Origin of the sequence: Streptomyces diastatochromogenes, from assembly GCF_002242805.1 — a bacterium.
In the GTDB taxonomy this organism is placed as follows: Bacteria; Actinomycetota; Actinomycetes; order Streptomycetales; family Streptomycetaceae; genus Streptomyces; species Streptomyces diastatochromogenes.
Genome location: NZ_MCGQ01000041.1, coordinates 1 through 57,408 on the forward strand (window position 1 = coordinate 1; position 57,408 = coordinate 57,408).

General features: G+C 71.9%; 49 protein-coding genes (1 of these 49 only partly in view). 11 read left to right on the top strand and 38 right to left on the bottom strand.

Annotated features, from left to right (window positions below; all coding sequences use genetic code 11):
• Positions 1 to 180 precede the first annotated feature (180 nt).
• Together BEK98_RS36725 and leuA are read right to left on the bottom strand one after the other, a co-directional pair.
• Positions 181 to 876, bottom strand: coding sequence for a TerB family tellurite resistance protein (locus tag BEK98_RS36725; protein WP_094221097.1), 696 nt, complete (start codon positions 874 to 876; stop codon positions 181 to 183).
• 197 nt (positions 877 to 1,073) lie between these two features.
• On the bottom strand, positions 1,074 to 2,795 hold the full coding sequence (gene leuA / locus BEK98_RS36730; RefSeq protein WP_094221098.1) for a 2-isopropylmalate synthase: 1,722 nt from the start codon (positions 2,793 to 2,795) through the stop codon (positions 1,074 to 1,076).
• A 321-nt stretch (positions 2,796 to 3,116) separates the two neighbouring features.
• On the opposite strand from leuA, the gene BEK98_RS36740 reads away from it, so the two are divergent.
• The 4 genes from BEK98_RS36740 to BEK98_RS36755 are packed head-to-tail and all read left to right on the top strand — an operon-like array spanning position 3,117 to position 7,097.
• On the top strand, positions 3,117 to 4,187 hold the full coding sequence (locus BEK98_RS36740) for a M4 family metallopeptidase (protein WP_094221100.1): 1,071 nt from the start codon (positions 3,117 to 3,119) through the stop codon (positions 4,185 to 4,187).
• Positions 4,188 to 4,208: 21 nt separating this feature from the next.
• Positions 4,209 to 4,475: a protealysin inhibitor emfourin gene (locus BEK98_RS36745; protein WP_094221101.1), complete on the top strand. Its 267-nt coding sequence runs from the start codon at positions 4,209 to 4,211 to the stop codon at positions 4,473 to 4,475.
• Positions 4,476 to 4,533: 58 nt separating this feature from the next.
• Positions 4,534 to 5,847 (top strand): GH1 family beta-glucosidase, encoded by a 1,314-nt coding sequence (locus BEK98_RS36750; RefSeq protein ID WP_094221102.1) that lies wholly within the window; start codon positions 4,534 to 4,536, stop codon positions 5,845 to 5,847.
• Positions 5,844 to 7,097, top strand: a complete 1,254-nt coding sequence (locus tag BEK98_RS36755; RefSeq protein WP_094221103.1) for an MFS transporter — start codon at positions 5,844 to 5,846, stop codon at positions 7,095 to 7,097. Before BEK98_RS36750 ends, BEK98_RS36755 begins: the two co-directional genes overlap by 4 nt.
• Here BEK98_RS36755 and BEK98_RS36760 read toward each other — a convergent pair whose 3' ends face one another.
• Positions 7,098 to 7,949: an NAD-dependent epimerase/dehydratase family protein gene (locus BEK98_RS36760; RefSeq protein WP_094221104.1), complete on the bottom strand. Its 852-nt coding sequence runs from the start codon at positions 7,947 to 7,949 to the stop codon at positions 7,098 to 7,100.
• 134 nt (positions 7,950 to 8,083) lie between these two features.
• Between BEK98_RS36760 and BEK98_RS36765 the strand changes: the two genes are divergently transcribed.
• Entirely contained in the window at positions 8,084 to 8,932 is an 849-nt protein-coding gene (locus tag BEK98_RS36765; RefSeq protein WP_094221105.1) for a helix-turn-helix transcriptional regulator, read from the top strand.
• 42 nt (positions 8,933 to 8,974) lie between these two features.
• Here the strand turns inward: BEK98_RS36765 and era are convergent, their stop codons facing one another.
• Positions 8,975 to 9,928 carry a GTPase Era gene (era, locus tag BEK98_RS36770; RefSeq protein WP_094221258.1) on the bottom strand — a complete coding sequence of 318 codons (954 nt, stop codon included), beginning with the start codon at positions 9,926 to 9,928 and terminating at the stop codon, positions 8,975 to 8,977.
• 174 nt (positions 9,929 to 10,102) lie between these two features.
• Here era and BEK98_RS36775 point away from each other — a divergent pair, with 174 nt between their 5' ends.
• Together BEK98_RS36775 and BEK98_RS36780 are read left to right on the top strand one after the other, a co-directional pair.
• Positions 10,103 to 11,413 (top strand): ammonium transporter, encoded by a 1,311-nt coding sequence (locus tag BEK98_RS36775; protein WP_094221106.1) that lies wholly within the window; start codon positions 10,103 to 10,105, stop codon positions 11,411 to 11,413.
• Positions 11,410 to 11,748 carry a P-II family nitrogen regulator gene (locus tag BEK98_RS36780; protein WP_094221107.1) on the top strand — a complete coding sequence of 113 codons (339 nt, stop codon included), beginning with the start codon at positions 11,410 to 11,412 and terminating at the stop codon, positions 11,746 to 11,748. Before BEK98_RS36775 ends, BEK98_RS36780 begins: the two co-directional genes overlap by 4 nt.
• On the opposite strand, the gene BEK98_RS36785 is transcribed toward BEK98_RS36780, so the two are convergent.
• The 12 genes from BEK98_RS36785 to BEK98_RS36840 form a co-directional block, all read right to left on the bottom strand.
• The gene (locus BEK98_RS36785) at positions 11,642 to 12,661 is read right to left on the bottom strand and encodes a WxL protein peptidoglycan domain-containing protein (RefSeq protein ID WP_094221108.1); all 1,020 of its coding nucleotides are present in this window, start codon (positions 12,659 to 12,661) and stop codon (positions 11,642 to 11,644) included. The genes BEK98_RS36780 and BEK98_RS36785 overlap by 107 nt on opposite strands.
• A gap of 95 nt (positions 12,662 to 12,756) precedes the next feature.
• A complete protein-coding gene (locus BEK98_RS36790; RefSeq protein WP_094221109.1) occupies positions 12,757 to 14,085 on the bottom strand; it encodes a WxL domain-containing protein in 1,329 nt (442 codons plus the stop codon).
• Between the two features lie 173 nt (positions 14,086 to 14,258).
• On the bottom strand, positions 14,259 to 14,735 hold the full coding sequence (locus BEK98_RS36795) for a hypothetical protein (protein WP_094221110.1): 477 nt from the start codon (positions 14,733 to 14,735) through the stop codon (positions 14,259 to 14,261).
• Between the two features lie 185 nt (positions 14,736 to 14,920).
• Positions 14,921 to 15,283, bottom strand: a complete 363-nt coding sequence (locus BEK98_RS36800; protein ID WP_094221111.1) for a cytidine/deoxycytidylate deaminase family protein — start codon at positions 15,281 to 15,283, stop codon at positions 14,921 to 14,923.
• Positions 15,284 to 15,321: 38 nt separating this feature from the next.
• Positions 15,322 to 16,260, bottom strand: coding sequence for a S66 family peptidase (locus BEK98_RS36805; RefSeq protein ID WP_425276646.1), 939 nt, complete (start codon positions 16,258 to 16,260; stop codon positions 15,322 to 15,324).
• A 126-nt stretch (positions 16,261 to 16,386) separates the two neighbouring features.
• Entirely contained in the window at positions 16,387 to 16,746 is a 360-nt protein-coding gene (locus BEK98_RS36810) for an MmcQ/YjbR family DNA-binding protein (RefSeq protein ID WP_094221113.1), read from the bottom strand.
• Positions 16,743 to 18,041 carry a hemolysin family protein gene (locus BEK98_RS36815; protein WP_094221114.1) on the bottom strand — a complete coding sequence of 433 codons (1,299 nt, stop codon included), beginning with the start codon at positions 18,039 to 18,041 and terminating at the stop codon, positions 16,743 to 16,745. Before BEK98_RS36815 ends, BEK98_RS36810 begins: the two co-directional genes overlap by 4 nt.
• Positions 18,042 to 18,050: 9 nt before the next feature.
• Positions 18,051 to 18,548, bottom strand: a complete 498-nt coding sequence (gene ybeY, locus BEK98_RS36820; RefSeq protein WP_094221115.1) for an rRNA maturation RNase YbeY — start codon at positions 18,546 to 18,548, stop codon at positions 18,051 to 18,053.
• Between the two features lie 12 nt (positions 18,549 to 18,560).
• On the bottom strand, positions 18,561 to 19,640 hold the full coding sequence (locus tag BEK98_RS36825) for a PhoH family protein (protein WP_094221116.1): 1,080 nt from the start codon (positions 19,638 to 19,640) through the stop codon (positions 18,561 to 18,563).
• Between the two features lie 225 nt (positions 19,641 to 19,865).
• Complete coding sequence (locus BEK98_RS36830; protein WP_244202140.1) at positions 19,866 to 20,990, bottom strand: carbohydrate kinase family protein; 1,125 nt, start codon at positions 20,988 to 20,990, stop codon at positions 19,866 to 19,868.
• 80 nt (positions 20,991 to 21,070) lie between these two features.
• Positions 21,071 to 22,360 (bottom strand): glucarate dehydratase family protein, encoded by a 1,290-nt coding sequence (locus tag BEK98_RS36835; protein ID WP_094221118.1) that lies wholly within the window; start codon positions 22,358 to 22,360, stop codon positions 21,071 to 21,073.
• Positions 22,357 to 23,253 (bottom strand): 5-dehydro-4-deoxyglucarate dehydratase, encoded by an 897-nt coding sequence (locus BEK98_RS36840; RefSeq protein ID WP_244202141.1) that lies wholly within the window; start codon positions 23,251 to 23,253, stop codon positions 22,357 to 22,359. Before BEK98_RS36840 ends, BEK98_RS36835 begins: the two co-directional genes overlap by 4 nt.
• Before the next feature lie 238 nt (positions 23,254 to 23,491).
• On the opposite strand from BEK98_RS36840, the gene BEK98_RS36845 reads away from it, so the two are divergent.
• Positions 23,492 to 24,724, top strand: coding sequence for an MFS transporter (locus tag BEK98_RS36845; RefSeq protein ID WP_094221120.1), 1,233 nt, complete (start codon positions 23,492 to 23,494; stop codon positions 24,722 to 24,724).
• Here the strand turns inward: BEK98_RS36845 and BEK98_RS36850 are convergent.
• From BEK98_RS36850 to hrcA, 10 genes are all read right to left on the bottom strand, one after another.
• Positions 24,688 to 25,680 (bottom strand): adenosine deaminase, encoded by a 993-nt coding sequence (locus BEK98_RS36850; RefSeq protein WP_167444344.1) that lies wholly within the window; start codon positions 25,678 to 25,680, stop codon positions 24,688 to 24,690. The two genes, BEK98_RS36845 and BEK98_RS36850, sit on opposite strands and share 37 nt — an antisense overlap.
• A gap of 20 nt (positions 25,681 to 25,700) precedes the next feature.
• Positions 25,701 to 26,606: a ribonuclease Z gene (locus tag BEK98_RS36855; RefSeq protein ID WP_094221121.1), complete on the bottom strand. Its 906-nt coding sequence runs from the start codon at positions 26,604 to 26,606 to the stop codon at positions 25,701 to 25,703.
• A 6-nt stretch (positions 26,607 to 26,612) separates the two neighbouring features.
• Positions 26,613 to 26,966: a histidine triad nucleotide-binding protein gene (locus BEK98_RS36860; RefSeq protein WP_094221122.1), complete on the bottom strand. Its 354-nt coding sequence runs from the start codon at positions 26,964 to 26,966 to the stop codon at positions 26,613 to 26,615.
• Between the two features lie 122 nt (positions 26,967 to 27,088).
• Positions 27,089 to 30,298, bottom strand: coding sequence for a S41 family peptidase (locus BEK98_RS36865; protein WP_094221123.1), 3,210 nt, complete (start codon positions 30,296 to 30,298; stop codon positions 27,089 to 27,091).
• 45 nt (positions 30,299 to 30,343) lie between these two features.
• On the bottom strand, positions 30,344 to 30,856 hold the full coding sequence (locus BEK98_RS36870) for a hypothetical protein (protein WP_094221124.1): 513 nt from the start codon (positions 30,854 to 30,856) through the stop codon (positions 30,344 to 30,346).
• A gap of 163 nt (positions 30,857 to 31,019) precedes the next feature.
• Complete coding sequence (locus BEK98_RS36875) at positions 31,020 to 31,412, bottom strand: VOC family protein (RefSeq protein ID WP_094221125.1); 393 nt, start codon at positions 31,410 to 31,412, stop codon at positions 31,020 to 31,022.
• Between the two features lie 15 nt (positions 31,413 to 31,427).
• Positions 31,428 to 32,180, bottom strand: a complete 753-nt coding sequence (locus BEK98_RS36880) for a 16S rRNA (uracil(1498)-N(3))-methyltransferase (RefSeq protein ID WP_094221126.1) — start codon at positions 32,178 to 32,180, stop codon at positions 31,428 to 31,430.
• Positions 32,177 to 33,295, bottom strand: a complete 1,119-nt coding sequence (locus BEK98_RS36885) for a nitronate monooxygenase (protein ID WP_094221127.1) — start codon at positions 33,293 to 33,295, stop codon at positions 32,177 to 32,179. Before BEK98_RS36885 ends, BEK98_RS36880 begins: the two co-directional genes overlap by 4 nt.
• Before the next feature lie 100 nt (positions 33,296 to 33,395).
• Positions 33,396 to 34,532 (bottom strand): molecular chaperone DnaJ, encoded by a 1,137-nt coding sequence (dnaJ, locus tag BEK98_RS36890; protein WP_094221128.1) that lies wholly within the window; start codon positions 34,530 to 34,532, stop codon positions 33,396 to 33,398.
• Positions 34,533 to 35,549, bottom strand: a complete 1,017-nt coding sequence (hrcA, locus tag BEK98_RS36895; protein WP_094221129.1) for a heat-inducible transcriptional repressor HrcA — start codon at positions 35,547 to 35,549, stop codon at positions 34,533 to 34,535.
• A 162-nt stretch (positions 35,550 to 35,711) separates the two neighbouring features.
• Here hrcA and BEK98_RS36900 point away from each other — a divergent pair, with 162 nt between their 5' ends.
• Together BEK98_RS36900 and BEK98_RS36905 are read left to right on the top strand one after the other, a co-directional pair.
• A complete protein-coding gene (locus BEK98_RS36900) occupies positions 35,712 to 36,434 on the top strand; it encodes an MBL fold metallo-hydrolase (RefSeq protein WP_094221130.1) in 723 nt (240 codons plus the stop codon).
• A 34-nt stretch (positions 36,435 to 36,468) separates the two neighbouring features.
• Positions 36,469 to 37,281, top strand: coding sequence for a DUF3097 domain-containing protein (locus BEK98_RS36905; protein ID WP_094221131.1), 813 nt, complete (start codon positions 36,469 to 36,471; stop codon positions 37,279 to 37,281).
• On the opposite strand, the gene BEK98_RS36910 is transcribed toward BEK98_RS36905, so the two are convergent.
• The 6 genes from BEK98_RS36910 to lepA all read right to left on the bottom strand — a co-directional run bounded on the left by BEK98_RS36910 (position 37,259) and on the right by lepA (position 51,044).
• Entirely contained in the window at positions 37,259 to 37,837 is a 579-nt protein-coding gene (locus tag BEK98_RS36910) for a Uma2 family endonuclease (protein WP_094221260.1), read from the bottom strand. The genes BEK98_RS36905 and BEK98_RS36910 overlap by 23 nt on opposite strands.
• A gap of 99 nt (positions 37,838 to 37,936) precedes the next feature.
• Positions 37,937 to 39,169 (bottom strand): radical SAM family heme chaperone HemW, encoded by a 1,233-nt coding sequence (gene hemW / locus BEK98_RS36915; protein WP_094221261.1) that lies wholly within the window; start codon positions 39,167 to 39,169, stop codon positions 37,937 to 37,939.
• Between the two features lie 27 nt (positions 39,170 to 39,196).
• Positions 39,197 to 41,038, bottom strand: coding sequence for a SpoIIE family protein phosphatase (locus BEK98_RS36920; RefSeq protein WP_094221262.1), 1,842 nt, complete (start codon positions 41,036 to 41,038; stop codon positions 39,197 to 39,199).
• A 174-nt stretch (positions 41,039 to 41,212) separates the two neighbouring features.
• Entirely contained in the window at positions 41,213 to 46,885 is a 5,673-nt protein-coding gene (locus tag BEK98_RS36925; RefSeq protein ID WP_094221132.1) for an AAA domain-containing protein, read from the bottom strand.
• A gap of 146 nt (positions 46,886 to 47,031) precedes the next feature.
• The gene (locus tag BEK98_RS36930; RefSeq protein WP_094221133.1) at positions 47,032 to 48,906 is read right to left on the bottom strand and encodes an AMP-dependent synthetase/ligase; all 1,875 of its coding nucleotides are present in this window, start codon (positions 48,904 to 48,906) and stop codon (positions 47,032 to 47,034) included.
• 263 nt (positions 48,907 to 49,169) lie between these two features.
• On the bottom strand, positions 49,170 to 51,044 hold the full coding sequence (lepA, locus tag BEK98_RS36935; protein ID WP_094221134.1) for a translation elongation factor 4: 1,875 nt from the start codon (positions 51,042 to 51,044) through the stop codon (positions 49,170 to 49,172).
• A 227-nt stretch (positions 51,045 to 51,271) separates the two neighbouring features.
• Here lepA and rpsT point away from each other — a divergent pair, with 227 nt between their 5' ends.
• A complete protein-coding gene (gene rpsT, locus BEK98_RS36945; protein WP_067006864.1) occupies positions 51,272 to 51,538 on the top strand; it encodes a 30S ribosomal protein S20 in 267 nt (88 codons plus the stop codon).
• A 215-nt stretch (positions 51,539 to 51,753) separates the two neighbouring features.
• Here the strand turns inward: rpsT and BEK98_RS36950 are convergent, their stop codons facing one another.
• The 6 genes from BEK98_RS36950 to BEK98_RS36975 all read right to left on the bottom strand — a co-directional run.
• A complete protein-coding gene (locus BEK98_RS36950) occupies positions 51,754 to 52,149 on the bottom strand; it encodes a nuclear transport factor 2 family protein (RefSeq protein ID WP_094221263.1) in 396 nt (131 codons plus the stop codon).
• Between the two features lie 82 nt (positions 52,150 to 52,231).
• Positions 52,232 to 53,221 carry a DNA polymerase III subunit delta gene (gene holA / locus BEK98_RS36955; protein WP_094221136.1) on the bottom strand — a complete coding sequence of 330 codons (990 nt, stop codon included), beginning with the start codon at positions 53,219 to 53,221 and terminating at the stop codon, positions 52,232 to 52,234.
• 86 nt (positions 53,222 to 53,307) lie between these two features.
• Positions 53,308 to 53,553: a hypothetical protein gene (locus BEK98_RS36960; protein WP_094221137.1), complete on the bottom strand. Its 246-nt coding sequence runs from the start codon at positions 53,551 to 53,553 to the stop codon at positions 53,308 to 53,310.
• Positions 53,554 to 53,688: 135 nt separating this feature from the next.
• Positions 53,689 to 54,108, bottom strand: a complete 420-nt coding sequence (locus BEK98_RS36965) for a hypothetical protein (RefSeq protein ID WP_094221138.1) — start codon at positions 54,106 to 54,108, stop codon at positions 53,689 to 53,691.
• Between the two features lie 65 nt (positions 54,109 to 54,173).
• On the bottom strand, positions 54,174 to 55,019 hold the full coding sequence (locus BEK98_RS36970) for an arylamine N-acetyltransferase family protein (protein WP_094221139.1): 846 nt from the start codon (positions 55,017 to 55,019) through the stop codon (positions 54,174 to 54,176).
• Positions 55,020 to 55,093: 74 nt separating this feature from the next.
• Positions 55,094 to 57,408, bottom strand: partial view of a ComEC/Rec2 family competence protein gene (locus tag BEK98_RS36975; RefSeq protein WP_094221140.1) — the 3' portion only. It continues 217 nt past the right edge of the window; 2,315 of the gene's 2,532 nt are visible here — the last part of the coding sequence; the start codon falls outside the window, past its right edge; its stop codon occupies positions 55,094 to 55,096.

A 57,408-nucleotide genomic window follows, 5' to 3' on the forward strand; every position in this document is an offset into this window, starting at 1 on the left:
GGCGCGAGCCAGCCGGAGGCAGACGCGAGCCGGCGGGGCGAGGCGCGAGCCAGCCGGAGGCAGACGCAAGCCGACCGGAGGGGGACGGAAGCGCGGGCCAGTCGAAAGCGGGCGCGAGCCGGCGGGGCGGAGGCGTGGGGCGGCCAGAGGCGGATGTGAGCGCCAGTCGACCGGTGCGGATCAGGACGGGGTTCGGGCCGCTGCCAGCAGGCGGGTCACGTCGTCGGTGCAGATGGTGAGTGCCGCGCCGATCGTGGCCAGTGCGTCGCGTTCCGCGGGTGTGTAGGGGCCGTCGGCCAGGGCGATGCGGGCGGCCTGCAGGAGCAGGGACTCGCGGCCGGTCGGGGCGAGGTGGGGGGCGAGGGGGTCGAGGGCCTCGTGCAGCTCTATGGCGAGGCTCGCGCCGCACGGGCCGCCGAGGACCCGGCCGGTGTCGGCGGCGAGGGCCTCGACCAGGGCGGCCAGCTGGTCCTCGGTGCAGTCCTCGAAGCCGGCGGCGCGGACCGCGCCGGCGGCCGTCTCCAGGGCCGTACGGGCACCGGTGCCGCCGGCGGCCAGGACGGCGAGGGCGACGGTGTGCACGGCGTCGCGGAGCATCGCGGAGAAGCGGCGGGTGGTGGGGTGGTCGAGAACGTCGGTGCCGAAGTGGTGGCGGCAGGCCGCACACTCCACGACCGGTCCGGTCGCCCCGCGCGGCAGCACGGGCACCCCGAGGAGGGTGAAGCGGCGGCGCCCGGTGAGCCGCTGGTAGTTGCGGTCGCCTCCGCAGCCGGGGCAGTAGAACTCGCCGTCCCCCACGGGTGTCCACGCGGTGCGGGTGCCCAGAATGCGCACGGCCTTGGTGGCACGGTCGTCTCGTCCCCGTACTGGCAGCACGTCGCACCTCCGTAACGACGCGGCAACATCGCCGCGCTGGCGTGATGTTAGCCACATCCAGGAGGCTGAGTCAGTACCTCGTACGAGACCTGTCCGTGACCTGAGGGGTGCGATGGCCGATAAGCGACGGGGCCCCGGCCGCCGTATACAGCGGTCGGGGCCCCGAAAAGCGCCGGTCAGCGCGGGTTGAACCCGGGTCAGCGGGCCGCGCGGTTCACCGCGGAGACGACGGCCTTCAGCGAGGCACGCGTCGTGTTCGCGTCGATGCCGATACCCCACAGAACCTTGTCGTCGATCGCGCATTCGATGTACGAGGCGGCCTGCGCGGAGGCGCCCTCGCTCATCGTGTGCTCCTGGTAGTCCAGCAGGCGTACGTCGATGCCGATGGACTGCAGGGCGTCGAAGAAGGCCGAGATCGGTCCGTTGCCGGAGCCGGTCAGGACGGTGTCCTCACCGTCGACCGTGGCCTCGACGGTGAGGGTGTCCACGCCGTCGGTGTCCGTCGTCGACTGGCCGGTGCGGACCTGGATGCGGCCCCACGGGTTCTCCGGGTTCGGCAGGTACTCGTCCTGGAAGACCGACCAGATGTCGGAGCCGGTGACCTCGCCGCCCTCGGCGTCCGTCTTCGCCTGGATGATCTTCGAGAACTCGATCTGCATCCGGCGCGGCAGGTCCAGCTTGTGGTCGTTCTTCAGGACGTACGCGATACCGCCCTTGCCGGACTGCGAGTTGACGCGGATGACCGCCTCGTAGGAGCGGCCGACGTCCTTCGGGTCGATGGGCAGGTACGGCACCGCCCACTCGATGTCGTCGACCGTGACACCGCGAGCCGCCGCGTCGGCCTCCATGGCGTCGAAGCCCTTCTTGATGGCGTCCTGGTGGGAGCCGGAGAAGGACGTGTAGACCAGGTCGCCCACGTACGGGTGGCGCGGGTGGACCTCCATCTGGTTGCAGTACTCCCACGTACGACGGATCTCGTCGATGTCGGAGAAGTCGATCTGCGGGTCGACGCCCTGGGAGAACAGGTTCATGCCCAGGGTGACCAGGTCGACGTTGCCGGTGCGCTCGCCCTGCCCGAACAGACAGCCCTCGACGCGGTCGGCGCCGGCCATCAGCGCCAGCTCGGCGGCGGCGACGGCCGTACCGCGGTCGTTGTGCGGGTGGACGGAGATGCAGACGTGCTCGCGGCGGGAGATGTTGCGGCTCATCCACTCGAAGCGGTCCGCGTGCGTCGACGGGGTCGAACGCTCCACCGTGGCGGGCAGGTTGAGGATGATCTCGCGGCCCGGACCCGGCTGGTAGACGTCCATGACCGCCTCGCAGACCTCCAGCGCGAAGTCCAGCTCGGTGTCGGTGAAGATCTCCGGGCTGTACTGGTAGCCGAACTCGGTCTCCGGGCCCAGCAGCTTCTCGGCGTACTCCATCACCAGACGGGTGCCGTCGACGGCGATCTGCTTGATCTGGTCCTTGGAGCCGCGGAAGACGACCCGGCGGAAGACCGGCGCGGTCGCGTTGTACAGGTGGACGGTGGCCCGGCGGGCGCCCTTCAGGGACTCCACGGTCCGCTCGATCAGGTCCTCACGGGCCTGGGTCAGCACGGAGATGGTGACGTCCTCGGGGATCGCGCCCTCTTCCTCGATGATCGAGCGCACGAAGTCGAAGTCGGTCTGGCCGGAGGCCGGGAAGCCGACCTCGATCTCCTTGTAGCCCATCTTGACCAGCTGGTCGAACATCCGGCGCTTGCGCTCGGGCGACATGGGGTCGATCAGGGCCTGGTTGCCATCGCGCAGGTCGGTGGAGAGCCAGCGGGGGGCGACGGTGACGCGCTGCTCCGGCCAGGTGCGGTCCGGGATGTCGACCTGCTCGTAGCGGCCGTACTTGTGGATCGGCATGGAACTGGGCTGCTGGCGGTTGGCCATGATGCGGGGGCTCCTTGGAGGTGTCCGGAAGGACGGCCGACGACGCAACGCCAAGCTCCGCGGGGAGGGAGTCGGCCTCGACTACAGGCCCTCGCCGCGGCAGCTAAGAAGGAGCAGCCCGAAACGCATGATGCTCCGCATGCTAGCCGAGCCGCGCCTCGCCGCGAGGGTTCGTATCAGTATGCGGGACCGCGGGTGCAAATCGGGCAAAAAGTGCGCCATACCACTTCGACTACGGGGAGTGAGCCCGATGTCACCGTATTTCACCAATCATGGTTGCGAGTAGTGACACCTGGATCACACAGTGCAAGGGTGCCGGGCATGACGACCAACGGGGGCTTCCAGCCCGTCTTCTGCACGATCGTCCCGCCGCACGTCCTCGACAAGCTCGCGCGCAACGAGGACCCCGCGCTTTCCCGGCCGGCCCGCCGGTCCCTGGAGCACGACGCCTACCAGCGCACCCACCGCCGCCTGACCACGGTGATCGGCGCGCCCGCCGTCGCCGCGCCCGCCGGGGCCGTGGCCGACCAGCCGCACCGCACCATCTACGACGCCGGCCACCAGCAGGACCTGCCCGGCACGAAGGTCCGCGAGGAGGGCGCCGAGCCCGGTGCGGACGCCACGGTCAACCGCGCCTACACGGGCCTCGGCGCCACCTTCGAGCTGTACCTGAAGGCGTACGGCCGCAACTCCATCGACGGCGAGGGCCTGCCGCTGGACGCGACCGTGCACTTCGGCGAGGGCTACGACAACGCCTTCTGGAACGGCGAGCAGATGGTGTTCGGCGACGGCGACAACGAGATCTTCCTGGACTTCACCATCCCGGTGGACGTCATCGGCCACGAGCTGACCCACGGCGTCACCCAGCACACCGCGAACCTGGCCTACTTCGGCCAGTCCGGCGCGCTCAACGAGTCGGTCTCCGACGTCTTCGGCTCGCTGATCAAGCAGTACGCGCTCGGCCAGAGCGCCGCCGAGGCCGACTGGCTGATCGGCGCGGGCCTGCTCGCCCCGCGCGTCACCGGCACCGCCCTGCGCTCCATGAAGGCGCCGGGCACGGCGTACGACGACGACGTCCTCGGCAAGGACCCGCAGCCTGCGACCATGGAGGACTACGTCCGCACCGGCCGCGACAACGGCGGCGTGCACATCAACTCGGGCATCCCGAACCACGCCTTCTACCTGGTCGCCACGGCCATCGGCGGCAACGCCTGGGAGCGGGCCGGACAGATCTGGTACGACGTCCTGACCGGCGGCGAGCTGAAGCAGGACGCCGAGTTCACCGACTTCGCCACGCTGACCGTCCAGGCCGCCCGCGAGCGCTACGGCTCCGGCGACGAGCTGCAGGCCGTGCAGAAGGCGTGGGAGCAGGTGGGGGTGCGGACGCTGTAGTTCCTGTACTAGAAGTGACCCATGCGTATCCAAGTGCGGCGCACGGGCGGCTTCGCGGGCATCGAGCGCCGGGCCGAGGTGGACACCTCGGGCCGGCCCGACGCCCATGAGTGGCACACCCTGGCCGAACGCGCCCTCGCGTCCGGCCAGAGCACGCGCCCGGCCGGGGTCCCGGACGGCTTCAGCTACGAGATCACCGTGGACGGCCGGACGGTGTACGCGGCCGACCCCCGACTGACCGGGGAACAGCGGGAGTTGATCTCGCGGGTGCTGAAGGAGGGTGCGTAACCACGGTTTCACGCCGGGGCGTTGACTTCCCTTACCGGGGGTAAGGATGATCCCGGCCATGGCGACTGACGCACGCAATCCGATCCCCCGCTTCCCGGCCGGCTTCCTGTGGGGTGTCTCGACCTCCGCCCACCAGATCGAGGGTGCGGCCGACGAGCGCGAGGCGTCCGTGTGGGACGTGTTCACGGCCGAGCCGGGGCGGGTGAAGGACGGCACGACGGCGGCGGTGGCCTGCGACCACTACCACCGCTACCGGGAGGACGTGGCCCTCCTCGCCGGCCTCGGCGTGGATGCGTACCGCTTCTCGATCTCCTGGCCCCGCGTGAACTCCCCCGGCGGCCTGGACTTCTACGACCGTCTGGTGGACGAGCTGTGCGCGGCGGGCGTACGGCCCGTGCCCACCCTCTTCCACTGGGACCTGCCCGCCTCGCTGGACTGGCTGGAACGGGACACGGCGGACCGGTTCGCCGAGTACGTGTCCGTGGTGGCCGAACGCCTCGGCGACCGAGTCCCTAGGTGGATCACCCTCAACGAGCCCGCCGAGCACACCCTGCTGGGCCACGCCCTCGGCGCCCACGCGCCCGGCAGGCAGCTCCTCTTCGACGCGCTCCCGGTCGCCCACCACCAGCTCCTCGCCCACGGTCTCGCGGTACGGGCCCTGCGCGCGGCCGGCGCGACGGACATCGGCATCGCCAACTCCCACGGCCCCACCTGGCCGGCCTCCGACGAACCGGCCGACCTGGAGGCGGCGGGCTTCTACGACACCCTGCTCAACCGGCTGTTCGCCGAGCCGGTCATCCTGGGCGCCTACCCGGAGGGCATCGGCGACCTGATGCCCGGCGACGTGTCCGCCGACCTGAAGGTCGTCTCCGAGCCCGTCGACTGGTACGGGGTCAACTACTACGCGCCGACCAGGGTGGGCGCGCCGCAGGGCACCGAGATCGAGTTCGGCGGCCTGACCATGCCGGCCGAACTGCCCTTTTCCGTCCGGGAGATCGAGGGCCGCCCGGTGACCGACTTCGGCTGGCCCGTCGTCCCGGAGGGGCTGACGGAGCTGCTCACGGGCTTCCGCGACCGCTACGGCGACCGGCTCCCGCCGATCGTCATCACCGAGAACGGCTGCTCCTACGAGGGCGTCGACGATCAGGACCGGATCGCCTACCTGGACGGCCATGTCCGCGCCCTGCACACGGCGCTGGAGTCCGGAGTGGACGTACGCGGCTACTTCGTCTGGTCCCTGATGGACAACTTCGAGTGGGCGGAGGGGTACGCGCGCCGCTTCGGCCTGGTCCACGTGGACTTCGAAGCCCAGCAGCGCACGCCGAAGGCGTCGTACCACTGGTTCCGGGACGTGCTGCGGGCGCAGAGATGACCACCGCCCGCGCCTCGGCCGCCCTCGCCGAGCCCGTGGAGCGGGTCGGCCGCGGCTGGACGGCGGCACTCTCGCTGGCCAACGGGGCGATCTGGGTGGGCTGGTTCGGCCCGCTGCAGATCCTGCTCGCCTCCCAGGCGAAGGACTTCGCACCCGGCTCCGGGATGTCGAAGGAGACGATGCTGGCGTGGGTGACGGGGGCGGGCGCGGTGGTCTCGCTGCTCGCGAACCCCTTCTTCGGCGCCCTGTCCGACCGCACGACCGCCCGCCGGGGCCGCCGTACCCCGTGGATCGTGGCGGGCACGGCGGGCGGTGCGCTGTCGTTGCTGCTGCTCGCGGGCGCGGGCGGGCTCTGGACGATGACGCTGGGCTGGTGCCTGGTGCAGCTCACGCTGAACGCGGCCTTCGCGGCGGTGACCGCGGCCGTGCCGGACCGGGTGCCACGGCTCCAACGGGGCTCGGTGGGCGGCTGGTTGGGGGCGGCGCAGATCCTGGGCGTGGTGGGCGGGACGGGCCTGGCGACAGCGGCCGGCGGGATCGGCGCCGGGTACACGGCCTGCGCGGTGTTCACGCTGGTGGGCGTCCTGCCGTACATACTGCGCTACGAGGATCTGCGCCTGGCACCGGAGGAGCGGCCGCCCTGGTCCTGGCGCGGCTTCCTGGCCTCCTTCTGGCTCAGCCCGCGCCGCCACCCCGACCTGGGCTGGGCCTGGCTGACCCGCTTCCTGATGAACCTCAGCAACTCGCTGGTGCTGCTGTATCTCCTCTACTACCTGCGCGACCGGCTGCACTACTCCGACCCCGACCAGGGCGTGCTCATCCTCACGGCGGTCAACAGCCTGACGCTGATGGCGACGGTCGTGTGGGGCGGGGTGTGGTCGGACCGGGTGGGCCGGCGCAAACCGTTCGTCGTCTGGTCGGGCGTGCTGATGGCGGTGGCCACGGCGGCCCTGGCCGGCTGGCAGACCTGGCCGGGCGCGATCGTCGCGTCGGCGGTCCTGGGGATCGGCTTCGGCGTGTTCACCTCGGTCGACTTCGCCCTGATGACCGACGTCCTGCCGAAGGCGCTGAACCGCGGCAAGGACCTGGGCGTGATCAACGTGGCCAACGCCCTGCCCCAGGTGGCGGCCCCCGCCCTGGCCGCACCGGTCGTGACGTACCTCGGCGGCTACCGGGTGCTGTACCTCGTGTCGGCGGTGATCGGGCTGGCGGGGGCGGTGCTGGTGGGGCGGATACGGGGGGTGGAGTAGCTACAGGGCCCCGGCGTCGCGGGCGCTCCACAGGGTCGGGTACTGGGGCCGGTAGCCCAGTTCGCGGCGGATCCGGTCGGTGGAGACGAGGCAGTACCAGGGGTCGGGGTCGACGCCGTCGCCCGGGAGGTCGGCACCGAGGAGTTGGCGGAGTTCCAGGGTGGTGACGGGGGCGTCGTCGGCGATGTTGTAGGCGCGGCCGTCGGCGCCGGGGGCGTACAGCAGACGCAGCAGGCCCTGGGCGACGTCGGCGGTGTGCACGAGGTGGAAGAAGCGCTTGGCGGCGGGCCAGCCCTCGGTCCAGCGGACGGCGGCGGCCAGGTGCGGGTCGCCCTCGCCGTAGACGTAGCCGAGCCGGCCGATGCGCAGGTCGAGCCCGTCCAGCGCCGCCAGTCCGCGCTCGGCCTCGGCCTTGGCCTGCGGGTACGCGGTCCACATCGGCCCGCCGGGCACGCAGGGGTCGTCCTCGACGTGCGGGCGACCGCGCCCGGTGCCGTACACGAGAACGGTGCTGACCTGCACGAACCGCCGTGCCCCTGAGGCGAGGGCGGCGCGCCCCAGCTCCAGGGCGGCGTCCCGGTTGACGGCCGTGGCCTCCTCGTCCGGTACGCCCCGGAAGGCGGCCGCGATGTTCACGACGGCGTCGGCTCCGGCGAGGGCCTTGCCGAGGGCGTCGGTGTCGCGGAGGTCGCCGAGGACGGGTTCGGCGCCGAGGTCCGCGAGCCGGTCGGCGCGGGAGGGGTCCCGCACCAGGACCCGGATCTGCTCCCCCGGTCGCCGCTGTGCCAGCAGCCGGGGCAGGAAGCCGGTTCCGACCTGGCCGGTGACGCCGGTGACGAGTGTGGTCGACATGATGTGTCCCTCTCGGTGGTCTTCTCGGTGGTCGTCTCCACCCTCGGCGTCGGCCGACCGGACCGGGAGAGACCTTCCGATCAGGGGATCGGCAGTCCCTGGATAAGCGGGGCCCGCTCCCCCACGCTGGAGGGGTGAACCGACCCGAACTCGCCGACTTCCTGCGCCGCGGCCGGGGCCGCCTGGACCCGTCCGACGTCGGCCTCGCCGCGGGCGCCCGCCGCCGTACCCCGGGCCTGCGCCGGGAGGAGGTGGCGTCGCTGGCGGGCATGTCGGTGGACTACTACACGCGCCTGGAGCAGTCCCGCGGCCCCCGCCCCTCCCGCCAGATGCTGACCGCTCTCGCCCGGGCCCTGCGCCTGACGGACGACGAACGGGACCATCTCTTCCATCTGGCGGGCGAGGAGCCGCCACGCCGGGAGGTCACCTCGACGCACGTCCGCCCGGGCCTGCTGCTGGTCCTCGACCGACTCCACGACACACCCGCGCAGGTGATCACGGACTGCGGTGAGGTATTGGCCGAGAACCCGATGTGGAGGGCCCTGCTGGGAGACGCATCGGCCCGCCCGCCACGCGAGCGCAACCTGATCCGCCGCTTCTTCCTCGATCCCTCGGTCCGCGAGCTGTTCCCGCCGGAGGACGTTCCCGGACACGCCGCAGCCCACGTGGCGGGCCTCCGCGCGGTGGCCGCGGCCCGCCCCGCGGACCCGGAGCCGGCCGCCCTGGTGGCCGAACTACGCGCAGCCAGCGAGGAGTTCGCGCGGCTGTGGGAGCAGCACCAGGTGGCCGTCCGCCAGAGCGCCACCAAACGCTTCCGGCACCCGGTGGTCGGCCTCCTGGAACTGGACTGCGAGATCCTCCTCGACCACGCCCACCACCAGTACCTGGTCATCCACACGGCCCGTCCGGGCACGGAGTCCTACGAACGCCTGCAGCTGCTCCGCGTGGTGGGTCTGCAGGACATGTCACCCAGCCGGCCCTGACCGCACAGACTCCTCCGCGGGCTTCCCGACACCGCTCGCGGACTAGAAGCCCAGCCGCCGCAGCTGCTTCGGGTCCCGCTGCCAGTCCTTCGCCACCTTCACGTGGAGGTCGAGGAAGACCGGCGTGCCGAGCAGTGCCTCGATGTGCTTGCGGGACTTGATGCCGACCTCCTTCAGGCGCTTGCCCTTGGGGCCGATGATGATGCCCTTCTGGCTGGGACGTTCGATGTAGACGTTGGCGTGGATGTCCAGGAGGGGACGGTCCGCGGGGCGGTCCTCGCGCGGGAGCATCTCCTCCACGACCACCGCGATGGAGTGCGGCAGTTCGTCGCGGACGCCTTCCAGGGCCGCCTCACGGATCAGCTCCGCGATCATGACCTGCTCGGGCTCGTCCGTGAGGTCACCCTCGGGGTAGAGGGCCGGGCCCTCGGGCAGCAGCGGGACGATCAGGTCGGCCAGCAGGCCCACCTGCTTGTCGCCGACCGCCGACACCGGCACGATCTCCGCCCACTCGAAGCCCAGCTCCTTGCCCAGCTGGTCGATCGCGATCAGCTGCTCGGCGAGGGCCTTGGAGTCGACCAGGTCGGTCTTGGTGACGATGGCGACCTTCGGGGTCTTCCGGATCCCGGCCAGCTCCTTGGCGATGAACCGGTCGCCCGGGCCGAGCTTCTCGTTCGCCGGAAGGCAGAAGCCGATCACGTCGACCTCGGCCCACGTCGTCCGTACGACGTCGTTGAGCCGCTCGCCGAGCAGGGTGCGCGGTTTGTGGAGCCCCGGGGTGTCGACCAGGATCAGCTGGGCGTCGGGCCGGTGCACGATGCCGCGTACCGTGTGCCGCGTGGTCTGCGGCTGGTTGGCGGTGATCGCCACCTTCTGCCCGACCAGAGCGTTCGTGAGGGTGGACTTGCCCGCGTTGGGACGGCCCACGAAGCAGGCGAAGCCGGCGCGGTGGGCGGTCTCGGCCGGCTCTTCGGATGACGGGGTACGAACGCTCATGGCGACCATTGTCCCTGATCCACAAAGCCGTCCCGTACCGGTGGGGCATACCCCGTCCACACGTGAGCTTTCGGAAACCCCCACGCAACGAAACGTCACGGAAACACACCCGTACGCAACCGGAAACTCACACCGGTGACCCTCTGACGAGCCCGCACACCGTTGGAGACGCCCGTGACCCTCGCCGCCGCTCACGTGAACACCGGCGACACCGCCTGGCTGCTCGCGGCCACCGCCCTCGTCCTGCTGATGACCCCGGGTCTGGCCCTGTTCTACGGCGGCATGGTCCGCACGAAGAGCGTCCTCAACATGCTGATGATGAGCTTCGTGTCGATCGCCCTGGTGACGGTGGTGTGGCTGGCGGTCGGTTACTCGCTGGCCTTCGGCGACGACATCGGCGGCGGGCTGATCGGCGGGCTGGAGCACGCGGGCATGAGCGGCCTCGGCCCGGACAGCGTCCACGGCTCGGTCCCCACCCTCCTCTTCGCCACCTTCCAGCTCACCTTCGCGATCATCACGGCCGCCCTGATCAGCGGCGCGGTCGCGGACCGTACGAAGTTCTCGGCGTGGCTGGTCTTCGTCCCGGCGTGGACCCTCCTCGTATACGTTCCGGTCACCCACTGGGTGTGGGGTCCCGGTGGCTGGATCCTCGACAAACTCGGCGCCCTCGACTTCGCGGGCGGTCTGCCCGTCGAGATCACCTCGGGTGCGTCCGGGCTGGCCCTGTGCCTGGTCATCGGGCCGCGCCTCGGCTTCAAGAAGGACGCGATGCGTCCGCACAACCTGCCCATGGTGGTCCTCGGCGCCGGCCTGCTCTGGTTCGGCTGGTTCGGCTTCAACGCGGGCTCCGCGCTCGGCGCGAACGGCCTGGCCGCGGCCGCCTTCCTCAACACCCTGGCCGCCGGCTGCACCGGCCTGCTCGGCTGGCTCTTCGTCGAGCAGCGGCGCGACGGCCACCCGACCACGCTGGGCGCCGCCTCCGGCGCGGTGGCCGGCCTGGTCGCGATCACGCCCTCCTGCGGCACGGTCTCCCTGCTCGGCGCGCTGGTCGTGGGCCTGGCCGCCGGTGTCGTCTGCTCCTACGCGGTGAGCTGGAAGTTCAGGCTGAACTTCGACGACTCGCTGGACGTCGTCGGCGTCCACCTGGTCGGCGGCGTCATCGGCACCCTCCTCATCGGCCTGTTCGCCGAGAAGGCGATGACCGGCGGCGTCGAGGGCCTGTTCTACGGCGGCGGGCTCGCCCCGCTCGGCAAGCAGCTGCTGGCCGTCGTGGTCGTCGCGGGGTACGCCTTCGCGGTGACGTACGGCCTCGGCAAGCTGATCGACCGGGCGATGGGCCTGCGGGCGAGCGAGGAGCAGGAGCACACCGGCCTGGACCTTACGGTGCACGCCGAGACGGCTTACGATCACGGGGTCCTGGGGCACGGTGCCCCGGTCTCCGCCTCCGTCGTCCCCACCGCCCAGAAGGTCAAGAGCCAGGCATGAAGCTCATCACCGCGATCGTCAAGCCGTACCGCCTGGACGCGGTCAAGACCGCCCTGCAGGAGCTGGGCGTGCACGGTCTGACCGTGACCGAGGCGAGCGGCTACGGCCGCCAGCGCGGCCACACCGAGGTGTACCGGGGGGCCGAGTACCAGGTCGACCTGGTACCGAAGGTCCGGATCGAGGTCGTCGTCGAGGACGCGATCTCCGAGGACGTGATCGACGCGATCGTCAGCGCCGCGCAGACGGGGAAGATCGGGGACGGGAAGGTGTGGGCGCTGCCCGTGGAGACCGTCGCACGGGTGCGGACCGGCGAGCGCGGCCCCGACGCGCTCTGACCAGCAGCACACCCGTCACCACGCCCGCGACGAACACCAGCCCGGCGAGCAGCCACGGCAGCGCGAAGAAGGAGGCGCTCGCCGACTGGCGGGTGTCCTGCGCGCTCGCGGTCAGGGTGATGTCGCCCCAGTCGAGCTGGGGTGCGCCGTGCCAGGTCTCGGTGAGCCGCACGCTCTGTCCCGGCAGCAGCTCGGACGGGATCCCCTTCAGGTCGCGGTCGAGCAGCGTACGGCCGAACAGCCCGCGCGCCTTCAGCTCCACCTTGGGGTCGAGGGTGACGTTCCCGGTGTTGCGCAGGGTGTAGCCGATGGTCGCCGTGCTGTCGCCGAAGCCGGGGACGAGCGGCTGGTGCTGGCTGAGATGCACCTGCTCGACGGAGATCCCGGTCAGCGTGGGCCCGCCGACCCGGAGGTAGACACGGGCGCCGACGGCCCGCTGCACACCGAGCGCCAGCTTGCCGCTGCCGGGGTCGACCCGCTCGTCGAGCGCGACGATCGCGCCCGGGTGGTCTCCCGGTTCGGCGCCCTGGGGTACGCGCAGGGTGAAGGGCACGGTGACGGTCCTGTGGCCGGGCACGGTGACCCGTGACCTGGCGGGCCTGGCCCACGCGCCCACCCCGCGCATCCGTTCCTTCAGGGTCCGTACGGCGAACCCGCCGTCGCGGGCGGTGTTGTAGGCGTCGGCCGCATAGAGCCGGAAGGTGAGCGGCTTGCCGGTCTTGTTGGCCACGGCGACCTTGTCGGTGAGGGTCTGCCCGGGGTCGGCCGAGAGGTAGAAGTAGGGGCGCGCGGCGACCTTGGAGGCGACCGGGTAGACGGACCAGCTGCCGTTGTCGGCGGCCCGCGCGGGGACGGCCGTCAGCCCGAGGAACAGGCCGATCAGGCTCAGGAGGAGGACGTACGGCTTGCGCATGGGTGCGGACCCCCCATGGGCTCGGGTCGTGGCGGTCGGGCGGGTGCGGCCCCGTGGTGCGGCAGGGCGCCCGGCCACCGGTGTCGGAGTGCGGGTCAGGTGAGGGTGAGGGTCAGGACGCCGGAGTACGAACCCGGAGGCGTGAACGCCGGTACGTCCAGGGAGAGTCCGGCGTCGACGGTGAACTCACCGCCGGTGAGCGTGGCGGCCGGGGTGGACGCGAGGGTCGCTCCCGAGGTGCCCACCGCGCCCGTGGAACCGGCCTTGCAGGTGCTGGGGCTGCCCGCCTTGGTCACACAGGCGGGGGTCCAGCTCAGCCTGCTCGCGTCGATCTTGGCGCCGGGACCGGTGAAGTCGGTGACCTTGCCGGTCAGGGACCAGCCCGCGGGCCCGCCGCGGAAGTCCTTGACGGTCACCGTCTGCAGCGCTCCGGTGGAGGCCCCGCCCTTGCCGAAGTCGACCGACGACAGCCCGACGGCGTCCCCGGCCTGGGACATGGACAGGGTGCCCGCCTTGACCGTGGTGGTCAGCTTCTGGCTGCCGGCCGGGACGGGCGTGTTGTCGTTGACGACGTAGGCCGCGGGGCCCGCGCCCTTGTCCGCGCTCCAGGAGCCGCCCTCGTAGGCCACGATCCCGGTCGTCGTCTTGTCGTTGACGACGAGGGAACCGCTGAAGGAGCCCTGGGCGTTGGCGGTCACGGTGGCGGTGTCCGCGGTCTGGGTGGCCCCGGCCCGCCCGGCCAGGGTGACGGTGGCGCCCGGCGTGAAGTTGCTGCCGCTGACCGTGACACCGGCACCCGGGTCACCGGAGGCCGAACCCAGCGAGATGGCACGGGTGTTGGCCGGGGTCCCGTCGGTCGCGGTGACGGTCTGCGACACCGGGGCAGGCGGGTTGGTGACCGTGCACGGGGTGTCCAGCTCGAGGATGTAGCTGGTGTGGATGTTGTAGTCGCCCGGCGAGAGGCTGATCTGGCCGGCCTTGGTCACGGTGAACGTCCCGGTCATGGAGAAGGACGGGAACGCGGCCTTCCCCGGCACCGGCGGGTTCTTCTTCGGTCCGGCGACGGTGACGTCACCGGTCTGGGCGCCGCCGAGGGTGACCTTGCCGGTCGGGGTCATGATGTCGGCCGGCAGGGCCAGGTCGGTGGGGTTGCTGGCGGCGGCCGTGACCACGGTGTAGGTCACGGTGACCGTGTCGCCGACCTTCGGGCTGGCGTTGTCCACCGACACGCTCGCGGTGGTGGTGCCGTCGATCGGCGGAATGCCCGCGACGGCGGGCGGGATGCAGTGCGTGGCGAAGTCCACGTTCGTACCGGCGGCACCGGCCGGACCGGCCAGCGCGCCGCCCGCGGTGACCGCGAGAGCGGTCGCCCCGAACAGCGACGCCCAGCGCCACCGTCGGGATCTTAGGGGTGTCGAACCCATGGGGGCCCCTCCTGAGGGTTGCGGGCGCAGCGGCTCATCTGCGCCGACAGGGGGCATTGATGTGGAGCCCGCGTGAGAAGTCAATGGAGATGCCGCAGAAATCTGACGGATCATCAGTTTCTGCGGCATCCCCGGGAGATCCGGTGAGAACCGGAACAGATCGCTCAGTTCCGTCAGTCGAAGACGAACGGTCCCGGCGACTGCTTGGCCGTCGCCGTACAGGTGACGTTGACCCCGAAGATCGTCATCTGCAGCGAGCCGCCGTACGCCTCCAGGCTGTCGCCGGAGGCCACGGTGCCGGTGAGCGGGCCGGCCGTGACCGGGTCGCCGGCGGCCATGGCCGGGTTCTTCGTGCCGGTGAAGACGGTGGTGCCGCCGCTCGCCTTGACCAGGGTGAGCTTGGAGGTGATGGAGTCCTTCGCCACCGCGACCGGCGCCTTGACCGCGGAGGAGGTGAGCGTGATGGTGGCCGAGGTGCCGCTCTGGGTGGCGGTGAGCGTGGCCGCGCCACCGCCGAAGATGCCGCAGCTCGCGTTGATGGTCGCCGTCTGGGGAGTGACGGCGGCCGCGGTGGGCGCGAAGGCGAGTCCGGTGACCGCGAGGGCCCCGGCGACCAGCGCCGCACCAGTTGAAGTGCGCTTGCCTCTCATGGGGATCCGCTTCCCTTCCCTGTGGGGATGCCATGTGGGGATGGTCGGAAGGTGCGCCGACGAACGGCAGGCCTGAGCAGGTGGATGCGGGCACGCTGCGGCGGCGGTGCGGATCTGACGGATCGTCGGAACTTACGGCTCCATTGATGCGCGAGAGGCAGGCGACGGCAAGGATGAAATCCGGACTACTCCGCGGCGCCGGCCGGGACCGTCAGCTTCACGGCCCCGTCCGGCCCGGCGAGCAGCACCGGCGTCTCGGCACCGCCCAGGTCGGCCACGGCGGCCCGGTCCTCGGCGGCGACGCCCTCCGCCTCGCTCACCACGGCCGCCGCCTCCAGCGACGTCGCCCCGGAGGCCACGGCCATGGCGACGGCGGTCTGCAGGGCACTCAGCTTCAGCGACGCGAGCTGCACCGACCCGGCGACGTACGTACGCCCGGTCTCGTCCCGTACGGCTGCCCCCTCGGGCACACCGTTGCGGGCCCGGGCGGAACGGGCCAGGGTGACGATCTTGCGGTCCTCGGGGTCGAGCGCGTTGCTGTCGGTCATGCCCCGAGCATACGGACCGGGCCGGGCCTGCACCGAGGTCAGTCCAGGGTCTGAACGATCTCGCTCCGGGCGGCCGAGTGCAGCACGCGGGCACGGGCGCCGTTCACCAGGGGAAGGTAGGGCGCCACGTGGCCGCACTCGACGTCCGCGACGATCGGTACGCCCAGGGAGCCGAGGGCGTCGAGCACGGCCTCGTGCTGGGTGAGGGTGCCGCCGTCGGGGGCGTGGGTGCGGCCCACGAGGACGGCGACCGCCCGGTCGAAGAACCCGTTGAGCCGCATGCCGTGCAGGTTGCGGCAGATGGTGAACGCGTTGTCCTCGACGGCCTCGACGTAGACCAGCAGCCCCTCGTCGCCGGCCAAGGACGAGGTGTCCAGGTACGGCGTCCCGGCGAGGTTGGCGAGGGTCTCGACGCAGCCGCCGATGAGCCGGCCTTCGACGTCCACGTCACCGGTGCCGTCGAGCCGGGTCCAGGTGCCCTCGGCGTCCAGGGTGAGGTCGCGGATCCCGGGGTACTGGACGTAGTCGTCCCAGCCGCCGGACCGGTGACGGCCGGGCGGGGTCTGGGAGAGCGGCTCGCCCTGCGGCGCCGCCACGATGTCGAGCCAGGACAACAGGCCCTCGGGCGTCCGGTACGGCGTGTCCATGAGGTTGTTGCCGTGCACGGTCGCGACGCCGGTGAGCAGGGTCAGGGGCGTGATCAGGGTCGACATGTCGGAATAGCCGACCACCCACGTCGGCTCGGCCCGCCCGATCTTCTCGAAGTCGAGCAGCGGCAGCAGGTCGATCGCCGTCTCCCCGCCCCACGGCGGCACCACGGCCCGGATCTCCGGATCGGTGAGCATCTCGGTCAGTTCGGCGGCGCGCTCGGCGGCCGGGGCGCTGATGTGTCCGGTGCCGTCCATGCACCGGCCGACGACCACCTCGTACCCGCGCGCCTCCAGGTCGCGTATCGCCAGGTCGAGGCGCCCGCGCATCTTCTCGGCCACCCCGCTGGACGGGGAGGTCACACCGATACGGTCGCCGGGGCGCAGTGGGCGCGGATATCGCACAGAAGACATGCCGGATTCTGACACGGGGTCAACCGGCCCCGGCAAAGGGTTTTACGCCCGGTCCAGCCGGAGTCGCTCCGCCCTCGGCAGGCCCGCGACGACGAGGTCGTAGGAGTCCTCGATCAGCTCTCTGACCAGGCGGTCCGGGAGGCCGCCGTCCACCGTCACCGTGTTCCAGTGCCGCTTGTTCATGTGGTAGCCGGGGATGACCAGCCCCTCGTGCTCACTCCGCAGCCGGACCGCGTCCTCCGGGTCGCACTTGAGGTTGACCGTCAGGGGCCGCGCGTCCAGCCAGGTCAGCGCGAACATCTTGCCCAGCACCTTGAAGACCGAGATCTCCGGGCTGAACGGGAAGTCCTCCACCGCCGCGTTGAAGGACAGGCAGAAGGCGCGCAGCTCCTTGGGGGTCACTCGGGCTTCTCCTCCCGGTCCGGCCCGCCGGCCGGCTCCACCAGGACCGTGACGATCTTGTTCCGGCGGCCGGCCGCCGCCTCCGCCGTCAGCCGCAGCCTGCGCTCGTCGGGCAGTTCGACCTGGGCCGAGGCACCGGCGATGGGCACGCGGCCGAGCGCCTTGGCGAGCAGTCCGCCGACCGTCTCCACGTCCTCGTCGTCGTACTCCTCCAGGCCGTACAGCTCGCCGAGATCGGTGATGTCGAGGCGCGCGGTGACCCGGTAGCGGTCGTCGCCGAGGTCCTCGACGGGCGGGAGTTCGCGGTCGTACTCGTCGGTGATCTCGCCGACGATCTCCTCGAGGATGTCCTCGATGGTGACGATCCCGGCGGTGCCGCCGTACTCGTCGATGACGACGGCGACGTGGTTGCGGTCCTTCTGCATCTCGCGCAGCAGGTCGCCGGCGTTCTTGGTGTCGGGGACGAAGACCGCCGGGCGCATGGCCGTGGACACCAGGTCGTTCTCGGCGTCGCGGCTGATGTGCGTCTTGCGGACCAGGTCCTTCAGATACACGATCCCGACGATGTCGTCCTCGCTCTCCCCGGTGACCGGGATCCGCGAGAAGCCGGAGCGCAGGGCGAGGGTGAGGGCCTGGCGGATGGTCTTGTAGCGCTCGATCACCACCAGGTCGGTGCGCGGGACCATGACCTCCCGTACGAGGGTGTCGCCCAGCTCGAAGACCGAGTGCACCATGCGGCGCTCCTCGTCCTCGATCAGCGACTCCTTCTCGGCGAGGTCGACCAGCGCGCGCAGCTCCGCCTCGGAGGCGAACGGGCCGCGGCGGAAGCCCTTTCCGGGGGTGAGCGCGTTGCCGATGAGGATCAGGAGCGACGGGATCGGGCCCATGATCCGGGCGAGGGGCAGCAGCACGTACGCCGCCGCCGTCGCCGTGTTCATCGGGTGCTGGCGGCCGATGGTGCGCGGGGAGACGCCGACGGCGACGTACGACACCAGGACCATCACGCCGATGGCGACCAGCAGGGCCTGCCAGGTGGCCGCGAACTCCTGCAGGCAGGCGTACGTCACCAGGGCCGCGGCCGCCATCTCGCAGGCGACGCGGACCAGCAGGGCCACGTTCAGATAGCGGGTGGGATCGGCGGCGACCTGGGCCAGCTTGGCGCTGCCGCGCCGCCCGGTGCGGACGGCCTCCTCGGCGCGGAAGCTGGAGACGCGCGCGATGCCCGCCTCCGCGCAGGCGGCGAGCCAGGCGACCACGACGAGGGCGATGGCACCGATGACGATCTGAGGACTCATGGGGTGCGCTTACGACACCGTCGGCGCCGGCGACGGGCCGGTCAGCCCCCGCTCGGCCCGCCACCCGTCCACGATGGCGGCCTGGAGCCCGAACATCTCCGCCTTCTCGTCGGGCTCCTCGTGGTCGTACCCGAGCAGGTGCAGCACTCCATGGACGGTGAGCAACTGCAGCTCCTCGTCCATGGAGTGCTGCGTCGGCGCTTCGGCACCCTGTTTGGTGGCGACCTCCGGGCACAGCACGATGTCACCGAGCAGGCCCTGCGGCGGCTCCTCGTCGTCCTTCGACGGCGGCCGCAGCTCGTCCATCGGGAACGACATGACATCGGTCGGACCCGGCAGGTCCATCCACTGGATGTGCAACTGCTCCATGGCGTCGGCGTCCACGACGATCACCGAGAGCTCGGAGAGCGGGTGGATGCGCATCCGCGCGAGCGCGTAGCGGGCGATGTCGAGGATCGCCTGCTCGTCTACCTCGGTGCCGGACTCGTTGTTGACGTCGATCGACATGGTCGTGCTGGTCTACTTCCCCTTGGAGCCCTTGGCACCGGGCCTGCCATGGCCGCCCTTGTGGGCGCCGTTCTCGGTGCCGTGCTTGCTGTCGTACAACTCGTACGCGTCGACGATACGGCCCACCAGCTTGTGCCGTACGACATCGTGGGACGACAACCGGGAGAAGTGGACGTCCTCGACGCCCTCCAGGATCTCCTGCACCTGCCGCAGACCGCTCTTGGTGCCGTTCGGCAGGTCGACCTGCGTCACGTCACCGGTGATCACGATCTTCGAGTCGAAGCCGAGGCGGGTGAGGAACATCTTCATCTGTTCGGGGCTCGTGTTCTGGGCCTCGTCGAGAATGATGAAGGCGTCGTTGAGCGTGCGGCCGCGCATGTACGCGAGCGGCGCGACCTCGATCGTGCCCGCCGCCATCAGCCGCGGGATCGAGTCCGGGTCGAGCATGTCGTGCAGCGCGTCGTACAGCGGGCGCAGGTAGGGGTCGATCTTCTCGTAGAGCGTGCCCGGCAGGAAGCCGAGGCGCTCGCCGGCCTCGACCGCGGGACGGGTCAGGATGATCCGGTTGACCTGCTTGGACTGCAGGGCCTGTACGGCCTTGGCCATGGCCAGATAGGTCTTGCCGGTACCGGCGGGGCCGATGCCGAAGACGATCGTGTGCTTGTCGATCGCGTCGACGTACCGCTTCTGGTTGAGGGTCTTGGGGCGGATGGTGCGTCCACGCGAGGACAGGATGTTCTGCGTCAGTACCTGGGCCGGGGTCTCCGGTCCGTCGCTCGTCCCGTTCTCGCTCGCCTTGAGCATGGCGATCGAGCGTTCCACTGCGTCCTCCGTCATCGGCTGCCCGGTGCGGAGCACCAGCATCATCTCGTCGAACACGCGCGAAATAAGGGCGACGTCCGCAGGGTCGCCGACCGCGCTGATCTCATTGCCCCGGACATGTATGTCGGCTGCCGGGAAGGCCTTCTCGATCACGCGCAGAAGGGAGTCACCGGAACCCAGCACGGTCACCATGGGGTGCTGGGCGGGGACGGTGAGCTGCGCTCGTGCCTGCTCCTGCGCGGGGGTGTGAGCTGTGGGTGTCTGAGTCATGGGCCGGCGCTGTAGGCCTGCGGTTCCTCCTCGTCACGGCCGCATAGCTGAGGGCGGCCTCGCGATTCCAGGGTACGACGGTGGACTGACAAGACCGTAGGGCTTTTCACAGGGCGACTTTTCCGCCTACCGAGTCGGGATGGGGGTCCCCCCGCGCGAGCGAAGCCGAGCGTGGGGGAGGGTGGGCATAGGTCGGGGGTCCAGGGGGCGGAGCCCCCTGGTACATCAGCTGAACCGACGGAACCCAATGGTCGGCACCGCCCGCCGCAGGGGCCACGGCCGGTCCAGTTCCTCCGGCACCAGCCCCTCAAGGAACGCGAACCTCCGCAACGCCATCGGCTCCTGCCCTGGAAGGGACTGCACCCTCCGCCACCAGGCCCCGATCTCCGACCACCCGGGCGCTGAGAGCGACCCCCCGAACTCCTGCACGGACAGAGCCGCCGTAAGCCCCGCGAAGGCGAGCCGGTCGGCGAGCGACCACCCGGCCAGCGTCCCGGTCACGAACCCGGCCACGAACACATCCCCCGCCCCGGTCGGATCCAGCGCCTCCACCGCGATCGCGGGCACCTCGGCCGTCTCCCCCGTACGCCGGTCCACCGCGTACGCCCCCTCCGCCCCGAGCGTCACCACCGCCACCGGCACATGCTCGGTCAGCGCGTGCGCCGCCGCCCGCGGGCAGTCCGAGCCGGTGTACCGCATCGCCTCCTGCGCGTTGGGCAGGAACGCCTCGCAGTGGGCGAGGTCGGCGAGGCCCGCCAGGTCCCAGGCCCCGGTGTCGTCCCAGCCGACGTCCGCGAAGATCCGGGTGCCCGCACGGGCGGCCTGGGCGATCCAGGGGGCCCGCGTGCCGGGGGTGAGCGAGGCGACGGCCGCACGCGCGCGGGGCGGGACGTCCGGCGCCGGCTCCTCCGGCGGCGGCTCGTGGCCGTGGGACACCATGGTCCGCTCGCCCTCGTAGGCCATGGAGACGGTCACCGGCGAGTGCCAGCCGGGCACCGTCCGCGAGAGGGTGAGGTCGATGCCCTCGCCCTGGGCCAGCGCGTCCCAGCAGTACTCCCCGTAGTGGTCGTCCCCGAAGGCCGCCGCGAGGGACGTCCTCAGACCGAGGCGGGCGAGCGCGGCGGCCATGTTGGCGACCCCGCCCGGGCTGGAGCCCATCCCCCGGGCCCAGGACTCGGTGCCGCGCACGGGCGCCGAGTCCAGGCCGGTGAAGATGATGTCGAGGAAGACCGTGCCCGTGAGGTAGACGTCCCAGGGCGGATCGTCCGGTGCGCGCAGCGCGGCCAGCGGGTCGATCTGGGCCCGGCAGGGCGCTGCCCGCGTGAGGTGTTCCGGTTCCTCTCCGGCGATCGTGTGGGACGGGGTCACGGTGCGCTCCCTGAGGTGATGCGGATCTGGCCAGTGTGCACCAGATCCCACCTGGGGCGCGGCTACCAGCGGGGCATCACCGGTGTCCGCCATTCCGGCTCGGCCACCCGCATCGCCGCCGCGTCGTCCCGCTCGCGCATCGTGCCGTCGTCCTCGGCCCACCGCCGGTGCAGCCGGGCCAGCTCGTCCCGGTCCAGTTCGACGCCGAGGCCGGGCGCGTCCGACACCGCGACCCTGCCGTCGGTGAAGGCGAGCCGTTCGGTGAGGACGTCCTCGGACTGCCAGGGGTAGTGGGAGTCGCAGGCGTGGTGGAGGTTGGGGACCGTGGACGCCACCTGGGTCATGGCGGCGAGGCTGATGCCGAGGTGGGTGTTGGAGTGCATGGACACCCCGACGCCGAAGACGTCGCAGATCGCGGCGAGGTGCCGGGTGTTGCGCAGTCCGCCCCAGTAGTGGTGGTCGGAGAGCACCACTTGGACGGCGTCCTCGGTGAACGCCTCCTTGATCTCGCCGAACGTGGTCACGCACATGTTGGTGGCGAGCGGGACGTCCGTCCCGGCCGACACCTCGGCCATCGCCGGGGTGCCCAGCGTCGGGTCCTCCAGGTACTCCAGGACGTCCCCGAGTTCCTTGGCCACCTTCAGCGAGGTCTCGACGGACCAGGCGCCGTTGGGGTCGAGCCGCAGCGGGTGTCCGGGGAAGGCCTCGGCGAGGGCGCGTACGGCCGCGATCTCCTCCTCGGGCGGGAAGACGCCGCCCTTGAGCTTGAAGGAGGTGAACCCGTACCGCTCCTTGAACTGCCGTGCCTGGGCCACGACTCCGGCCGGGTCCAGGGCGGCGCCCCAGTCGTCCGGCTCGGCGGGGACGCCCTCGGGGTGGCCGGCCCACTTGTAGAACAGGTAGGCGCTGTACTCGACCACGTCCCGCACCCGGCCGCCGAGCAGTGCGTGCACGGGCAGCCCGAGCGCCCGGCCCTGGGCGTCCAGGCAGGCCACCTCGAAGGCGGAGAGCACGGACAGCCGCAGTTTGTCGGCGCTCTGCACGCCCCGCAGACCGCCGGCGTCCACGGCTCCCCTGATCCGGTCCTCGTCCACGGCGAGGTCCAGGGAGAACAGCCCGTTCACATCCATGACCGAGCGTCCGGGGAGGCGCTCGGCGAGGGGGCGGGCCAGCTCCAGGTACTTGGTGTCGCCGTAGGTCTCGCCGAACCCGGTGATCCCGTCGGCCGTGACGACCTCCACGATCAGCCGGGGCGTGTACGGCTGGTGCACGCCCTGGGTGTTGAGCAGCGGCGCGTCGGCGACCAGGATCGGCGTCAGCCGCACCTCGGCGATGGTCAGGTCACGGGTCACAGGGAGGCTCCTACGAGGTCGAGTCCGGCGGTGAGGAGGGCCTTCAGGTCGGCGAGGTCGGCGGGCGAGGGGTCGGTGAGCGGGGCGCGGACGGGGCCGACGCGTTCACCGCGCAGCCGGGCCGCCGCCTTCACCAGGGACACCGCGTATCCGGGTGCGCGGTCGCGGAGTTCGACGAAGGGGACGTAGAAGTCCCGCAGCAGCTTCTCGGTCGTGCCGTGGTCGCCGCTCTGCAGGGCGGCGAAGAAGGCGTCCGCGATCTCGGGCGCGAAGGCGTGCACGGCGGAGGAGTAGGCGGGGACGCCGACGGTGGCGTAGGCGCGGGCCTGGATCTCGGCGGTGGCGGCGCCGTTGAAGAACAGGAAGTCCTCGGGAGCGGCGAGGGTGAGGCGCTGGAGGCGGTCGAGGTCACTGTGGCCGTCCTTGAGGCCGATGACGTTCGGGATGCGCGCGATGCGCCGCAACGAGGCCACCGTATAGGCGACCTGGCCGCGCTGGTAGGCGACGATCGGCAGCCGGGTGCGGGCGGCGAGCTGCTCCAGCTGGGCGGCGAGGCCCTCCTGCGGGGCGGCGACGAGGTAGTGCGGCAGCACGAGCAGGGCGTCGGCGCCGGCCTCCTCGGCGATCCGCGCGAACCGGGCGGCCTGCGCCCAGCCGTACCCGGTCCCGGCCACCACCGGCACCCGGCCCGCCGCCTCCTCGACGGCGACGGTGACGACCTGCCGGTACTCGTCCTCGTCCAGCGAGAAGAACTCGCCGGTGCCGCAGGCCGGGAAGACGGCCCCGGGCCCGGCCGCGAGCCGCGCGGCGACATGGGCGCGCAGGCCGTCGGGGTCGAGGGAGCCGTCGTCGTGGAAGGCGGTGAGCGGGAAGGACAGCACGCCGTGCGCCATGCCCTCCCGCAGCCGCCGCGTCACGTCCTGCGGAGTCGGGTCGCCGTCCACCTGACCATCTCCCCTTCTGAATGCCGTCTATATATGCGAACAGAGCCTAGCGGCCCGCTTCTACCCGCGCCTACCGACCCCAAACGCAACAGTGACCCGGATCACCCCCACCGACCTTCTTCTCCCACCACGTGCTTGATACAACTTGCTCGCTGAGCCGCTCCTTTCGCACGCCCTGGGAACGCCCGTGTCCGCCCCCCGCACCATGCCCTGGCCCCTCGTCGCCCTCTTCACGGCCGGGTATCTCGCCCCCTACCTGCTGCCGACCACCGTCGGCCGGCTCGACACCGGGCTTCCGCTCTCCGCCACCCAGGCCGGGGCCATCGGCAGTGCGCTGCTGCTGAGTTCGGCGGCGGCGGGGTTCCTGCTGGCCTCCCGGATCGAGCGGATCGGCGCCCGCACCCTCGCCCGGCTAGGGCTCGCGCTCGCCTTCCTCGGCTACGGCGGGGCCGCGCTCACCGGGGTCGTACCGGCCGTCGTCGCGGGCGCGCTGGTCGGCGGGTTCGGGTCCGGTACGGTCACGGCGGTCGCCGCCGGCGGCATCGCCGCACAGCGTGACCCGCACCGGGTCACCACGTTCGGCCTGCTCGGCGTCTCCGCCCTCGCGGGCGCCCTCTACCTGACGATCCCGCACCTGGGCCCCGGCCACGGGCAGCCGCTCGCCGCCATCGCCCTGACCGCCCTCGCGGTCTGGCCGCTCACCGGCCGCCTGTCCGGCCGTACGGCCCCGGCCCGCACCCACACCCACACCCGACGCGGCCGGCTCCCCCACCTCCGCGCCGGTCTGCTGCTGGCCGCCGCCATGCCCTGCTGGTCCCTCGTGCAGAACGCCCTGTGGGGCGTCAGCGGCCGCATCGGCCTCGACCAGGCGCACCTCACCGAGGTCACCGTCGGCGCGGTGTTCGCGGTCGCGCTCGGCGCCGGGCTGGTCGGGGTCGTGGGCGCGGGCGCGCTCGGGCCGCGGCTGGGCCGGGCGGTGCCGATCGGCCTGGGTACGGCCCTCATCGCGGGCTGTATCGCGCTCAGCGCGTCGGCGACGGACCTGCCGTCCTTCGCCGGGGGCGAGATCGCCTGGAACGTGCTCTATCCGGTCGTGCTGTCGTACGTCATCGGCCTCGCCGCCTCCCTCGACCCGCGCGGCCGCTGGGCGGTGTTCGTCGGCTCGGCGTCCTCCCTGGGCACGGCGGCGGGACCGCTGACCGGGAGCGCGCTGGCGGCGTGGGCGGGCTTCCCGGTCATGGGCGAGATGCTGGCGGTGGGACTGCTGGGGGTGGCGGTGCCGTTGACGGTGGTGGCGCTGCGGGCGGGCAGGCAAACGGTCTCCGTGGTGGAGATCCGGGTGGACACCCCGGCCGTGCCTGCCCAGCCCACGTACGACACCGCCTACCCGAACTCGTACGCCTCGACCTCGGCCAGGTAACGGGCCCGCCGCTCCTCGTCGTCCTCCAGGAAGGAGGCGCGGAAGGAGTTGCGGGCGAGCTCGCGCATCTGCTCCCTCGTCAGACCGAGGGCGTCGCGCACGGCGTGGTAGTTGTCGGCGACGTACCCGCCGAAGTAGGCCGGGTCGTCGGAGTTGACCGTGCACAGCAGACCGGCGTCGAGCATGGCCGGAAGGGGATGGTCCGCGAGGACGTCCACCGCCCGCAGCCGGACGTTGGACAGCGGGCACAGGGTCAGCGGGATGCGCTCCCGGACCAGCCGCTCGACCAGCTCCGGGTCCTCCATGCAGCGCAGGCCGTGGTCGATGCGCTCGACGCCGAGGACGTCCAGAGCCTCGGTGATGTACGCGGGCGGCCCCTCCTCACCGGCGTGCGCCACCCGGCGCAGCCCCAGCCCGGCCGCGGCCTCGTACACCTCCCGGAACTTCACCGGCGGGTGCCCGACCTCGGCCGAGTCCAGGCCGATGCCGGTGATCCGGTCCAGGTAGGGCCTGGCCGCCTCCAGGGTCTCCAGCGCCGAGTCGGCGGACTCGTCGCGCAGGAAGCACAGGATGAGCTTCGTGGAGACGCCGTGGTTCTCCTCGCTGCGGCCGAGCGCCCGCCACAGCCCCTCCACGACCGTGCCCATGGTCAGGCCCCGGGCGATGTGCGCCTGCGGGTCGAAGAAGATCTCCGCGTGCCGCACGCCCTGCGCGGCGGCGCGGGCGAGGTAGGCGTCGGCCAGGTCCGCGAAGTCCTGCTCGGTGCGCAGGACGGCCATCAGCTCGTAGTACAGGTTCAGGAAGGACTGGAGATCCTCGAACTGGTACGCCTTGCGCAGCTCGTCGGTGTCGGCGTAGGGCAGCTCGACACCGTTGCGGGCGGCCAGCTCGAAGGCCAGCTCGGGCTCCAGGGTGCCTTCGATGTGGAGGTGCAGTTCTGCTTTGGGGAGGGGCATCAAAGCATCGTAATCGTGCTTCAGCCGCGCTTCGGGACCGGCACTCGCAGCAGATCGTGCGCCACGGTCAGCTCCCCCTCGAACCCGGCGTCCCGCGCCTGCCGCTCGAACTCCTCGGGGTCGGAGTAGCGCTGGCTGAAGTGGGTGAGCACGAGGTGCCGTACGCCGGCGTCCCGCGCGACCCGAGCGGCCTGACCGGCCGTCAAGTGCCCGAAATCGACGGCGAGTTCCTCGTCCTCGTCCAGGAAGGTGGACTCGATGACGAGCATGTCGCAGCCCTCGGCGAGCGCGTGCACCGCGTCGCACAGCCGCGTGTCCATGACGAACGCGAACCGCTGCCCGCGCCGCACCTCGCTGACGTCGTCGAGCCGCACGCCCCCGAGGACGCCCTCGCGCTGGATCCGCCCGACGTCCGGCCCCTTGATCCCGTGCGCGGCGAGCCGCTCGGGCAGCATGCGGCGCCCGTCGGGCTCCACGATCCGGTAGCCGTACGACTCGACGGGGTGGGACAGCTTCCTGGCCTGCAGGGTGTACGACCCGGTCACGGCGAGGTCGCCGTCGGCGTCGACCGGTGCCTCGGTGAGCTGGACGGTCTCCCGGTACGCGGTCGCGTACCGCAGCCGGTTGAAGAAGCGCTGGCCGGAGCGCGGGTAGTGGGCGGTGATCGGGTGCGGCACCTTGTCCAGGTTGATCCGCTGGATGACTCCCGCCAGGCCCAGGGAGTGGTCCCCGTGGAAGTGCGTGACGCAGATCCGGTTCAGGTCGTGGGCGGCGACCCCGGCGCGCAGCATCTGCCGCTGTGTGCCCTCGCCGGGGTCGAACAGGATGCCCTCGCCGTCCCAGCGCAGCAGGTAGCCGTTGTGGTTGCGATGCCGGGTCGGGACCTGGCTGGCGGTGCCGAGGACCACCAATTCACGTACGGACATGGCGACTTATCCGGGGGGCCATTCCATGCCACGGCCGCCGAGCACATGCGCGTGGGCGTGCCACACGGTCTGGCCGGCGCCGCTGCCGGTGTTGAAGACGATGCGGTAGCTCTCCAGCTTGTCCTCGTCGGCGACGACCTGGGCCTCGCGCAGTATGTCGGCGGCGATGCCCGGTTCCGCGGCGGCGAGTTCGGCCGCGTTCTTGTAGTGCACCCTGGGGATCACCAGGACGTGCGTGGGCGCCTGGGGGTTGATGTCCCGGAAGGCGACGGTCGTCTCCGTCTCACGGACGATCGTCGCCGGGATGTGACCCCCGACGATCTTGCAGAACAGGCAGTCGTCCTGCGGCTCTCCTGCCATAGCGCTGCGCTCGCTTTCGCCGGTGATCAGTTACGGGGGCATCGTAGTCGGTTGGGTGCGGCTCGGTGGGGGCTGGTCGCGCCCACGCGGCGGAGCCGCATATCGACACAGCCCCGCGCCCCTTAGGTGGGCAGGCCTGGCGGAGTTTTGGGCGGCCGTTGCTCCAGTGCCTCCAGCGCCAGGCTGATTGCCTTGTCCAGTTGGGTGTCCCTGTCCGCCGCGTAGTCCTGGGGGCGCTGGACGATCTCCACGTCGGGGTCCACGCCGTGGTTCTCGACGCCCCACTCGTAGCCCTCCAGCCAGAACGCGTACTTCGGCTGGGTGATCAGGGTGTCGTCGACCAGGTGGTAGCGGCTGTCGATGCCGATGACTCCGCCCCAGGTGCGGGTGCCGACGACCGGGCCGATACCGAGGGCCTTGATCGCCGCGTTGACGATGTCGCCGTCGGAGCCGGAGAACTCGTTGGCGACGGCGACGACGGGTCCGCGGGGCGCGTCCTGCGGGTAGCTGTACGGCCGCATGCCGCGGGGCAGCGCCCAGCCGACGATCCGCCGGGCCAGCTTCTCCACGACGAGCTGGGAGGTGTGGCCGCCGCGGTTCTCGCGGACGTCCACGACCAGGCCCTCGCGGGCCACCTCGACGCTCAGGTCGCGGTGGATCTGGGCCCAGCCGGGCGCCTGCATGTCCGGCACGTGGAGGTAGCCGAGGCGGCCGCCGGACGTCTCGTGGACGTAGGCGCGGCGGTCGGCGACCCAGGCGTGGTAGCGCAGGGGCTCCTCGTCCGCGAGGGGGACCACGACCGCGTGCCGGGGGTCTCCCCCGCCGGCCGGCGAGATGGTCAGCTCGACCGGCTTCCCGGCCGTACCGATCAGCAGCGGGCCGGGGCCGGTGACCGGGTCGACCGGCTGTCCGGCGACCGCGACGATCGCGTCCCCGGGGCGCACGGCGACACCGGGCGCGGCGAGCGGGGACCGGGCCTCCGGGTCGGAGGTCTCCGCGGGGAGGATGCGGTCGATGCGCCAACTGCCGTCCTCGTGGCGGGAGATGTCGGCGCCGAGCAGGCCCTGCCGGGCGCCGTTGCCGTGGCCGCCGCGCGGCATGACGTAGGCGTGCGAGGTGCCGAGTTCGCCCTGCACCTCCCACAGGAGGTCCACCAGGTCGTCGTGGGTGGCGAGGCGGTCCAGGAGGGGGCGGTAGCGGTCGAGGACGCCGTCCCAGTCGACGCCGCTCATGTCCGGCCGCCAGAAGTTGTCCCGCATGATGCGGCCGGTCTCGTCGTACATCTGCCGCCATTCGACGGCCGGGTCGACGGTCTGCCGGATCCGGGTCAGGTCGACGGTGATGTTCGAGTCGCTGTCCTCGTCGTCGGAGGCGCGCCGGTCGGCGGGTACGACCTTGAGCCGGCTGTCGGTCCACAGCAGGACCCGCTTGCCGTCGCCGCTGACCTCGAAGTAGTCGGCGTCGGCGGCGAGGTGCTCCAGGCGCTGCTGGGCGAGGTCGTACCGCTCCAGCTCGGTCTTGGGGTCCGGGTCGTCGGGAGTGGCCCGGGAGGAGCCGAGGACGCCGCGCACCGGGTAGCGGAGCCAGAGCACGCCGTCCTTGGCGGTGCGCAGGTTGGCGTAGCGGCCGGCCTCGACCGGGAAGGGCACGATGCGGTCGGCGAGGCCGTCGAGGTCGATCCGGGTCGCCGGGGCGCCCTCGCTGTCGGGCGTCTCCTCCTTGTCGGGGGTCCCGAAGGGCCGGCCGTGCCGCTGCGGTCCGAACGGGGACGGCGTGGTCGCGGCGAGGGTGATCAGGTACGGGCGGACGCCCTCGACGAAGGCGAGGTCGAAGACGTGCTCGTCGTAGACCGGGTCGAAGGAGCGGCTGGAGAGGAAGGCGAGGTGCTTGCCGTCCAGGGTGAAGGCGGGCGCGTGGTCCTGGAAGCGCAGCGGGGTCGCCTCGGTGACCGACAGGTCGGTGGTGTGGGCGATGCGGAGCTGGCTGAGCGGCCGCGGGCCGGGGTGGGACCAGGCGAGCCAGCCGGAGTCGGGTGAGAAGGCGAGGCCGCTGACGTCCCCGTCCTCGCTGCGGTCCACCTCACGGACCTCGCCGCTCTCGCGCTCCACCAGCAGCAGCCGCCCGTCGTGCGCGGCGACGGCGGCCCGGCTGCCGTCGGGCGCCATGGCCAGCTCCAGGACGCGGCCGAGCTGTCCGGCGGCGATCCGGCGCGGGACGGCGCCGGGTGCGACGCCGGTGGCGGGCGCGAACTCCAGGGCGTCCTCGCCCTCGGCGTCCGTCACCCACACCACCCATTCCTCGCTCTCCGCGCGGAAGGTGCGCGGCAGCCGGGCCCGTACACCGGGCTGTGCGGCCAGCGCGCGGGCCGGGCCGGAGCGGTGGGTGACCCAGTGGACGGCGCCGCGCACGGCGACCGCGCTGCCGCGCGCGGTGTGGTCGGGGGCGGCGTGCCCGAACCAGCGGGAGGCGTTCACCGGCCGGGGCTGCAGGTCGACGCGCGGGCCGCCGAGCCGGACGTCCAGGCGGCGCGGTTCGGCGCCGTCGAGGTCGTCGAGCAGCCAGAGTTCGCCCGCGCTGGAGTAGACGACCCGGCGGCCGTCGGAGGCGGCGTGCCGGGCGTAGAAGCCGTCGAGGGGGGTGTGGCGCCGCAGGTCCGTCCCGTCGGCGAGGGAGGAGTACAGGGCCCCGGTGCCCTCGTGGTCGGACAGGAACGCGATCCGGTCCCCCGCCCACAGCGGGTACTCGAGGTTGCCGTCCAGCTCCTCGTGCAGCCGCACGAACTCGCCGTCGCCATCGCGGTCGATCCACAACTTGCCCGCCGTACCGCCCCGGTAGCGCTTCCACCAGGCGGCCTCGCGGCCCATCGGGGCGGACAGCAGCACGGTGTGCGGGCCGTGCACGACGTCGCCGACCGGCCCGTACGGCAGGGTGGCGGCGGGTCCGCCGTCCAGCGGGATCGCCCGCGCCCAGCTGCGGCGCAGGCTCGCCTGGCCCTGGGTGCTGACCGCGAGGACCTCGCCGTCCGGGGTCCAGCCACGCACCTGGGTCTTCGAACTCCCCCAGTACGTCAGCCGCTTGGCGGGCCCGCCGGCGACCGGGGCGATGTGCACCTCGGGGGCGCCGTTGCGGGTGGAGGTCCAGGCGACGGTCGTACCGTCGGGCGAGATGCGGGGGTGGGTCACCGGCACGTTGTCGGCGCTGACCCGCCAGGCCCGCCCGCCGTCCAGGGGTGCCAGCCATACGTCGTCCTCGGCGGTGAAGGTCACCAAGTCGCCGTGGACATGGGGGAATCGGAGGTAGCCGGAAGATCCCGTCGAAGCGCCCTGAGTCACCCCGTCACTTTACGCAGCGACCGGCGAACGCGCCCCCGGTTTCGATCACTTGCCCTGCGCGGGCCAGCAGGTCGGGTCGCCCTTGCACCAGATCGTCCGCGTGACGGTGACGGTGACGGTCGGCTGCCCGCCGCTGGGCCGGTAGGTGACGGGCGGGGCGAACGTCGGGCCCGGCGTGGCCTTGCAGTTGCCCAGCCCGCCGACGTGGAACACCTGCTTCCGCTCGACCCTGGCCGTCAGGTCCCCGCGCACACAGGCACCGTCGACGGCGCTGGTCACGATCCCGGCGACGGTGATCTTCCGTCCGTCCCCGGTCTGCCCCTGGCAGTCGACGTTGACGACGGTGGTCCGCGTCGGCGAGGGAGACCTCGTGGGCGTCCGGCTGTTGCCGTAGTTCCCGGTGCAGGTCAGCCAACTCACGTTCACGTGCTGCCGTCTCAGCTCGTCGGTCGCGGTCTTGTCGGTGGTGTACGCCACCGCGGCCGAGCCGAGATCCGCCGGCTGGCACGCGACCACCGCACCCACGGCCACCACGGCGAGCCCGGCCCCGGCCAGCACACGCGCGGGTCCCGACCGACGCCGAATCCGCCTCAATGCCCCCATGAAGGGCAGCGTGCCACCGGCCTGCGCGCGGCGGAAGGTCGCATACGGCCACTCGTCAGTTCGGAGCCACCACCATCGGATGATCCGGAGCCGTAGGGCGCGGACCAGCCGGCTGACCTCAGCCCCGCAGCAGGAGCCACTCCTGGAGTTCCACCAGGTTGCCCTCGGGGTCCTTGAGGTGGGCCACGCGCATGCGGTCGGTCATGGGGGCCGGGCCGTGGAGCAGGGTGGCGCCGCGGGAGGTGATCTGCTCGCAGTAGGCGTCGAGGTCGTCGACGCGCAGGACGACCAGGGAGCGGTGGCCGGTGGCCGTCCCGCCCAGCTCGTCCAGGAGCTCGGCCATCATGGCGCGGTCCTGCAGGGCGATCCCGGCGGAGCCGGCGTGCGGGCTGAACTTCTCGTACGGGCCCTCGGTCGCGCCGGACTGCGGCTTGAGGCCGAGGACTTCGGCGTAGAAGCGGTAGCAGGCGGCGAAGTCGGTGACGAGGAGCCGTATCTGGGCGAGTTCCATCCGTTCCCCCAGGTGTCAGGACCAGCGGCCGGTGCGGCCGAGGAGGAGGGCGGTGGCCGCGGTGCCCGCGGTCGACGTGCGCAGCACGCTGCGCCCGAGCCGGTAGGCCTTCGCGCCCGCCTCCTCGAAGAGCGACAACTCCTCGGGGGAGACGCCGCCTTCGGGGCCGACGACCAGCACGATCTCGCCGGTGGCGGGGAGTTCGGCGGTCGCCAGCGGCTCACTGCCGTAGTCGCGGTCCTCGTGCAGGACGGCGGCGAAGTCGGCTTTGGCGAGAAGTGCGGCAACCTGTTTGCTCGTCGCCGCGTCCGCCACCTCCGGGAAGCGCAGGCGGCGGGACTGCTTGCCGGCCTCGCGCGCGGTGGCCCGCCACTTGGCGAGCGCCTTGAGGCCTCGGTCGCCCTTCCACTGGGTGATGCAGCGGGCGGCCGACCAGGGCACGATCGCGTCGACGCCGGTCTCGGTCATCGTCTCCACGGCCAGTTCGCCGCGGTCGCCCTTGGGGAGGGCCTGGACGACGGTGATACGGGGGCTGGGCTCGGGTTCCACGGGGAACGCGAAGGGCTCGACGACCAGGTGGTCCTTCCCCGACGCGCTGAGGACGACCCCGGCCGCGCCCCGGCCCTTCCCGTCGGTGACCACCACGTCCTCGCCGGGCTGCAACCGCCGTACGGAGACCGCGTGCCGCCCCTCGGGGCCCGTCACGTCGATGATCGATCCGGGGCCCACGCCCTCCAGGGAGTCGACGACGAACACCGGCGCGGTCATCGGAGGTCGCCCTTGGCCGACAACGCTGTCCTGGCCGCGTCGAGTTCGCCGACGAGGACCTCCAGCAGCTCCCCGGCCGGCAGCTCCCGGGCCATCCGGTGCCCCTGGCCCGCCCACAGCGCCATGCCCTGCGCGTCCCCGGCCTTGGCCGCGGCCTTGCGCAGCGGCGAGGTCAGGTGGTGGATCTCGGGGTAGGCGGCGGGGGCGTACGGGCCGTGCTCGCGCAGGAAGCGGTTGACCAGTCCGCGCGCCGGGCGGCCGGAGAAGGCGCGGGTCAGCTCGGTGCGGGCGAACAGGGGGTTGGTCAGCGCCTGCTTGTGCAGGGCGTTGGCGCCGGACTCGGGGGTGGCGAGGAACGCGGTGCCCAGCTGGGCCGCGCTCGCGCCCGCCGCGAGGACGGCGGCGATCTGGCTGCCGCGCATGACGCCGCCGGCGGCGACGACCGGGATGCTCACGGCCTCCCGGATCTGGGCGATCAGCGCGAGCAGGCCGATGCCGGAGCCGTCGTTCTCCGGGATGTCCCGGTGGGTGCCCTGGTGGCCGCCGGCCTCCACGCCCTGCGCGATCACCGCGTCCGCCCCGGCCCGCTCGACCGCGAGGGCCTCCTCGGCGGTGGTGGCGGTGACCAGGGTGAAGGTTCCGGCACGGCGGAGGGAGTCGAGGACATCCCGGCTCGGGACACCGAAGTGGAAGGAGACGACCGCCACCGGGTTGTCCAGGAGCACGGCGAGCTTGGCGTCGTAGCCGTCGTCCCGGCCGCTGTCGGGGTCGCCCAGCTCGGTCTCGTACCAGGCGGCCTCACCGGCCAGCTGGTGGGCGTAGACCTCGACGGCGCCAGAAGGGGGCGCGGCGTTGGCCGCTCCGGTGGAGCCGGTGCTCGCACCGGGATACTCGGGCTGGGGCATGAAGAGGTTCACGCCGAAGGGCCGGCTCGTGAGCCCCCGCAGCTGCTTGATCTCCTGGTACATGCCGTCGGCGGTCTTGTATCCGGCGGCGAGGAACCCGAGACCGCCCGCCTCGGACACGGCGGCGGCGAGCTGCGGGACGGAGACACCGCCCGCCATGGGGGCCTGCACGATCGGGTGGGGGAAGAGATCGGTCAGTGCGGAGGACATGACGGCATGTTGTCACGTCCTCCGAACAAGTCCGAATCCGGGCTTCCCACGGCATAGGCCACCGGCATACGGGGTGTCGAAGCACCCCGTTTACGACGGCTCAGCGCCCGTTGAACGCATCCTTCAACCGCGAGAACAGACCCTGCTGCCCCGGCTGGAACTGCCCCTGCGGCCGCTCCTCGCCCCGCAGCTTCGCCAGCTCTCGCAGCAGCCGCTCCTGCTCGGGGTCGAGCTTGGTCGGGGTCGTGACCTCGACGTGGACGATCAGGTCACCCCGGCCGCCGCCGCGCAGATGCGTGACGCCCCGGCCGTGCAGCGGGATCGACTGGCCGGACTGGGTGCCGGGCCGGATGTCGACCTCCTCCATGCCGTCCAGGGTCTCCAGCGGCACCTTGGTGCCGAGGGCCGCCGCCGTCATCGGGATCGTGACCGTGCAGTGCAGGTCGTCACCGCGCCGCTGGAAGGTCTGGTGCGGCAGCTCGTGGATCTCGACGTACAGGTCACCGGCCGGACCGCCACCGGGGCCGACCTCGCCCTCGCCGGCCAGCTGGATCCGCGTGCCGTTGTCGACACCGGCCGGGATCTTGACCGTGAGCGTGCGACGCGACCGTACGCGACCGTCGCCCGCGCACTCCGGGCACGGGGTCGGCACGACCGTGCCGAAGCCCTGGCACTGGGGGCAGGGGCGGGAGGTCATGACCTGGCCCAGGAAGGACCGGGTCACCTGGGAGACCTCACCGCGGCCGCGGCACATGTCACACGTCTGGGCGGACGTGCCGGGAGCCGCGCCTTCACCGTTACAGGTGTTGCAGACGACCGCCGTGTCGACCTGGATGTCCTTGGTCGTCCCGAAGGCCGCCTCGTCCAGCTCGACCTCGATGCGGATCATCGCGTCCTGGCCGCGCCGGGTGCGCGAGCGCGGGCCGCGCTGCGACGCCGTACCGAAGAACGCGTCCATGATGTCGGAGAAGTTGCCGAAGCCACCGGCCCCGAAGCCGCCCGCACCGGCGCCGCCCGACTGGGAGAGCGGGTCGCCGCCGAGGTCGTAGACCTGCTTCTTCTGCGGGTCCGACAACACCTCGTAAGCGGCGTTGATCTCCTTGAACCGCTCCTGGGTCTTCGGATCGGGGTTGACGTCCGGGTGCAGCTCGCGCGCGAGCCGACGGAACGCCTTCTTGATCTCATCCTGCGACGCGTCGCGGCGCACGCCGAGAACGGCGTAGTAGTCCGTGGCCACTTACGACTCCGCCAGGATCTGTCCGACGTACCGTGCCACTGCGCGTACCGCTCCCATCGTTCCCGGGTAGTCCATGCGGGTCGGTCCGACCACGCCGAGCTTGGCAACCGCCTCGCCGCCCGAACCGTAGCCGACCGACACGACGGAGGTGGAGTTGAGTCCTTCATGGGCGTTCTCGTGCCCGATGCGCACGGTCATGCCCGGATCCTTCGCCTCGCCGAGGAGCTTGAGGAGCACGACCTGCTCCTCGAGGGCCTCCAGGACGGGCCGGATCACCAGGGGGAAGTCATGTCCGAAGCGGGTGAGATTGGCGGTGCCGCCGATCATCAGCCGCTCCTCGTTCTCCTCGACCAGTGTCTCCAGCAGAGTGGAGAGCACTGCGGAGACCGTACCGCGGTCCTCGACGTCGAAGGCCTCGGGCAGGTCCTCGACCAGCCGCGGCACGTCGGTGAACCTGCGGCCCGCGACCCGGCTGTTCAGCCGGGCCCTGAGGTCCGCCAGGGACGCCTCGCCGAAGGGAGCCGGGCAGTCGACCATCCGCTGCTCGACCCGGCCGGTGTCCGTGATCAGCACGAGCATCACGCGCGCGGGGGCGAGCGAGAGCAGCTCCACGTGCCGCACGGTGGACCGGGTCAGGGACGGGTACTGCACGACGGCGACCTGCCGGGTCAGCTGCGCGAGCAGCCGGACCGTACGGGCCACGACGTCGTCGAGGTCGACGGCGCCCTCCAGGAAGTTCTGGATCGCCCGGCGCTCGGGCGCGCTCATCGGCTTGACGCCCGCGAGCTTGTCCACGAACAGCCGGTAGCCCTTGTCGGTGGGGATACGCCCGGCACTGGTGTGCGGCTGGGCGATGAACCCCTCGTCCTCCAGGGCCGCCATGTCGTTGCGCACGGTCGCCGGGGAGACACCGAGGTTGTGCCGCTCGGTGAGCGCCTTGGAGCCCACCGGCTCCTCGGTGCCCACATAGTCCTGGACGATGGCGCGCAGCACCTGAAGCCTGCGTTCACTCAGCATTCGCGCGCACCTCCAGCATGTCGTCCCCTCGGCCCTTCCGGTCGCCCGCCTGGCACTCTGTGTGTCCGAGTGCCAGCCTTCCCCAGCCCAGTGTACGGGCGTGGGGTACTCACTGGGCAAGGTCGGTCCTGCTCTACCGGGTTGTACCGCTAGCGTCGCGGTATGACGGTGACTTGGGAAGAGCTGGGGTGGGAGCGGCTGGCGCCCGGGGTGGGCCGGTGCCGGCTGCCCGGCTGGGACTGCACCGTGGGCCTGGTTCTCGGCGCGGGTACGGCGCTGATGGTGGACGCCGGATCGAGCCCGGCCGAGGGCGGGCGGCTGCGGGCGGCGGCGCAGCGGCTGGCGGGGCACGATGTGACCCATCTCGCGCTCACCCATCCCCACTTCGACCACGTCTTCGGCACGGCCGCCTTCACCGGGGCGGAGACGTACGCGGCCGTGGGCATCGACGCGGTGTTCGCGTACGAACGCGAGGAGCTGCGCCAGGACGCGGTCAGGAACGGCCTGCCGGCCCCGGACGCGGACGAGGCCGTCGCCGCCCTCCCCTCTCCCCGCCACCTGGTCTCCGGCGAGTGGACGCTGGATCTCGGCGACGGCCGCCAGGCGCTGCTGGCCAACGTGGGCCCCGGCCACACGGCCCACGATCTCGCGGTGCTCGTCCCCGGCACCCCGGAGATCGTCTTCTGCGGCGACCTGGTCGAGGAGTCCGGCGAACCCCAGGCGGGCCCGGACGCCGTACCGTCCCGCTGGCCCGACGCCCTCGACCGGCTGCTCGCCCTCGGCGGCGAGGACGCGCTGTACGTGCCCGGTCACGGAGCGGTGGTGGACGCGGCGTTCGTACGGCGCCAACGCGACGCGCTGGCAGCGCGTTTCGGCGTGTCGTGAGTGCCGGTCGGCGGCTTCTCCTATCGTCATCCGAATGCGCCAGTACTCGCCGGACCTGACCCCGCCCTGGAAGAAGCCCAAGCCCGTTCCGGAGGTCCCGGCGGAGCCCGGTCTGGTGGTCGAGGAGCCCGGCACCGGCTTCTGCGGCGCGGTGATCCGCTGCGAGGCGGGCACGGTGACCCTGGAGGACCGCTTCGGCAAGCACCGGGTGTTCCCGCTGGAGCCACGCGGCTTCCTGCTGGAGGGCAGGGTGGTGACGCTGGTGCGCCCGTCCTCGGGCCCTGTCCGCCCCATCCGTACGGCATCCGGCTCGGTCGCCGTCCCCGGCGCACGCGCGCGCGTGGCCCGCGCCGGCCGCATCTACGTCGAGGGCCGGCACGACGCCGAACTGGTCGAGAAGGTCTGGGGCGACGACCTGCGCATCGAGGGCGTGGTCGTGGAGTACCTGGAGGGCGTGGACGACCTGCCGGCGATCGTGGCGGAGTTCGGACCGGGGCCGGACGCGCGGCTGGGCGTGCTCGTGGACCACCTCGTCCCCGGCACGAAGGAGTGGCGCATCGCGGAGTCGGTGACGAGCGAACACGCGCTGGTCGTCGGCCACCCGTACATCGACATCTGGGAGGCGGTGAAGCCGTCGTCCCTGGGGATCCCCGGCTGGCCCCGGGTGCCGCGCGGGCAGGACTGGAAGACGGGGGTGTGCCGGGCGCTGGGGTGGCCGTCGGACAACACGGGGGCGGTGTGGCAGGCGATTCTGGCGCGGGTGGGGTCTTACAAGGACCTGGAGCCAGAACTGTTGGGGCGGGTGGAGGAACTGATCGACTTCGTCACGGGTAGCGGTGAGGCCTGACGTTGGGGAACGTTCCGAACTCGCTGGTGTCCAGTTCGAGTCCCAGAACGTCCAGCAGCACCGGGTCCCCGAACTTGGTGATCTGTTGCGTCAAATAGTTCGCGTCCTCGTCCTGGCCCTCAGGCCTCGTCAGCAGGACGCACTGCGCCATGATCGGGTCGAGAATGAGATACGCAGGCACCTTGCCTGCCGCGTAGATCGACCTCTTGACCACGTAGTCCTGATGAACGCTGGACTTGGAGACGACCTCGACAACCATGGTGACCAGCTGGGACGGCAGCAGACGGCCCGAGTCGGGCAGAAGGTCTCGCGCGACGACCACCAGGTCTGGTACCGGTTCACTGGCTTCATTCAGGATGTCGACGTCCTGAGTTTGAAGGCGAGACCAACGCGATCGCGGAATCTGGTCCTGTACATCGGCGACGATCATGTTGTGCACGATGTCAGGGCTGGCCATCATCACGATTACCCCCCGGAGAAGCTCCACCTTGACGCCCTCGGGAGGCTCAAGCTCCTCGAAGTACCTGGTCATGTCCCGTTCGTCCACAGCGGTCATCTCCGTGGCCTCCACATCCGCCGCGTACTGTCGGCGGCAGCCTACGAACCAGGTTAGGGACCGAACCCCCACTCCGTGCCGATTCACCCGCCGGAGTGATCAGTCCACCAAGTCCCGCACCACCGCGTCCGCCAGCAGCCGTCCGCGCAGGGTCAGCACAGCCTGTCCCTCGTCGTACGGGCCTTCCTGGAGGAGTCCGTCCGCCAGCGCCCGCCGGGAAGCCGCAAGGCCCTCCTCCTTCAGCAGGGACAGCGGGACGCCCTCCCGCAGCCGCAGCTCCAGCAGGATCCGCTCCACCCGCCGGTCCTCGTCCGACAGCAGCTCGCGCCCGGCACCCGGCGACCGCCCCGACGCCAGCGCCGCCGCGTACGCGCCCGGGTGCTTGACGTTCCACCAGCGCACCCCGCCGACGTGCGAGTGCGCCCCGGGGCCCGCGCCCCACCAGTCCGCGCCCCGCCAGTACAGCTCGTTGTGCAGGCAGCGGGCCGCTTCCGAGGTGGCCCAGTTGGAGACCTCGTACCAGTCGAAGCCCGCCGCCGACATCCGCTCCTCCGCGATCAGGTAGCGGTCGGCGTGGACGTCGTCGTCCGTCATCGGGACCTCGCCGCGGCGGATCCGGCGGGCGAGCTGGGTGCCCTCCTCGACGATCAGGGCGTACGCGCTGATGTGGTCCGGCCCGGCGCCCAGCGCCGCGTCCAGCGAGGCCCGCCAGTCGTCGTCGGACTCGCCGGGGGTGCCGTAGATCAGGTCGAGGTTGACGTGCTCGAAGCCCGCGGCCTTCGCCTCCGCCACGCACGCCTCCGGGCGGCCCGGGGTGTGGGTACGGTCCAGCACGCGCAGCACGTGCTGCTTCGCGCTCTGCATGCCGAAGGAGATCCGGTTGAAGCCGCCCTGCCGGAGGGTGGCGAGGTAGGCCGGGTCGACCGACTCCGGGTTCGCCTCCGTCGTGATCTCCGCGTCCGGCGCGAGACCGAACTCGTCGCGGATCGCGCCCAGCATCCGCACCAGGTCGTCGGCGGCCAGCAGCGTGGGCGTGCCGCCGCCGACGAACACCGTACGGACCTCGCGCGGGTCGTCGCCGAGCACCTTGCGGGCCAGCCGGATCTCGTCGGTCAGGGTGTCGGCGTAGTTGTCCCGGGAGGCGAGCACTCCGCCGGTGCCGCGCAGCTCGGTCGCGGTGTACGTGTTGAAGTCGCAGTAACCGCAGCGGGTCGCGCAGTACGGGACGTGAAGGTAGAACCCGAGGGGTCGGTCGGCGGCACCGGCGAGCGCGGAGGCGGGCAGCGCGCCGTCGTCGGGGACCGGCTCGCCGTCGGGGAGTGCGGAAGGCATGTCCCCCATTGTCCCGTACGGCGCCGGTTACTCCGCCTGGAGCACCAGCAGGGCCAGGTCGTCCTCCGGCAGGCCGCCGCCGAAGTCGTGCACCAGGCGGCGGATCCTTTCCGCGATCAGGTCGGCGCTCAGGCCCGCACAGCCGGACAGGGCCTGCGCGAGCCCGTCGCCGTCGTCGAACTGGCGGGAGCCGGAGCGGCGCTCGGTCACCCCGTCGGTGACGCACAGCAGGCTGTCGCCGGGTCCCAGCTCGATGGTCTCGCTGGTGTAGGTCTCGTCCTCCACGACGCCGAGCAGGGTCTGCGGGCGGGCGGCGGTGCGCACCTCGCCGTCGGGGCGCAGCAGCAGCGGCAGGGGGTGGCCGGCGGAGGCGAGGGTGCAGCGGACACCGCCGTCGTGCGGGGTCAGCTCGCCGTAGAGGAGGGACAGGAACCGGGTCTGCGGGCCGTCCCCGGGGACCAGGGGCCGGCCGTCGACGGCGACCAGCGCGCGGGCGGCCGCGTCGGCGGCCTCGGTGGCGTCGTCCAGGAGGAGCTGGTTGAGGCGGTCGAGGACGTCGGCGACCCGGTAGCCCTCGCGCGCGAGCAGGCGCAGCCACGGGCGGGCGAGTCCGATCACGACCGCCGCCTCGGGGCCCTTGCCCTGGACGTCACCGACGGCGAAGCACCAGCGGCCGTCGCCCGCCGGGAACAGGTCGTAGAAGTCGCCGCTGGGGCCGCCCTTGTCGCAGGGCTCGTAGACGAGCGCGCTGCTCACCCCGGGGATCTCGGCGACCGCGCCGGGCAGCAGCCCGCGCTGCAGGACGGCGCTGATGGTGACCTGCCGGGCGTACTGGCGGGCCGCGCCGATGGCCAGCGCGACCCGGCGGCCGAGGTCCTCGACGAGCCCGGTGACCTCGTCGGGGAAGCGTTGCAGACCGCAGCGGCCGATGACCAGCGTGCCCAGCGGGCGGCCGCCCGCGATCAGCCGGTACGCCAGCGCCGTGCCGTGGGCGCCCTGCGGACCGAGCGCGTCGCCCGGCCAGGGGTACGGCTCCGGGCCGGACCGCAGCCCGTCCCGCGGGCACGGCGGGTCCTTCTCCAGGGCGCGGGTCAGCTCCTCGATGCTGTTCTCGCTGGCGTGCCAGACGCGCGCGGGCGCCCCGCCGTCGCCGCCGCGCAGGGTCGCCTCGTCCTCCAGCCACACCGCGCACCAGTCGGCGAGCCGGGGCACGATCAGCTGGCCGGTCAGGGCCGTGACCAGGGTCTCGTCCAGCTGTCCCGCGAGCAGGTCGGAGGCCTCGGCGAGGAAGGACAGCGCGCCGCGGCCGAGCCAGTCCCGGTCGGCGCCGGGGCGCTGCGGCTGCGGAGCGAGGGCCTCGGCGGCCGCCAGGGTGTGGTCCGGGGCGGGCCCGTCCGGCTCCTCCTTCCCGCCGGCGGGAAGCCGCGCCCACACCGTCTTGGTGCCGGTGCTGTAGGTGACGCCCCAGGACTCGGCCAGGGTGGCGACCAGCCGCAGGCCGCGCCCCTGCTCCGGGGCGTCGTACGGCACCTCGCCGCCCGCTGCGTCGCGCGGCGCGCGCGCCGGGTGCTGGTCGCGCACCTCCACCACGAACGCGCCCCCCTCCTCCAGGCGCCAGTCGACCTCCAGCTCCGTGCCCGCGTGTACGACGGCGTTGGTGACGAGTTCGCTGACGACGGCCATGGCGTCGTCGGCCTGCCGTGCGGACGCCTCCGGGTCGGTGAGCCCCCGGTCGCACCACTGGGCGAACGCGGCGCGCACCAGCGCACGGGCGGAGCCGGGGGCGAGGGGACTGCCGGGCAGGGTGGCGTGTCCCTGTGCCCCACAGTCGTAGGTCTCGCTCTCCCGCTGCGCCGGTATGGCCGCCATGTCCATGCGGCCAGGGTGACAGAGAGACCCCACACCTGTGCGCTGAGTTACCGAAGTGGACAGTCACGCGTGAGAACTGTGCTACGGGTGTGCTCGAACACGGTCGGAAAGTGTGCGGAATTCGAGCATCCGCGCGTCTCAGTCCTCGCAGTCGTGCCAGTCCGCTCAGTCCGCTCAGTCCTCGATGTACCGGATGAGCACGCGCAGCGTCGTGCCGCGTTCGGTCCGCCAGGTCACCTCGTCCCCCACCTCCCGCCACAGCAGTGCCCTGCCCAGGGCCGAGTCGGGGCTCAGCCGCTCCGCCTCGTCACCGGCGAGCAACGCTATTTCGTACACCGTGATCCCCGGTTCGTCCGGGTCCTCGACGCCGACCAGACAGCCCGGTACGACGACGGCTCCGCCGGTGTAGGACGGGTCGGGGACGACCTGGTCGAGCAGGGCCCGCAGGAAGCTCCGCCGTTCCTTCAGCGCCTCGCGCCGCTTCTCGTGGTCGGCCAGCTGGGCCTTCCGGGAGGAGGAGTCGACGGCCACCACCTCGGGCAACGGCAGGTCGAGCACGTCCTGCACCCGCTCGAGTTCCCGCTGCACCCGCCGGTGGGCGCGCAGACTGATCCGGTCGACGCGCAGGCGCGGCAACGGTCGCTCGGGGGCGGGGGCGGCCGTCCCACTGGTCCGCACGGGCTGCCGCGGCAGGGCAGGCAGCGTGGGCTGGGCGGCCGTCCGGCCAGGCGCGTTCCGGGCCACAGGCTGCTGCCGGTCCGCCCCTCCGGCTCCCGTCGGCCGCCGGTCCACGCGGAGCAGCTCCGTCGTACGGCCGTCGGCGGCTTCGGGCGAGCCGGGCGCGTGGTAACGGGCCACGCCCACCTGGCCGTCGTCCCCGAGGACGGGTACGTCCACGCGCGCGATCGCGGCCCGAATCATCGCCTGCACCTCGGCATGGGCCAGCCGTGCGACGGGCCGTCCACCGCGCAGGACCTCCACGGCATCGACCCCCGGGAAACCGGGCACTCCCGCCGCACTGAGAAAGCGAGCGGAACCGGCCACGGTCGAGCGCAGACTGAACGCGTGCTGGGCCGCGTTGACTTCGTCCCGGTGAAGACGGGCCACGGAGACCAGGGCGGGGGCGGCGGGACCGGTTCGCGGTGCGGCTGGGGCGGTTGGCCGGGTTGGTGGTGTGGGCGCTTGTGCCGGGCGGGGACGCGGAACGGACGGACGGGGCTGCGGAAGGGAGGGTCGGGGCTGCGGCACGGACGCCCGGGGCTGCCGTACGGCGGTGCGGGGCTGGGGTTCGGCCGGAGCGGCAGCCGGCGCGGCTGGGTCGACCGGTCGGGTCTCCTTGTCGGCGTCAGCCACTCGGATCTCCCGGTCCGCGTCGACCGGTCGCGGCTCCCGGCCCGCGCCGGCCGTCGCCCCTTCGATGCCCAGCCGGTCCAGCTCGGCCCACAGGGGTTCGAGGGCCCGTTCCGGGTCGAGGAAGAAGCGGCTGCCGCGGATGCGCACGAACGTCCAGCCGACCCGCTCCAGTTCACGCTGGCGTGCCGCGTCCGCGTCCGCGTTCTCCTCGTTGTGGAAGGCGTCGCCGTCGCACTCCACGGCCAGGCGCCTGGTTCCGCCCTCGACGACGAGGTCGATGCGGTAGCGGCCGGCCGGATACTGCGGCCGTACCCGGTATCCCCGGGCCCGCAGGGCCAGGTACACCCGCTGCTCGAAGAGGCTGTCGAACGCCTCGTGCGGCACGTCCGGACGGACCTCGCCGAGCCCCGCGCCGTCCTGGTCCTCGGCCGGCCGGGAGAACCAGTCCAGGTAGGCGCGCCGCAGGTCGGTCTCGCCCCATTCCGTGAGCGTCACGCTGTGGAAGAGCCACACCTGGTCCCGGGCCCGGGAGGCGGCCACGTTGAGGTGCTGCCGGTTGAGGGCGCTGCTGTAGGGGCCGATGCGGCGCGGTCCGTCCGGGCCGGTGAGCGAGGCGACCGTGCCGATGAAGACGACATCGCGCTCGTCCCCCTGGAACTCCTCGGCGTTGCCCACGCGCAGCCGCCGCCGCTGCCGCTCGTCGAGCGGGATCCGGTCGGCCAGCAGATCCTCGATGAGGAACTTCTGCCCGGCACCGAGCAGGGTGATCACGCCCATGCTGCGGCCGGCGTAGGCGGGGTCGGCGATGCAGCGCGCGACGGTGTCCACCAGCCGCTCGGCCTCGGGCCGGTTGACCTGCTTCTGCCCGCTGCCCTCCACCCAGCCGTCGGCCACGTGGACCGCGCGCAGCGGCGGCAGCCGGTCGGCGCCGTACTGCCGCAGGGGCTGGAGCCGGCCGCCGTAGCAGAGGTCGTTGGAGAAGCCGATGATCTCCGGCATGCAGCGGAAGTGCTCCTGGAGCATCAGCCGGCCGCGGCCGCCGGCGAGTCCGGAGGCGATGTCGAAGAGGCTGGCGGTCGGCGTGAACAGGTTGCGGCGGGCGGCGGGCAGTTCGGCGAGCAGCCGCCGCTGGAGGGCGAACTGCTCGTCGTGGTCGACGCCGACCTGGGCCGGGCTGACCTGCTGGTCGTCACCGACGACCACGACCTTCGCGCCGAGCCAGGCGAGCAGCAGCGCCTCGGGCCCGGACTGGCTCGCCTCGTCGATGATCACGACGTCGAAGCGGCCGGCGCGGTTCATGGGGACGGTCTCGGTCACCTGGTGCAGCGGCATGATCCAGGCGGGTACGGCCTCCTGGCTGGCCTGGAGGCTCTCCCGCGCCTGCCTGCGATAGGTGGCCGCGTACTTGCCGGTGCCCTTGCCGAGCCTGCGGACGTTCTGCTGGTACGAGGTGAGGGCCACGGCCTGGTCGTCGGTGAGCCGGGACAGGCAGCTGAACCAGGCCTTGTCGGCCGCCAGCCGCTCCAGCCCGATGCGGATGTCGGCGTCCGCCTCGGCGAGCAGGCGCAGTTGCCGCGTCTCGGCCTCGGGGTCGGTCAGGTCCGTCATGCGGGCGTGCCAGGCCGACCAGGCCCAGGCGGCCTCGAATTCCGTCAGGCGCGTGTCCCAGGCGGGGTCGTCCGGTGCCGACTCCAACGCGTCCGCGATGTCGGGGAGTTCGGCCGCGACCACCCGGTAGGCGTCGTCGCACGTCTTTTTGCGGTCCAGTGCCTCGCGCAGGTCGTCCAGCTCGCCGACCGCGGCGCCGTAGGCCTCCGCGTCGCGGGCCTCGGCGGCAGCGCGCGCCCGCTCCACGGGCGCCGTCGCACCGCGCCGGTGGGCGGCGGCCCGGAGCACGTCGATCGCGTCGTCGAGCAGCGCCCGGGCGGGGTCGGCGGCGCGGCGGGCCGCTCGAGCGCGCAGCGCCGCGCGGACGGTGCGCACCCGCTCCTCGTCTCCCCGGTCGACGCCCGCGAGCCCCGGCGCGGGCGCCGCCGCGCGCGTCACGTCCTGGCGCAGGTCGGCGAGGGTGGTGAGGGTGGTGAGGGTGGCGATGTCCTGACGCAGCCGGGTCATACGCCGGTTGACGCTCTGCCAGGCCTCGGCGCCCTCGCCCCACTCCTGCTCGACGTCCTGCAGGTGCCGTTCCAGGGTGACGCGGTGCGCCACGGCGGACGCGGCGGCCTCCGTGTCGACGGTGCGGCCGTCGACCCGCACGGTCTCGGGGAAGTCGCCGACCGCCTTGCGCAGCCGGGTCTTCAGGCCGAGCGGGCCGCGCAGTTTCTCGCCGGCGGCGAGGCCGTCGCGCAGGGAGGTGGCCAGCCCCAGCGCCGTCGGCACGTCGTACGACTCCAGGCCGCTGACCAGGGTGGAGCCGAGGGCCCCTGCCGCCTGCTCGACCGCGGTCAGGGCCGCCGCGGTACGGGCGTGCCGGTCGCGGGTTACGAGGTCCTGCCCGGCGATGATCTCGCGGCGCAGTGCGGCGGCCCAGTCGGCGGGCAGGGTGGCCGCCGCGGCGGAGGCCGCCGTGAACTGGTCCAGGGCCGCGGCCAGCTGGTCCTGCTGCGCGACGGTCAGGGTGGACACGGCGTCGTCCAGACGCGAGGCGGAGCCGTCCTGACGGAGCGCGGCGAGGTCGGCCTCGGCCTCCCGGACGGTCTCGACCGCCTCGGCGAACGCGGGCCCGCTGGGCAGGCGCCCCGGATCGGGCAACGCGGCGGTCACCGTGGCCGCGAGGGCGCGGTGCCGGTCGGTGAAGGCGAGGGCCGCGCGCCGCAGGACCGCCAGGGCCGCGGGGTCGAGCGTGGGCGTCTCCGCGGGGACGGCGCCGAGCCACCCGTACCGCGGGCGCTCGGCGGCGAGGCGCTCGGCGATGCGGGTGAGGGTGCCCTCGTAGTCGCCGATCTCGGCCGGGTGGCGGTAGGTCTCCTGTTCCCGCAGGGCCCGCAGGGACTTGAGGGCGAGTGCCTGCGCGGAGCGCGCGGACCTGAGGCGCTCCTCGTGATCCTGGATGCGCCGGCGGTAGGCGCGCGCGGAGAAGTCACCCTGCCGGTCCAGGATGGCCTTGACCGACTGCTCCAGTTCCTGCTGTCCGGCTCCGTCGTCGGTACGGCTGACGCACAGTTCACGGATGCTGGCGGGGAGTTTGTCCCGCAGGACCTTCAGGGCACGGGCCGTGTGGCTGGTGATCAGGACCCGGTTGCCGTGGGCGAGCAGGTCGGTGACCAGGTTGGCGATGGTGTGGGTTTTGCCGGTGCCGGGCGGGCCCTGCACCACGACCAGGTCGCGGTCGCGCAGCCGCTCGGCGATGGTGCGCTGCTCGTCGTTGGAGGGCAGGGCGAAGTACAGCTCGGGCTGGGCGCCGCGGGCCTCCGGGGTGCCGGGCTCGCCCAGCGGCCGGTCGCCGCCGGCCCCGGCGACGGCGCGGAGCAGCGCGGTGGGTTCGGCGCCCTGTTCGATCTGCAGGGCGACCCCGCGCAGGGCTTCCAGCATGCTGCGCCGGGTGCGCTCCCTGAGCAGCAGCACGGGCGCGAAGCTGACGACCGGCACGGCGGGGTCTCCCGTCGCGCGGTGCCGGACGGCTGAGGGGTCGTAGCGGCCCGCTTCGTGGGCGGCGATGGTCCAGGTGGTGAGCGCGCGGTGCAGCGGGTCGGCGAGCATCGCGTCCGTGGTGTCGCCGGCGGCTTCCAGCTCCTGGCGGACCAGGGCGCGGATCTCGGCGCGGGCCTTCTGCCCGGCGTCGAGCATGGACTCCTCGAGGACCGGGCTGCCGTGCTCCGGGTCGGGTCCGACGGTGATGGCCCCGGTGTCGGGGTCGATGGCGATGACGGCCCGGCAGGTGACGAGGTGCCGGCGGATCGGCTCGCTCTGGGCGGACCAGGTCAGATGGCCGAAGCCGACGACGAGTTCGAAGCTCTCGCCGAGTTCGGAGGCGTCCACGCACAGGCGGTAGAGGCGGTCGTAGGCGCGGACGACCGGTTTCGTGGCGCGGTCGCGCGCCGCCCACTTCTCCCACTGGCGCGACCAGGAGGCGTACTGCTCGTGCACGACGTCGCAGTGGGGGTCGTCGGCGAGGGCGACCGTGCGGTACCCGGCGCGTGAACTGCCGCCCGCCGACACCTCGTCGGCCGGGATGTCCGCCTCGGTGCGCGGCGCGGGCGGCTCTTCCCGCTCGGAGTCGCGGATCTCCCGGCCGTCCAGCCAGTGGGCGAGCGGCAGGGGCGGGGCCGGCGGGTCGTGCCGTACGGGCCGGTCGGCCCGTAGCCACAACGGGGAGTCACCGGGGACGGCTTCGGTGAGGAAGCAGGCGAACTGCTCGGGCAGATCGGCGAACCACATCTGGTGCCGGGCGTCGTCGTGTGTGCGTACCGGCCTGGTGCGGCTTTCGCCGACCTCCGCGAGATAGCGGAAGACGTGACGGACGACGTCGTCGGGCGTCGCGGCGGACACGGGCACACTCACCTCGCTGAACTGGCGGAACCCACATGTGGAGGGATTGTGTGCATCCTAGGGGGCAGGTCTGACACTCGTGCCGTTTCCGCCTGTTCCGGGCACGGGACGGCCCCGGAAGGCGAAGTGCCTTCCGGGGCCGGAGGGTTGTCTCAGCCTTCGCGCGTGCCCGCGTACATCTCGTCGATCAGGCCCTTGTACGTCCGCTCGACCACCGGACGCTTCAGCTTCAGGCTCGGCGTGATCTCGCCGTGCTCGACATCGAGGTCACGCGGCAGCAGGCGGAACTTCTTGATGGTCTGCCAGCGCTGCAGGCCCTCGTTGAGCTGCTTGACGTAGCCGTCGACCATCTCGACCGTCTGCGGGGCCGCGACGATCTCGGCGTACGCCTTGCCCGCCAGCCCGTTCTCCTTGGCCCACTGCAGGATGGCGATCTCGTCGAGCGCGATGAGGGCGGTGCAGTAGTTCCGGTCGGCGCCGTGCACCAGGATGTTGGAGACGTACGGGCACACCGCCTTGAACTGGCCCTCGACCTCGGCCGGGGCGACGTACTTGCCGCCGGAGGTCTTGATGAGGTCCTTCTTGCGGTCGGTGATGCGCAGGTAGCCGTCGGGCGACAGCTCGCCGATGTCGCCGGTGTGGAACCAGCCGTCGCTCTCCAGCACCTCGGCGGTCTTCTCGGGCTGCTGGTGGTAGCCGTCCATGATGCCGGGGCCGCGCAGCAGGATCTCGCCGTCGTCCGCGATGCGCACCTCGCAGCCGGGCAGCGGCTTGCCGACGGTGCCGGTGCGGTAGGCCTCACCAGGGTTGACGAAGGAGGCCGCGGAGGTCTCGGTGAGGCCGTAGCCCTCCAGGATGTGGATCCCGGCGCCGGCGAAGAAGTAGCCGATCTCGGGGGAAAGCGCGGAGGCGCCCGAGACGCAGGCGCGCAGCCGGCCTCCGAAGGCCTCCCGCAGCTTGGAGTAGACGAGGGCGTCGGCGACCTTGTGCTTGGCGCCGAGGCCGAACGGCACGGCGTGGCTGCCGGTGCGGCGGAAGTTGTCCTGCGAGACCTTGGCGTACTCGCGGGAGACCTCGGCGGCCCACTGGAAGATCTTGTACTTGGCCCCGCCACCCTCGCGGGCCTTGGCCGCGACACCGTTGTAGACCTTCTCGAAGATGCGCGGCACGGCCGCCATGTACGTCGGCTGCACCACCGGAAGGTTCTCGATGATCTTGTCGACACGGCCGTCGACGGCGGTGACGTGGCCGACCTCGATCTGGCCGGAGGTGAGGACCTTGCCGAAGACGTGGGCGAGGGGCAGCCACAGGTACTGCACGTCCTCGCCGCTGATCAGGCCGGTCGCCGCGATGGCCTTCGCCATGTACGCCCAGTTGTCGTGCGGCAGGCGCACGCCCTTGGGGCGGCCGGTGGTGCCGGAGGTGTAGATGAGGGTGGCGAGCTGGTCGCTGGTGATCGCGCCGACCCGCTCCTTGATCAGCTCGGGGTGCTTCTCCAGGTAGGCGGCGCCGCGCTGCTCCAGCTCGGTGAGGGTGGTCACCCAGTCGTTCGTCTCGACGCCGGCCGGGTCGATGACGACGACCTTGGTCAGCGCGGGCAGCTCGCCGCGCTTCTCCACCGCCTTGGCGACCTGGGCCGCGTCCTCGGCGATCAGCACCCGGCTCTCGGAGTCGGAGAGGATGAACGCGGACTCGTCTGCGTTGGTCTGCGGGTAGACGGTCGTGGTGGCGCCGCCCGCGCACATGATGCCGAGGTCGGCGAGGATCCACTCGACGCGGGTCGAGGAGGCGAGCGCCACCCGCTGCTCCGGCTGCAGACCCAGTTCGATGAGCCCGGCCGCGATCGCGTACACCCGCTCGGCCGCCTGGCCCCAGCTCAGCGACTTCCAGTCGTCGGGGCCCTGGCCGGAGGCGGGCGGGACCGGGTAGCGGTAGGCCTCGGCGTCCGGTGTGGCCGCCACGCGCTCCAGGAAGAGGGCCGCCACGGACGGCGGACGGTTCTCGATCAGGGTCTGTGTGTCGCTCACGACATCCTCCGGGGCCCGCGACAGTGCGGCTGGCTCAAGTGCGGCTGGGTTAACTCACGGGTGGGGTTCGGGCTTGTTGTTTAACTCGCGAGTAACTATCGAGCAGGGATCAGAGTAAGGGGCGACCGGCCGCTGCGTAAGGGGCATCGGCCTGTCACTTTCCACGCAGAGCGACGCTACGCACGCGTAGGGGCCCGCCACGCTTTCGCACGACGAGCCCCTGTTGTGCCCGGTTTGCGGACACAGCCCGCTGTTACCGATGGTTACTTCTTGCCCTTGGCCGACCCCGCGCTGTCATCGCTGGACAGGACCGCGATGAAGGCCTCCTGCGGAACCTCCACGGAACCCACCATCTTCATCCGCTTCTTGCCTTCCTTCTGCTTCTCCAGCAGCTTCCGCTTACGGGAGATGTCACCGCCGTAGCACTTGGCGAGGACGTCCTTGCGGATGGCGCGGATGGTCTCTCGGGCGATGACCCGCGAGCCGATGGCGGCCTGGATCGGCACCTCGAAGGCCTGCCGCGGGATGAGTTCGCGCAGCTTGGCGACGAGCCGCACCCCGTACGCGTACGCGGCGTCCTTGTGGGTGATCGCCGAGAAGGCGTCCACCTTGTCGCCGTGCAGCAGGATGTCGACCTTGACCAGGCTGGAGGTCTGCTCGCCGGTGGGCTCGTAGTCGAGGGACGCGTAGCCGCGGGTCTTGGACTTCAGCTGGTCGAAGAAGTCGAAGACGATCTCCGCGAGCGGGAGGGTGTAACGGATCTCGACCCGGTCCTCGGAGAGGTAGTCCATGCCGAGCAGGGTGCCGCGCCGGGTCTGGCACAGCTCCATGATCGAGCCGATGAACTCGGTGGGCGCCAGGATGGTGGCGCGCACGACCGGCTCGTACACCTCGCCGATCTTCCCCTCGGGGAACTCGCTCGGGTTGGTGACGATGTGCTCGCTACGGTCCTCCATGACCACGCGGTAGACCACGTTGGGCGCGGTGGCGATCAGGTCGAGGCCGAACTCGCGCTCCAGCCGCTCCCGGATCACGTCCAGGTGCAGCAGGCCGAGGAAACCGACGCGGAAGCCGAAGCCGAGGGCGGCGGAGGTCTCCGGCTCGTAGACCAGCGCGGCGTCGTTGAGCTGCAGCTTGTCGAGGGCCTCGCGCAGCTCGGGGTAGTCGGAGCCGTCGAGCGGATACAGACCCGAGAAGACCATCGGCTTCGGGTCCTTGTAGCCGCCGAGCGCCTCGGTGGCGCCCTTGACCTGGCTGGTGACGGTGTCACCGACCTTGGACTGGCGGACGTCCTTCACGCCGGTGATCAGGTAGCCCACCTCGCCCACGCCGAGGCCGTCGGCCGGGAGCATCTCGGGCGAGTTGGTCCCGATCTCCAGCAGCTCGTGGGTGGCGCCGGTCGACATCATCCTGATGCGCTCGCGCTTGTTGAGCTGGCCGTCGATGACACGGACGTACGTCACGACACCGCGGTAGGAGTCGTAGACCGAGTCGAAGATCATCGCGCGGGCCGGCGCGTCGGCGACCCCGACCGGCGCCGGGATCTCCTTGACGACCTTGTTGAGCAGCGCGTCGACGCCGAGGCCGGTCTTGGCGGAGACCTTGAGCACATCCGACGGGTCGCAGCCGACCAGGTTCGCCAGCTCCTCGGCGAACTTCTCCGGCTGCGCCGCCGGCAGGTCGATCTTGTTCAGCACGGGGATGATCGCGAGGTCGTTCTCCATCGCCAGGTAGAGGTTGGCGAGGGTCTGCGCCTCGATGCCCTGGGCGGCGTCGACGAGGAGGACGGTCCCCTCACAGGCGGCCAGCGACCGCGAGACCTCGTAGGTGAAGTCGACGTGCCCCGGGGTGTCGATCATGTTGAGGATGTGCGTCGTGCCCTGGTCGGGGCCCTCGGTCGGGGCCCAGGGCAGACGCACCGCCTGGGACTTGATCGTGATGCCGCGCTCGCGCTCGATGTCCATCCGGTCGAGGTACTGAGCACGCATCTGCCGCTGCTCGACCACACCGGTCAGCTGGAGCATCCGGTCGGCGAGCGTGGACTTGCCGTGGTCGATGTGCGCGATGATGCAGAAATTGCGGATCAGCGCCGGGTCGGTACGGCTCGGCTCGGGCACATGGTTAGGGGTCGCGGGCACGCAGGGTCCTGTCTCTTGAGGCGCCTTATGCCTCGGGTCGGATCGATACGTAGTCTCCATGGTCCCACGCGAAGGGACCGAGGACCGTTTTGGGCCGGTCGCAGGGCCACTGGTACTGTAGATGGCTGTGCCTCATGCCCTCTCAGCGCGAGGCACGACAGAAAATTTTTGGATCACCGGTGCGGGACCCGAGCGGCCCCGCACCAAGAACCTGAAAAGGCTCCTTCGTGGCGAACATCAAGTCCCAGATCAAGCGGATCAAGACCAACGAGAAGGCTCGGCTGCGCAACAAGGCCGTCAAGTCCTCCCTGAAGACCGCGATCCGCAAGGCCCGCGAGGCCGCTGCCGCGGGTGACGTCGAGAAGGCCACCGAGCTGCAGCGCGCTGCCGCGCGTGCGCTCGACAAGGCCGTCTCGAAGGGCGTCATCCACAAGAACCAGGCCGCCAACAAGAAGTCGGCGCTTGCTTCCAAGGTCACGTCCCTCAAGGGCTGAAAATCCCTTCTGATCTGACCGCCGGAAGGACCCAGAGCGGGCCCTCTCTCATCCGCTCCCGACCGGCACCCCAGGAGTCACACGCGGCCTGCGTTCGCCACGCGGGTGTGATTCCGAGATCTTGAACCCGAGGCCCCGGTGCCCTCCCTTCCCCAGGGTGGGCGGCGGGGCCTTCGGCATGGCCGCCCCGGCCTTCGCGTCACGACACCTTCGCGTCACGACCAGAAGGCGTTGTCCTTGTCCATGTCCGGTACGCACTCGTCGATGTCGGTGATCTTGTCCCCGACGATCCGGAGGATCAGGCATCCGTCCTCGTGGTAGCGCCTGCCCTCGCGTTCCGCGGTGACGTGGTGCAGGGCCACGGCGTGGCCCCGACCGTCGACGAACACGCTGCGCAGGTCGACGCGCAGGCTGCCGCCGGTCTCCTGGAAGAGCCGGCGGTACATGCCGATGACCGTGTCCTGGCCCTTGAAGTCACCGGACAGCGGATGGCTGCCGGGCACGTGATGGGTGACGTCCGCCGCCATCAACCCGCGCAGGGTGTCCATGTCGACACGGAGGAAGGCGTCGTAGCCCTTGCGGACGAGGGTTGCGTGCGGGTGTTCAGCCATGGTGATCGCCACCTTCCAGTGCGTCGGCGATGTACGGCTGATACCTGAGATTCTCCTCGCCAAGGGCCCTTGAGCGACTGGATCAGCCCCGGCCCCTGGACCGCGCGGCCCGGGCGATCGTCACGACCGCCTTCTCCAGCGCGTACTCGGGGTCGTCGCCGCCGCCCTTCACGCCCGCGTCCGCCTCGGCCACCGCCCGCAGCGCCACGGCCACCCCGTCCGGCGTCCAGCCCCGCATCTGCTGGCGCACCCGGTCGATCTTCCACGGTGGCATGCCCAGCTCGCGAGCCAGATCGGCGGGCCGGCCGCCGCGCGCCGACGACAGCTTCCCGATCGCCCGCACCCCCTGGGCCAGCGCGCTGGTGATCATCACCGGAGCCACCCCGGTGGCCAGCGACCACCGCAGCGCCTCCAATGCCTCCGCCGTACGGCCCTCCACCGCCCGGTCGGCGACCGTGAAGCTGGAGGCCTCGGCCCGCCCGGTGTAGTACCGCCCGACAACGGCCTCGTCGATCGTCCCCTCGACGTCGGCGACGAGCTGCGCCACCGCCGAGGCCAGCTCGCGCAGGTCGCTGCCGATCGCGTCGACCAGCGCCTGGCACGCCTCGGGCGTGGCCGACCGCCCGAACCCCCGGAACTCCCCTCTCACGAACGCCAGCCGGTCCGCCGGCTTGGTCATCTTCGGACAGGCCACCTCCCGCGCCCCGGCCTTGCGCGCGGCGTCCAGCAGCCCTTTGCCCTTCGCACCGCCCGCATGCAGCAGCACGAGGGTGATCTCCTCCGCGGGCGCCCCCAGGTACGCCTTCACGTCCTTGATCGTGTCGGCCGAGAGATCCTGCGCGTTGCGTACGACCACGACCTTGCGCTCGGCGAAGAGCGAGGGACTCGTCAGCTCGGCGAGCGTGCCGGGCTGCAACTGGTCCGGGGTCAGGTCCCGTACGTCCGTGTCGGCGTCGGCGGCCCTGGCAGCGGCCACCACCTCCTGCACGGCACGGTCGAGCAGGAGGTCCTCCTGGCCCACGGCAAGAGTCACCGGGGCGAGAGGGTCGTCATTCGCAGTCTTCCTGGCCATCGCCTACAGCATCCCACGCGGCACTGACAACGAACCGGCCGCGCACCCCGACCAGTCCCGGACCGAACCCCGAGTCCGTCTCGGGGTCACGGCTCCTCGCGCCAGCCGTCCCACTCCTCCGCGAAGGCGTCCAGTTCGGCGGGGTCCAGGCGTCCGGTCTCGTCGTGCAGGACCAGCAGCCACTGGGCGTCCTCCGCGTCGTCCTCGCCGGCCAGGGCGTCCCGGACGAGCTGGGGCTCCTCGTCGATGCCGAAGCGCTCCCCGAGCGCCTCGGCCGCCTCCTCGGCGGCATCGCGGTCGGGCAGCACCAGCACGTGTCTCACATCGCTCACGGCCCCATTCTCCGGCACCCCCGCATCGCGGGAATCCAGCACAAGCGCCGGCACCGAGCCGAGCTACTGAACTTGATTGGGTGATGTCGGGGCGTTCGGCTGAGCGACAGGCCGCGGTGCCCTTCCCCCAGACGCTCAGGCTGCGGCTTCGCCGGGGTCCTCGTCGTCCGGGCTCAGGTAGAACCACCGGCGAACCAAGGTGTAACCGGGAGGGAGGTCGTTGCCCGTCAGTTCCTTGTACCTCGCCTTGGCCGCCTCGCTGGCCTGCTGACCGGCCGGGAGCCTCCGCAGGAAGGGGTCGCGGTCAGGGTCAAGGGAGGACCGACGAGGCTCGTCCGTGGCTTCACGGCCGGAGACCGGCTCGGAATCCCCGATGTCCTCGGCGTCGTACCCCTCGCCGTCCTGCCTCGTGGCGAGATGGGCAACCACGGCCAAGCCCACGGCCAGAGTCACGGCACCGACGATGCGGATCTTCGGCTTGTGCCTCTCGTACCAGTTCTTCGTCTTCTCGGCGAAGGAGGTGGGCTCACCGTCCTCGGGCGTGGAGTCATTCACGCACACACATCTACCGGACCCATCCCTCACCTGTCATGCAATCACCCGACATCGCCCGATCAAGTTCAGTAGTCGTCCCGGTCCTGGCTTCGCACCGTCGGCACACGGCTCAACCCGATCCCGAACCGCTCCCGGTACACCGCCAGCACCTCCTCGTCCGTCCCCAGTTCCCTCGTCTCCTTCCGTCCGTCGGGGGCCGTCGTCGTCAACGCCCGGCCGCTGAGGGTGATCCGCCCGCCGTCCTCCGTGACCCGTGAGCACACCAGGGACCGGGTGAAGTGCGACTGCGGCGAGGTGCTGTGCCACCAGGCCCCGGCCGCGAAGTCCCCGAGCGCGCGGGGCCGTGTCTCCAGCCGGTACTGCGGCCTGCCGTTCCGTACGACGTCCAGATCCGGGACCCCGGCCGAGCCGGCCCCGCCACCGAACACTCCGGCGGGGTCCGGACCGGCCTCCGTCACCCGGAACGTCCCGCCGGGGTCCGGCTGCTCCCCGCGTTCCGCGAACGCCAGCGGATAGTGGCTGTGCGCCCCGAACCCGACGTCTACGAGCCAGTCCCCGTCGTCCGCCGTCCGCACCCGCAGCGCGAGATGGTCGTACGGGATGCCGAGCCGCCCTTCGTCCCCGTACACCCGCGCCGCCAGCAGCTGGACCTCGTAACCGAGAGCGGCGAGCAACGCCCCGAACCCGCCGTTGAGTTCGTAGCAGAAGCCGCCCCGCCGAGCCTCGACCACCTTGTCCAGCAGCCGCTTCTCCTCCAGCACGATCTCCTCGCCCAGGTGGATGGACAGGTTCTCGAAGGGCACGGTCCGCAGATGGTGCAGGTGCAGCTCGCGCAGGGCCTCGGTGGTGGGGTGCTGCGGTCGGGTGACCCCGAGGCGGCGGAGATAGGCGTCTGCCTGTGCTGGCTTCATGCCCCCAGTCTGGGCGAACAGCCGCTCCTCGATCTCTGATCACCTGTACTCCAGCCTCTGATCAACTGTGCTCCTCAGTCCCTCGTGACCCGCACCTCCCCGCCCGTCCCGTCGCCTCCGCCGACCGCGAGCGCCCCGTCCCGGTCCGTGCGCAGTACCGTCGCCCCTCCGGCCCTGAGCGCGGCGACGGTCGCCGGTGCCGGGTGGCCGTACGGGTTGTCGGCGCCGCAGGAGATGAGCGCCACCCGCGGGGCCGCCAGCCGTATCAGGTCCGGGTCCTGGTAGGCCGAGCCGTGGTGGGCCACCTTCAGTACGTCCACTCCCGCCAGCTGGGCCGCGGCCGGGGAGTGCAACAGGGCCTGCTGGGCGGGGGGTTCGAGGTCCCCGAGCAGCAGCAACCGTAGTCCGCCGGACCGGACGAGCAGGGCGACACTGGCGTCGTTGGGTCCCTCCGGTTCCGGTATCGCGGCCTGGCCCGGGGCTGGGGCGGCGGGTGGCCACAGCACCCGCCAGGCCAGTGGTCCGCTGCGCCGCTCCTCCCCGGCCACGGCCCGGGTGACCGGGATGTGCCGTTCCGCCGCCTCCCTTCTCACGAACTCGGCCTGGTCCGCCGGTTCTTCGAAGTCCGTCGTCTCGATCGCGGCCACCGAGCGGCCCCGCAGGACACCGGGCAGTCCCGCGACGTGGTCGGCGTGGAAGTGGGTCAGGACGACCAGGGGGATGCGGGTGATGCCCAGCTCCCGCAAGCAGTGGTCGACCAGTGCGGGGTCGGGTCCGGTGTCCACGACCACCCCGGCTCCCTCGCCGGCCGCCAGCACGGTCGCGTCGCCCTGCCCGACATCACACATCGCGTACCGCCAGTCCGGCGGCGGCCAGCCCGTGACCACCCGGGTCAGCGGCGCCGGCCGCACCACCACCAGCAGGAGCAGCACACCGAGCGCACCGCACCACCAGGGGTGCCGCAGCAGCCGCCGGCCGGTCAGGACGACGGCCACGGTGACCGCCGCGAGCAGCAGCGCCCCGGGCCAGCTCCCCGGCCAGTCCACTCCCGCACCGGGCAACGCCGCCCCGGTCCGGGCGACCCACGCGATCCATTCGGCGGGCCAACCGGCGCACCACGCCAGCGCTTTGGCCGGCGGCATCGCCACCGGTGCCATGGCGAGAGCGGCGAACCCCAGCACCGTGGCCGGAGCGACGGCCACCTCGGCCAGCAGGTTGCAGGGCACCGCCACCAGGCTCACCCGGGCCGACAGCACCGCCACGACCGGCGCGCACACGGCCTGCGCGGCCGCGGCCGCGGCCAGCCCCTCGGCGAGCCGGGCCGGCACCCGGCGCCGCTGCAGCGCCTCGCTCCAACCGGGCGCCAGTACGAGCAGCGCACCGGTGGCCAGCACGGAGAGCAGGAAGCCGAAACTGCGGGCCAGCCAGGGGTCGTACAGCACCAGCAGGAGGACGGCCGTGGCCAGCGCCGGGAGCAGGGATCTGCGGCGGCCTGTCGCCAGGGCGAGCAGGGCGACCGAGCCGCAGGCCGCGGCCCGCAGCACGCTGGGGTCGGGCCGGCACACGATCACGAAGCCGAGCGTGAGCGCTCCCGCGAACAGGGCGGTGGCCCGCAGCGAGAGCCCCAGGCGCGGAGCGAGTCCGCGGCGCTCGACACGCTGAGCAAGGCCGGGCGGTCCGATGAGCAACGCGAGCAGGATCGTGAGGTTGCTGCCCGAGACGGCGAGCGTGTGCGCCAGGTCCGTCTCCTTGAAAGCGTCGTCCAGTTCGGATGTGATCCGCGAGGTGTCGCCGACGACCAGCCCGGGAAGCAGCGCCCGGGCGTCCGTAGGCAGTCCCTCGGTCGCCTCCCGCAATCCGGCCCTGAGCCGGCCCGCCAGCCGCTGCGGCCCGCTCGGCCCCGCGACGACTTCCGGCACGGGCTCGCTCCGCACCCGCAGCACGGCCGCCGTCCGGTCGCCGCCGGTCAGGGCGGGCGCCAGCCGGCCGTCCACCCGCAGCCGGGTGGACGGCAGCAGCCCGAGCCAGCCCGGACTCGCGCCGCGCATGCCCCACGTGCCGGTCACGTCCCCGCTGGGAGGTGCACGCGGCGCCGGAGTGTCCGCGTCGACGACCAGCAGCACGGGAGTTCGTGTCCGTGCACCTGCCCCGTCGCCCTCCGTCACGCGCCGCACCTCCGCCCTGGCCAGCACCGCCACGGGCGCCGCGTGATCACCCCGTACCCGTGGCCTGCTCTGCCAGGGGTCGCCGGTCAGCTCGACCTCGGCGGTAACGGTCGCGAACCGCCGCGCCAGCTCGGGCACCGGCCCGCGCCGCACATCCGCCCCGTGCAACCCGGCGGAGGCAGCGGCCGCGGCCACGCAGAGGAGCACGGCGGCGACCGGGACGC

Bases quoted from the DNA above. Each gene is read 5' to 3' on its own strand.
- leuA (WP_094221098.1), bottom strand. From the start codon at position 2,795: ATGGCCAACCGCCAGCAGCCCAGTTCCATGCCGATCCACAAGTACGGC.
- BEK98_RS36740 (WP_094221100.1), top strand. From the start codon at position 3,117: ATGACGACCAACGGGGGCTTCCAGCCCGTCTTCTGCACGATCGTCCCG.
- BEK98_RS36745 (WP_094221101.1), top strand. From the start codon at position 4,209: ATGCGTATCCAAGTGCGGCGCACGGGCGGCTTCGCGGGCATCGAGCGC.
- BEK98_RS36750 (WP_094221102.1), top strand. From the start codon at position 4,534: ATGGCGACTGACGCACGCAATCCGATCCCCCGCTTCCCGGCCGGCTTC.
- BEK98_RS36755 (WP_094221103.1), top strand. From the start codon at position 5,844: ATGACCACCGCCCGCGCCTCGGCCGCCCTCGCCGAGCCCGTGGAGCGG.
- BEK98_RS36760 (WP_094221104.1), bottom strand. From the start codon at position 7,949: ATGTCGACCACACTCGTCACCGGCGTCACCGGCCAGGTCGGAACCGGC.
- era (WP_094221258.1), bottom strand. From the start codon at position 9,928: ATGAGCGTTCGTACCCCGTCATCCGAAGAGCCGGCCGAGACCGCCCAC.
- BEK98_RS36780 (WP_094221107.1), top strand. From the start codon at position 11,410: ATGAAGCTCATCACCGCGATCGTCAAGCCGTACCGCCTGGACGCGGTC.
- BEK98_RS36785 (WP_094221108.1), bottom strand. From the start codon at position 12,661: ATGCGCAAGCCGTACGTCCTCCTCCTGAGCCTGATCGGCCTGTTCCTC.
- BEK98_RS36790 (WP_094221109.1), bottom strand. From the start codon at position 14,085: ATGGGTTCGACACCCCTAAGATCCCGACGGTGGCGCTGGGCGTCGCTG.
- BEK98_RS36795 (WP_094221110.1), bottom strand. From the start codon at position 14,735: ATGAGAGGCAAGCGCACTTCAACTGGTGCGGCGCTGGTCGCCGGGGCC.
- BEK98_RS36800 (WP_094221111.1), bottom strand. From the start codon at position 15,283: ATGACCGACAGCAACGCGCTCGACCCCGAGGACCGCAAGATCGTCACC.
- BEK98_RS36805 (WP_425276646.1), bottom strand. From the start codon at position 16,260: ATGCGCGGGCGCCTCGACCTGGCGATACGCGACCTGGAGGCGCGCGGG.
- BEK98_RS36815 (WP_094221114.1), bottom strand. From the start codon at position 18,041: ATGAGTCCTCAGATCGTCATCGGTGCCATCGCCCTCGTCGTGGTCGCC.
- ybeY (WP_094221115.1), bottom strand. From the start codon at position 18,548: ATGTCGATCGACGTCAACAACGAGTCCGGCACCGAGGTAGACGAGCAG.
- BEK98_RS36825 (WP_094221116.1), bottom strand. From the start codon at position 19,640: ATGACTCAGACACCCACAGCTCACACCCCCGCGCAGGAGCAGGCACGA.
- BEK98_RS36840 (WP_244202141.1), bottom strand. From the start codon at position 23,253: ATGGCGCACGGCGTGCTGTCCTTCCCGCTCACCGCCTTCCACGACGAC.
- BEK98_RS36850 (WP_167444344.1), bottom strand. From the start codon at position 25,680: ATGCCCCTCCCCAAAGCAGAACTGCACCTCCACATCGAAGGCACCCTG.
- BEK98_RS36855 (WP_094221121.1), bottom strand. From the start codon at position 26,606: ATGTCCGTACGTGAATTGGTGGTCCTCGGCACCGCCAGCCAGGTCCCG.
- BEK98_RS36860 (WP_094221122.1), bottom strand. From the start codon at position 26,966: ATGGCAGGAGAGCCGCAGGACGACTGCCTGTTCTGCAAGATCGTCGGG.
- BEK98_RS36875 (WP_094221125.1), bottom strand. From the start codon at position 31,412: ATGGAACTCGCCCAGATACGGCTCCTCGTCACCGACTTCGCCGCCTGC.
- BEK98_RS36880 (WP_094221126.1), bottom strand. From the start codon at position 32,180: ATGACCGCGCCGGTGTTCGTCGTCGACTCCCTGGAGGGCGTGGGCCCC.
- BEK98_RS36885 (WP_094221127.1), bottom strand. From the start codon at position 33,295: ATGTCCTCCGCACTGACCGATCTCTTCCCCCACCCGATCGTGCAGGCC.
- hrcA (WP_094221129.1), bottom strand. From the start codon at position 35,549: ATGCTGAGTGAACGCAGGCTTCAGGTGCTGCGCGCCATCGTCCAGGAC.
- BEK98_RS36900 (WP_094221130.1), top strand. From the start codon at position 35,712: ATGACGGTGACTTGGGAAGAGCTGGGGTGGGAGCGGCTGGCGCCCGGG.
- BEK98_RS36905 (WP_094221131.1), top strand. From the start codon at position 36,469: ATGCGCCAGTACTCGCCGGACCTGACCCCGCCCTGGAAGAAGCCCAAG.
- BEK98_RS36910 (WP_094221260.1), bottom strand. From the start codon at position 37,837: ATGACCGCTGTGGACGAACGGGACATGACCAGGTACTTCGAGGAGCTT.
- hemW (WP_094221261.1), bottom strand. From the start codon at position 39,169: ATGCCTTCCGCACTCCCCGACGGCGAGCCGGTCCCCGACGACGGCGCG.
- BEK98_RS36920 (WP_094221262.1), bottom strand. From the start codon at position 41,038: ATGGCGGCCATACCGGCGCAGCGGGAGAGCGAGACCTACGACTGTGGG.
- BEK98_RS36950 (WP_094221263.1), bottom strand. From the start codon at position 52,149: ATGGCTGAACACCCGCACGCAACCCTCGTCCGCAAGGGCTACGACGCC.
- holA (WP_094221136.1), bottom strand. From the start codon at position 53,221: ATGGCCAGGAAGACTGCGAATGACGACCCTCTCGCCCCGGTGACTCTT.
- BEK98_RS36970 (WP_094221139.1), bottom strand. From the start codon at position 55,019: ATGAAGCCAGCACAGGCAGACGCCTATCTCCGCCGCCTCGGGGTCACC.